This window comes from Paraburkholderia sp. CI2, assembly GCF_014201055.1.
Classification (GTDB): Bacteria; Pseudomonadota; Gammaproteobacteria; order Burkholderiales; family Burkholderiaceae; genus Paraburkholderia; species Paraburkholderia tuberum.
In genome coordinates, this window is sequence record NZ_JACHDL010000036.1 from 1 (window position 1) to 57,671 (window position 57,671).

The 57,671-nt window shown below is 62.8% G+C and carries 44 protein-coding genes, 1 tRNA gene and 7 pseudogenes (1 of these 52 running past the window's edge); 23 read left to right on the forward strand and 29 right to left on the reverse strand.

Translation table 11 applies throughout. The annotated features are described in order from the left end of the window. Positions 1–313: 313 nt before the first annotated feature. The 3 genes from HDG32_RS32745 to HDG32_RS32755 all read right to left on the reverse strand — a co-directional run bounded on the left by HDG32_RS32745 (position 314) and on the right by HDG32_RS32755 (position 2,991). Positions 314–688, reverse strand: a complete 375-nt coding sequence (locus tag HDG32_RS32745) for a response regulator transcription factor (protein WP_184073677.1) — start codon at positions 686–688, stop codon at positions 314–316. Between the two features lie 76 nt (positions 689–764). Beyond that, on the reverse strand, positions 765–1,430 hold the full coding sequence (locus HDG32_RS32750) for a response regulator transcription factor (RefSeq protein ID WP_260336678.1): 666 nt from the start codon (positions 1,428–1,430) through the stop codon (positions 765–767). 55 nt (positions 1,431–1,485) lie between these two features. Continuing rightward, on the reverse strand, positions 1,486–2,991 hold the full coding sequence (locus tag HDG32_RS32755; RefSeq protein WP_184073678.1) for a winged helix-turn-helix domain-containing protein: 1,506 nt from the start codon (positions 2,989–2,991) through the stop codon (positions 1,486–1,488). A gap of 473 nt (positions 2,992–3,464) precedes the next feature. On the opposite strand from HDG32_RS32755, the gene HDG32_RS32760 reads away from it, so the two are divergent. Further along, positions 3,465–3,842 carry a hypothetical protein gene (locus HDG32_RS32760; protein ID WP_184073680.1) on the forward strand — a complete coding sequence of 126 codons (378 nt, stop codon included), beginning with the start codon at positions 3,465–3,467 and terminating at the stop codon, positions 3,840–3,842. A 51-nt stretch (positions 3,843–3,893) separates the two neighbouring features. After that, positions 3,894–4,169, forward strand: coding sequence for a hypothetical protein (locus tag HDG32_RS32765; RefSeq protein ID WP_184073682.1), 276 nt, complete (start codon positions 3,894–3,896; stop codon positions 4,167–4,169). 83 nt (positions 4,170–4,252) lie between these two features. Here HDG32_RS32765 and HDG32_RS32770 read toward each other — a convergent pair whose 3' ends face one another. Further along, positions 4,253–4,750 carry a hypothetical protein gene (locus HDG32_RS32770; RefSeq protein WP_184073684.1) on the reverse strand — a complete coding sequence of 166 codons (498 nt, stop codon included), beginning with the start codon at positions 4,748–4,750 and terminating at the stop codon, positions 4,253–4,255. Positions 4,751–5,058: 308 nt separating this feature from the next. Between HDG32_RS32770 and HDG32_RS32775 the strand changes: the two are divergent. Next, positions 5,059–5,871 (forward strand): annotated as a pseudogene (locus HDG32_RS32775) (molybdopterin-dependent oxidoreductase); the annotation flags it as partial. Positions 5,872–6,062: 191 nt separating this feature from the next. Here HDG32_RS32775 and HDG32_RS32780 read toward each other — a convergent pair. The 11 genes and pseudogenes from HDG32_RS32780 to HDG32_RS32830 form a co-directional block, all read right to left on the reverse strand. Beyond that, the gene (locus tag HDG32_RS32780) at positions 6,063–6,476 is read right to left on the reverse strand and encodes a DUF3331 domain-containing protein (RefSeq protein WP_184073686.1); all 414 of its coding nucleotides are present in this window, start codon (positions 6,474–6,476) and stop codon (positions 6,063–6,065) included. A gap of 97 nt (positions 6,477–6,573) precedes the next feature. Beyond that, complete coding sequence (locus HDG32_RS32785) at positions 6,574–6,765, reverse strand: hypothetical protein (protein ID WP_184073688.1); 192 nt, start codon at positions 6,763–6,765, stop codon at positions 6,574–6,576. Next, a complete protein-coding gene (locus tag HDG32_RS32790; RefSeq protein ID WP_184073689.1) occupies positions 6,752–7,708 on the reverse strand; it encodes a helix-turn-helix domain-containing protein in 957 nt (318 codons plus the stop codon). The genes HDG32_RS32785 and HDG32_RS32790 overlap by 14 nt, the downstream gene beginning before the upstream one ends. A 337-nt stretch (positions 7,709–8,045) precedes the next feature. Further along, entirely contained in the window at positions 8,046–8,744 is a 699-nt protein-coding gene (locus HDG32_RS32795) for a response regulator transcription factor (RefSeq protein WP_184073691.1), read from the reverse strand. Continuing rightward, positions 8,734–10,557, reverse strand: a complete 1,824-nt coding sequence (locus HDG32_RS32800) for a PAS domain S-box protein (protein WP_184073692.1) — start codon at positions 10,555–10,557, stop codon at positions 8,734–8,736. Before HDG32_RS32800 ends, HDG32_RS32795 begins: the two co-directional genes overlap by 11 nt. Before the next feature lie 290 nt (positions 10,558–10,847). After that, a complete protein-coding gene (locus tag HDG32_RS32805; protein WP_184073693.1) occupies positions 10,848–11,285 on the reverse strand; it encodes a PRC-barrel domain-containing protein in 438 nt (145 codons plus the stop codon). 187 nt (positions 11,286–11,472) lie between these two features. Further along, the gene (locus tag HDG32_RS32810; protein WP_184073694.1) at positions 11,473–12,432 is read right to left on the reverse strand and encodes an HlyD family secretion protein; all 960 of its coding nucleotides are present in this window, start codon (positions 12,430–12,432) and stop codon (positions 11,473–11,475) included. A gap of 64 nt (positions 12,433–12,496) precedes the next feature. Next, the gene (locus HDG32_RS32815) at positions 12,497–12,697 is read right to left on the reverse strand and encodes a DUF1656 domain-containing protein (RefSeq protein WP_184073695.1); all 201 of its coding nucleotides are present in this window, start codon (positions 12,695–12,697) and stop codon (positions 12,497–12,499) included. Further along, positions 12,681–14,186 (reverse strand): efflux transporter outer membrane subunit, encoded by a 1,506-nt coding sequence (locus HDG32_RS32820; protein WP_184073696.1) that lies wholly within the window; start codon positions 14,184–14,186, stop codon positions 12,681–12,683. Before HDG32_RS32820 ends, HDG32_RS32815 begins: the two co-directional genes overlap by 17 nt. Then, the gene (locus tag HDG32_RS32825; protein ID WP_184073697.1) at positions 14,183–16,360 is read right to left on the reverse strand and encodes an FUSC family protein; all 2,178 of its coding nucleotides are present in this window, start codon (positions 16,358–16,360) and stop codon (positions 14,183–14,185) included. Before HDG32_RS32825 ends, HDG32_RS32820 begins: the two co-directional genes overlap by 4 nt. A gap of 243 nt (positions 16,361–16,603) precedes the next feature. Then, positions 16,604–16,948: pseudogene (locus HDG32_RS32830) on the reverse strand (thiamine pyrophosphate-dependent enzyme); the annotation flags it as partial. Between the two features lie 300 nt (positions 16,949–17,248). Between HDG32_RS32830 and HDG32_RS32835 the strand changes: the two are divergent. The 8 genes from HDG32_RS32835 to HDG32_RS37345 all read left to right on the forward strand — a co-directional run bounded on the left by HDG32_RS32835 (position 17,249) and on the right by HDG32_RS37345 (position 25,576). Then, positions 17,249–17,923: a TetR/AcrR family transcriptional regulator gene (locus HDG32_RS32835; protein ID WP_260336679.1), complete on the forward strand. Its 675-nt coding sequence runs from the start codon at positions 17,249–17,251 to the stop codon at positions 17,921–17,923. A 226-nt stretch (positions 17,924–18,149) separates the two neighbouring features. After that, the gene (locus tag HDG32_RS32840) at positions 18,150–18,635 is read left to right on the forward strand and encodes a VOC family protein (RefSeq protein ID WP_184073700.1); all 486 of its coding nucleotides are present in this window, start codon (positions 18,150–18,152) and stop codon (positions 18,633–18,635) included. Continuing rightward, complete coding sequence (locus HDG32_RS32845; RefSeq protein WP_409340071.1) at positions 18,632–19,861, forward strand: FAD binding domain-containing protein; 1,230 nt, start codon at positions 18,632–18,634, stop codon at positions 19,859–19,861. The genes HDG32_RS32840 and HDG32_RS32845 overlap by 4 nt, the downstream gene beginning before the upstream one ends. Positions 19,862–19,961: 100 nt before the next feature. Then, positions 19,962–20,300 carry a DUF485 domain-containing protein gene (locus HDG32_RS32850; RefSeq protein WP_184073748.1) on the forward strand — a complete coding sequence of 113 codons (339 nt, stop codon included), beginning with the start codon at positions 19,962–19,964 and terminating at the stop codon, positions 20,298–20,300. A gap of 38 nt (positions 20,301–20,338) precedes the next feature. Further along, positions 20,339–21,964: a cation/acetate symporter ActP gene (actP, locus tag HDG32_RS32855; RefSeq protein ID WP_221307943.1), complete on the forward strand. Its 1,626-nt coding sequence runs from the start codon at positions 20,339–20,341 to the stop codon at positions 21,962–21,964. An 87-nt stretch (positions 21,965–22,051) separates the two neighbouring features. Further along, the gene (locus tag HDG32_RS32860) at positions 22,052–23,134 is read left to right on the forward strand and encodes an amidohydrolase family protein (protein ID WP_260336680.1); all 1,083 of its coding nucleotides are present in this window, start codon (positions 22,052–22,054) and stop codon (positions 23,132–23,134) included. A gap of 444 nt (positions 23,135–23,578) precedes the next feature. Continuing rightward, positions 23,579–24,523, forward strand: a complete 945-nt coding sequence (locus HDG32_RS32865; RefSeq protein ID WP_311540533.1) for a LysR family transcriptional regulator — start codon at positions 23,579–23,581, stop codon at positions 24,521–24,523. 654 nt (positions 24,524–25,177) lie between these two features. Then, entirely contained in the window at positions 25,178–25,576 is a 399-nt protein-coding gene (locus HDG32_RS37345; protein WP_409340072.1) for a helix-turn-helix transcriptional regulator, read from the forward strand. A 153-nt stretch (positions 25,577–25,729) separates the two neighbouring features. Here HDG32_RS37345 and HDG32_RS32875 read toward each other — a convergent pair. Continuing rightward, positions 25,730–26,212: pseudogene (locus tag HDG32_RS32875) on the reverse strand (alpha/beta hydrolase); the annotation flags it as partial. Here HDG32_RS32875 and HDG32_RS32880 point away from each other — a divergent pair. Further along, positions 26,182–28,074, forward strand: a pseudogene (locus tag HDG32_RS32880) (efflux RND transporter permease subunit); the annotation flags it as partial. The pseudogenes HDG32_RS32875 and HDG32_RS32880 sit on opposite strands and share 31 nt — an antisense overlap. Here HDG32_RS32880 and HDG32_RS32885 read toward each other — a convergent pair. From HDG32_RS32885 to HDG32_RS32895, 3 genes and pseudogenes are all read right to left on the reverse strand, one after another. Next, a pseudogene (locus tag HDG32_RS32885) lies at positions 28,053–28,862 on the reverse strand (IS630 family transposase); the annotation flags it as partial. The pseudogenes HDG32_RS32880 and HDG32_RS32885 overlap by 22 nt on opposite strands. A gap of 71 nt (positions 28,863–28,933) precedes the next feature. Next, entirely contained in the window at positions 28,934–34,519 is a 5,586-nt protein-coding gene (locus HDG32_RS32890; protein WP_184073710.1) for an ATP-binding sensor histidine kinase, read from the reverse strand. Further along, a complete protein-coding gene (locus HDG32_RS32895; RefSeq protein ID WP_260336681.1) occupies positions 34,516–34,896 on the reverse strand; it encodes a response regulator transcription factor in 381 nt (126 codons plus the stop codon). The genes HDG32_RS32890 and HDG32_RS32895 overlap by 4 nt, the downstream gene beginning before the upstream one ends. Before the next feature lie 372 nt (positions 34,897–35,268). On the opposite strand from HDG32_RS32895, the pseudogene HDG32_RS36840 reads away from it, so the two are divergent. Further along, positions 35,269–35,394: pseudogene (locus tag HDG32_RS36840) on the forward strand (GTP 3',8-cyclase MoaA); the annotation flags it as partial. 45 nt (positions 35,395–35,439) lie between these two features. Here the strand turns inward: HDG32_RS36840 and HDG32_RS36845 are convergent. Together HDG32_RS36845 and HDG32_RS32905 are read right to left on the reverse strand one after the other, a co-directional pair. Then, a pseudogene (locus HDG32_RS36845) lies at positions 35,440–35,946 on the reverse strand (glyoxalase); the annotation flags it as partial. A gap of 54 nt (positions 35,947–36,000) precedes the next feature. Further along, the gene (locus HDG32_RS32905; protein ID WP_184073712.1) at positions 36,001–36,693 is read right to left on the reverse strand and encodes a hydrolase; all 693 of its coding nucleotides are present in this window, start codon (positions 36,691–36,693) and stop codon (positions 36,001–36,003) included. A gap of 293 nt (positions 36,694–36,986) precedes the next feature. Here HDG32_RS32905 and HDG32_RS32910 point away from each other — a divergent pair, with 293 nt between their 5' ends. Beyond that, on the forward strand, positions 36,987–37,505 hold the full coding sequence (locus tag HDG32_RS32910; protein WP_184073713.1) for a Dps family protein: 519 nt from the start codon (positions 36,987–36,989) through the stop codon (positions 37,503–37,505). A 73-nt stretch (positions 37,506–37,578) separates the two neighbouring features. On the opposite strand, the gene HDG32_RS32915 is transcribed toward HDG32_RS32910, so the two are convergent. Further along, a complete protein-coding gene (locus tag HDG32_RS32915; protein WP_184073715.1) occupies positions 37,579–38,499 on the reverse strand; it encodes a LysR family transcriptional regulator in 921 nt (306 codons plus the stop codon). Between the two features lie 130 nt (positions 38,500–38,629). On the opposite strand from HDG32_RS32915, the gene HDG32_RS32920 reads away from it, so the two are divergent. The 8 genes from HDG32_RS32920 (at position 38,630) to HDG32_RS32955 (ending at position 47,332) form a co-directional block, all read left to right on the forward strand. Next, positions 38,630–39,283, forward strand: coding sequence for a DsbA family oxidoreductase (locus tag HDG32_RS32920; RefSeq protein ID WP_184073752.1), 654 nt, complete (start codon positions 38,630–38,632; stop codon positions 39,281–39,283). Beyond that, the gene (locus HDG32_RS32925) at positions 39,280–40,428 is read left to right on the forward strand and encodes an FAD binding domain-containing protein (protein ID WP_184073717.1); all 1,149 of its coding nucleotides are present in this window, start codon (positions 39,280–39,282) and stop codon (positions 40,426–40,428) included. The genes HDG32_RS32920 and HDG32_RS32925 overlap by 4 nt, the downstream gene beginning before the upstream one ends. A 36-nt stretch (positions 40,429–40,464) precedes the next feature. Further along, a complete protein-coding gene (locus tag HDG32_RS32930; protein WP_184073719.1) occupies positions 40,465–41,679 on the forward strand; it encodes an MFS transporter in 1,215 nt (404 codons plus the stop codon). 144 nt (positions 41,680–41,823) lie between these two features. After that, the gene (locus HDG32_RS32935; protein WP_184073721.1) at positions 41,824–42,954 is read left to right on the forward strand and encodes an alkene reductase; all 1,131 of its coding nucleotides are present in this window, start codon (positions 41,824–41,826) and stop codon (positions 42,952–42,954) included. A 93-nt stretch (positions 42,955–43,047) separates the two neighbouring features. Next, positions 43,048–44,337, forward strand: a complete 1,290-nt coding sequence (locus HDG32_RS32940; protein WP_184073723.1) for a c-type cytochrome — start codon at positions 43,048–43,050, stop codon at positions 44,335–44,337. Continuing rightward, entirely contained in the window at positions 44,334–44,846 is a 513-nt protein-coding gene (locus HDG32_RS32945; protein WP_184073728.1) for a (2Fe-2S)-binding protein, read from the forward strand. Before HDG32_RS32940 ends, HDG32_RS32945 begins: the two co-directional genes overlap by 4 nt. Next, a complete protein-coding gene (locus HDG32_RS32950; RefSeq protein WP_184073733.1) occupies positions 44,843–47,107 on the forward strand; it encodes a molybdopterin cofactor-binding domain-containing protein in 2,265 nt (754 codons plus the stop codon). Before HDG32_RS32945 ends, HDG32_RS32950 begins: the two co-directional genes overlap by 4 nt. Before the next feature lie 84 nt (positions 47,108–47,191). Next, complete coding sequence (locus tag HDG32_RS32955; RefSeq protein WP_409340073.1) at positions 47,192–47,332, forward strand: hypothetical protein; 141 nt, start codon at positions 47,192–47,194, stop codon at positions 47,330–47,332. A gap of 253 nt (positions 47,333–47,585) precedes the next feature. Here HDG32_RS32955 and HDG32_RS32960 read toward each other — a convergent pair. From HDG32_RS32960 to fdnG, 7 genes are all read right to left on the reverse strand, one after another. After that, positions 47,586–47,678: transfer RNA gene (locus HDG32_RS32960), tRNA-Sec, on the reverse strand. A 49-nt stretch (positions 47,679–47,727) separates the two neighbouring features. Further along, positions 47,728–49,641, reverse strand: coding sequence for a selenocysteine-specific translation elongation factor (gene selB, locus HDG32_RS32965; protein ID WP_184073734.1), 1,914 nt, complete (start codon positions 49,639–49,641; stop codon positions 47,728–47,730). A gap of 13 nt (positions 49,642–49,654) precedes the next feature. Then, positions 49,655–51,103 (reverse strand): L-seryl-tRNA(Sec) selenium transferase, encoded by a 1,449-nt coding sequence (gene selA, locus HDG32_RS32970; RefSeq protein ID WP_184073735.1) that lies wholly within the window; start codon positions 51,101–51,103, stop codon positions 49,655–49,657. A gap of 46 nt (positions 51,104–51,149) precedes the next feature. Next, positions 51,150–52,151: a formate dehydrogenase accessory protein FdhE gene (gene fdhE, locus HDG32_RS32975; RefSeq protein ID WP_184073736.1), complete on the reverse strand. Its 1,002-nt coding sequence runs from the start codon at positions 52,149–52,151 to the stop codon at positions 51,150–51,152. Positions 52,152–52,275: 124 nt separating this feature from the next. Further along, positions 52,276–52,932: a formate dehydrogenase subunit gamma gene (locus tag HDG32_RS32980; RefSeq protein WP_184038987.1), complete on the reverse strand. Its 657-nt coding sequence runs from the start codon at positions 52,930–52,932 to the stop codon at positions 52,276–52,278. Further along, the gene (gene fdxH, locus HDG32_RS32985; RefSeq protein WP_184073737.1) at positions 52,929–53,852 is read right to left on the reverse strand and encodes a formate dehydrogenase subunit beta; all 924 of its coding nucleotides are present in this window, start codon (positions 53,850–53,852) and stop codon (positions 52,929–52,931) included. The genes HDG32_RS32980 and fdxH overlap by 4 nt, the downstream gene beginning before the upstream one ends. 9 nt (positions 53,853–53,861) lie before the next feature. After that, positions 53,862–56,930, reverse strand: a complete 3,069-nt coding sequence (gene fdnG, locus HDG32_RS32990; RefSeq protein ID WP_184073738.1) for a formate dehydrogenase-N subunit alpha — start codon at positions 56,928–56,930, stop codon at positions 53,862–53,864. Positions 56,931–57,384: 454 nt separating this feature from the next. Between fdnG and selD the strand changes: the two genes are divergently transcribed. Beyond that, a protein-coding gene (selD, locus tag HDG32_RS32995; protein WP_184073739.1) for a selenide, water dikinase SelD crosses the window boundary here: on the forward strand, positions 57,385–57,671 show its start. It continues 772 nt past the right edge of the window; the window shows 287 of its 1,059 coding nt (coding positions 1–287); the start codon lies at positions 57,385–57,387; its stop codon lies off the right edge, out of view.

Consider the following 57,671-nt stretch of genomic DNA (forward strand, 5'->3'; position numbering starts at 1 on the left):
AAGCTCAAGAGCGCTCAAAAGCGGCCTTCGATCATTGCCGCTTGCTGGATGCAGGCTACGCTGTGGTGATGTCATGAATTATGGAAGTCTCAATAGTAACCACAGTTACCGCGGCTAGTAGAGCGCTACCCAACGGCATGCCGTGCCGTAAGCTGGCGGACGGTACGGCCACGGTGGTGGGGTATGGGAGCAGCAGATCAGAAAACCCCTTTTAGCTTTGAAATTATATAAATCTGCGAAGGTGCCTTTGAGACGTATCTAATTTCAAGACTTACTACACAGGATGGTTAAATGAACTGTAGCGGCTTCGGGCTCAGTGCGCCCCGCTCTTGCGCCCAATAGCAAGCTCGATGGAATCGAGCAGAACTTCTTCCTCAAAAGGTTTGCGCAGGAAACTGACCGCGCCGTGCTCCATCGCCCGCCGCACCGTCTCGTCGTCGCCATGTGCGGACATGAACACGACAGGGATACGCCGGTGTTCCGCGTTCAGTTGCCGCTGCACTTCGAGACCCTGCATGCCTTGCATTCTAATGTCGAGCAAAACACACAAAGCATCGTCGACCATCGGGGAGGCGAGGAATTCCTCTCCCGATGAAAATGTCACAGTCGCGTAACCCACTGCTTTAAGAAGGTTTCCGACGCCACTTCGTACCGAGGCATCATCGTCGACGATGCAAACAAAGCTCATAGCTGCCAATACTCCAGTTGCGCCGACGTAGTAGCAGAGAAAAATATCCGGCGCGATATTTACTGCATCAGGATGCTCATCGCGTCCGGCGTATCACTTCCCACATCTGGGCGAGATCGATGAGCGTCTTCGCCTGCATCTTGCTCATCACCCGCCGCTTGTGAACCTTGACCGTGACCTCCTGCGTGCCGAGTTCATGCGCCATCTGCTTGATCATCATGCCTTTCACCGCCAGTTCGAACACGTCCATCTCGCGGGGCGTAAGCGAGGCGGCACGCTGTATGACGTCTGCGTTGAACGCACGCTCGGCGAGGTTGGTCTCGTCTTGGGCCAGCGCTCGCCGGACCGCCTCGATCAGTTCTTCATCGTCGATCGGTTTGGTCAGGAATTCATGCGCACCTGCCTTGATCGCACGCACCGACATCGGAATCGAGCCGTAGCCGGTCAGGAAAATAACGGGCACCTGGATGCCCTTTTGCGCGAGCTGGCTTTGCACATCGAAGCCACTCGTCGTTTTCAGGTTCATGTCGAGCAGGATGCACATCGGCACACTCGGCCATTCCTGCGACAACACCTCTGCGGGCGACGCAAAACTTCGGGCGCCGAAACCCGCTGATCGCAACAGCCGAATCAGCGCATTGCGCACCATTTCTTCGTCGTCAATCACATACACCAACGGTTCGAGTTCCGCAGAAACAGGCATTCCAGATTCCAGAATAAATTGGGTTTTGAGTGCCGTCATGGTACCTGAGACCCAACGCCGAACGCACCTGTCCAGTCCGCGGACAACACCATTTTCATCGCGATGCGACGGCTACCATCGCGAGCCTGCCGCTAGACGCCGGTGCGCCGAAAATGCGTCCATAAGGCTGCTCGTCAGCGGGCGCCAGACAGGTCGCTTTTCTCGTCAGCACTTCGTCTGCTTCATCCGATTCGTACAGCTTGAGCAATGCGTATTCCCGCGTCGTCTCCAGCAGGAAGTATTCCTTGGTCTTGCTATCGAAGGTCGTCATCAGAAAACACTTCGAAGCGAGGCCGACGATCGCCTCCGTCACGTCGTTGTGCGTCAGGCGTCCGCACGCGGCGACAGCACACGCGGCTTCGAGTGAAAACCGAGCCGGGAACACGCTGAGCCGGTGCAGCACCACGCGCTCCGTTGCGCTCAAAAGCTGGTAACTCCAGTCGAGCGCGGCCTCGAGAGTCTGCTGCCGCGGCGGCGCTGTCCGGCGGCCGCCGGTCAGGGACTGGAAGCGGTCGTCGAGTTCGGCGAGCAGCTTTCGAATGCCGAACACGGCCGCACGAGACGCCGCCAGTTCGAGCGCGAGCGGCACGCCGTCCAGCCGGCGGCAGATCGTCGCGACCATCTCGAGACTACTGCGGTCGTTCTCGACCGACGAGTTGAGCGCGTTCATCTGTGCAAGGAACATGCGCACCGAACTGCAGGCGAGTATCGCTTGCGGACTTGCGCCTTCGCCGGGCGTTTCGAGCGGTGCGACCCAGTAGAACTTCTCGTCGCGTGTACGCAGCGGCTCGCGGCTCGTCGCCAGAATCCTCAGATCCGCGCTGGCCTGCACGAGCAGTTCGCAAATGGTGGCCGCCGACTCGATCACATGCTCGCAGTTGTCCAGCAGCACCAGCAGCTTCCGCCCGCGGATCGCATCGACCAGCGCCTGCAGCGGCACGTCGCCGCCGGTATGCGGCACGCCCAGTGCTTCCGCAACCGTATTGACGACACTCTGCGCGCTGTTCACCGAGGCCAGCGTGATAAAGCACACTTCCCGCTCCGATGCAGCCGCAATCGACCTCGCCACTGCAATGCCGAGTTGCGTCTTGCCGATGCCACCCGATCCAAGCAAGGTGACGATCGGCGTTCGCTTTAGTGCGCGGGTGGCGTCGGCAACCGCCTCTCCACGGCCGATCAACGGCGTGTGGCAAACCGGCAAACCGCTTGGCCGCACAAGGCTTGCATGAGGCGCTGCTGCCGCGCCACAAGGATCAGCCGGCTCGGCCGCTTCGACCGGAATCGTCAGGCGGTAGCCGCGGCCGGAGAACGTGCGAATGACCTGCCTATCGGCGCCGAAGATCTTCCGCAGCGCCGATAGCTGCACGTGGATATTGTTTTCCTCCACCACCGAGTTCGGCCAGACGTGCTGAAGAATCTCGTCTTTCGTGACCGTCTTTCCCGCCGCGCGGATCAGCAGTTCGAGAATATCGAATGCGCGCGAGCCGACCTGAAGCAGCCGGTCCTCCTGGTACACTTCGCGCATTTCCAGCGACACTACGACTCGACCGATCTTGATCATGCTGCTCTCACGCGTGGTTGATTAGCGGGACGGGCACGTTCCGGCGATGGACCCATTGCAGCGACGAAGCCTATGCGTGGCTTGCGTCGTTAGAACCATACTAATTGGGAAAGTCATCCGAAACTATTATCCATAGGGATACGATGAGCGCCGCCGCCATCGCCCCCCAGCGCCGCCGACACCGGCCCCGGCCCTGCTGGTGGCGGCTTCCAGCGCGTTCGAAGCGGCTCGCCGCCGTCCTGGCATCAGACCAAGGTATGACCCCGTCATGCGTCCGGCTGAACGCAATCAGGGCGGCGGTCCGGGCCGTTCGCGCAGTCTCGTGCCGAACTCGCCTGCTGCGTGCGAATCGGCAAGCCATCGTGCAGCCGTGAAAGATCGGGACGGGCCGGACCACGATACTGGGTCCATCAACGCCTCGCCCATCGATTCAATTGCGCAGCCCGTCGCGGTCGGCGCCCGGAGAACACATCATGCTCGCCGTGAAAGCCACATGGTTTCGTCCCGCTTGCGGCTACGCGGCCGCTACCGTCTGTGTCGCGCTCGCAGCCTGGGGGGGCGCAAGCCCGCCGCCCACGCTCGGCATCATGCGCGCGCTCGACCAGACGGAGCGCGACACGCAGTTGCCGCTCGAACGGTTTGCGATCAAAGCAGGCAATGTGGCCGCCTCGTCCTCGCTGGCACCGCGGCCGCAGCGGCAACAGCCGCAGCAGACCGCGCAGCCGTCGCGGCCCAATCGACGCATCAGCGAGTATCTGCGCGGTCGGGCGATCAAGGCAGACACATCGCAACGGGAAAGCGGCGCGCACGGCTATTACCGGAAGATCGACAACTGGAAGAACTGGACGTAACGCGTCTTTTCATTGCTCAATCGATCTCACACGAATCGTCGGAGGTATCCCATGATCGCCCCATCGCAGCAACCAGCCATGCTCACGCGACTCAATACAGCAACGAGAGCCACGCCGACCGCCGCTATCGCGGACCCGAAAATCTGGCGCTGGTATGCGGATCTGATGGCCGACCGGCGGCTCGTCTGCGAACACGATGGCGCACGCTGGGTCGTCGCCGTCGACGGAAGGCGCCTTGCCGACGAGCGCGCGTTCGAGGCCGCGGTCCACAGCGCCTATGCGATGGCGCGCGCGCTGTTGGCGCTGGACAGAACAAGAGCGGCCTGAGCCGCTCGCAAAAAAACACGGGAAGGAAGACGCCCTCTCTCAGACAGGCAATGAACGGCGCCGCCGCAGCGGCGCCTTCCGGCTCATTCCTCGTCGGGATAGACACCTGCCGACACGAGGCAAACAAAGGCAGTCGCTTTCAATACGCATTCCACCGAAGACAGCACGAATCCCAGCGGGAACACCCGATACTCGGCCGGCAATCCAAAGGCCACCGCCATCAGACCGATCGTACAAAGAAATGCGTAGGCAATCCGCGCCACCCGGCTGCCGACGAGCACGAAGCCGACCAGCGCGACCCACAATACCTTGGCCGTGACGCAGGCCACCGCGTCACGCGTGGATATGCTGACCCACATTTCGAACGGCAACTCGAACACCGACCAGACCGCGGTCGCAACGACGATCCGGCGCGTCCAGCGTCCGAGCACGGCCGGCGCAGCCGGTTCAGTTGCCCTTTCTGACACATCCTGCAGCGCTGCATGCACGCGCCAGTCCGCTGCGTCGGCGCGCTCGGTGGCCGACATAAAGCCAGAATTGCTGCTGTTCATGTCGCGGTGTGACTCGTCCAGATATCGCATGGGGATGCTCCGGTGGTGCTCAGCGGTCTGCGCGCGGTGAGACGCGAGGAATGCGGCTTCGCTGCGTCGAGATCACGCGGCCTCGCCGGGTGGAAACCATTATTGGCCGACGTGGCGCGCCAATCTTTTCAGAACGCCTGTGACGTTTAGAAAATGCACTGCGCTGCCGGTACGCCGTGACCGTGTGCCTGACGCGCGCCGCATCGGGCGTGCGAATCTGAAACGGACGGGCATTTGAACAAGTGCCGTGCGCGACGCCAGCCCATCCTTCGACCGTATGTTCCTCAACGAAACACCAGGATACGGTCATGGCCAAAGGAAAAGCGATACGCATCTATAGCGAGCCTGCGGGCGGCTGGGGTGCGCTGAAGGCAACCGGCGAGGCGCTCGCGCTGCAAGGCGTGGCCGTGTCGGGCGCGAAGACGTTGCTGCGGATGAACCAGCCCGAAGGCTTCGACTGTCCCGGCTGCGCGTGGCCGGATGCGAAGCACACGTCCTCATTCGAGTTCTGCGAGAACGGCGCCAAAGCCGTGGCCTGGGAGGCAACCGCCTTTCGCTGCACGCCTGATTTCTTTGCCGCGCATAGTGTCTCGGAGCTGACTGCCTGGGACGACTACGACCTCGAAATGGCCGGCCGCCTGACTCACCCGATGGCTTACGACAAAGCCACCAACCGATATCTGCCGATCGAATGGGACGACGCCTTCGCACTCGTCGCGAAGCATTTGAAGGGTCTCGACAGCCCGAATCAGGCCGACTTCTATGCGTCGGGGCGCGCCTCCAACGAAGCCGCGTTTCTCTACCAGATCTTCGTGCGCGAGTTCGGCTCAAACAACTTTCCCGATTGCTCGAACATGTGCCATGAAGCGACCAGCGTTGGCCTGCCCGAATCGATCGGCGTGGGCAAAGGCACAGTGCTTCTCGATGATTTCGAGAAAGCCGACGCGATTTTCATCTTCGGCCAGAATCCTGGGACCAACAGCCCGCGCATGATGAGCGATCTGCATAGCGCTTCACGGCGCGGCGCGAAGATCGTGTCGTTCAACCCGTTTCGCGAACGCGCGCTGGAACGCTTTGCTTCGCCGCAGAATCCGGTGGAAATGGCGACGCTGGGCTTCACGCGGATGCCCCGGGGCCACTGCGGATAACGCGCCGCTGATCACTCATAGCACCGGCGGTTCAAGCGGCTTTCTTTGCCGCGGCAAAGAAAGTAAGTGCCCGCACAGGGGCAACGCTAATACAGCTAATAGACCACCAAGAATTCAAGAAAAGCCAACAACACCAAACCAACCCAAAGCCCACGGCAAAAACATCAAACCGAAACCGCCTCATTAACAACACACCGCAAAATCATAGCTCCAGCATTAAGCGGCGCCGGCCTGCAAGGCCTGGGCCTATAAATAGCATCACCAGCCCGAATGGCCCTCCCACTCATAGCACAAACCCCAGCCACACGCGCCCGGGTCGCGTGCCAAACCTGATCGCCATACGAGCACTGCGTCGGATCCCTCCACACTACAGTGGCAGTCGACTGCGTAGGCCGGTCGATAACATGCACCTGAACATCGAACCGTTCACCCATGACAGGCAAATGCGCGCCTTTGCACCCACCACGCGCCGCAACAGCGGCCACATCGACTGCACCCGCATCGACATCGCCGGACAAAATCGATAACAACCCAAGGGTCTGCAGCCACGGATCGGTAAAACTCGCCTTCGTCAGCATGATGGCACTCCTGTATTAGTAAAACCCGTTGATCATCGAGACGGTCCCGCCAGAAATGGTCAGCACCGTTTGCCTCTATCCGCGCATTCGATTGCGCTCATGCACCGTCCTGTCTGTACGCCGGCATGGCATTGCCGCTCTGATTGCCATTGCCGTTGTTTTCCGTATTGCCCACCACACCCAATCCATCGAGCGGCGACCATCCATCGCTCATCACCCCGGCTCCGGTCTGCCGGAGAAAGCTTTCGCTCACTTCGAGAAACGCGTGAATCTGTTTAACGATCGACATTCGTCTTCATCCTCCAGCAATGCGGCGTCTCGCCGACCAGGCGCTTGAACACCGTCGTAAAGTGAGCCTGTGAACGGAAGCCGCAGCTCAACGCAACGTCGAGCACGTTATGCTTCGACTCGCGCAAAAGGTGTTGCGCATGTTCGATCCGGCGACGCAGCAGATATTCATGCGGACGCATGCCAGTCGCACGACGGAACTGCGACGCGAAATGCATCCGCGTGAGCCCTGTGCTGTTGGCGATATCCGCGAGTCCGATCGATTCGGACAGGTGCGCGTCGACAAACTCAATCGCACGGCTGAGGCGCCATGACGGCAACGCGCTCGCCTCGCGGGTCTGCCGATCGACCACGGTGAAATGCCGTGCGATCACGCGCGACACGATCGCGAGACTCACGCTGTCGGTGAAAACCTTGCCGAGCGCGGCGTCGTCCGACTGCGTGACGGCAAGCGCCTGGCCAAGACGTTCGAGCGCGGGGTCACGCACGAGTTTGGGATTGTCGATCCGGATATCGCCCGCGTGCGGGCGGCCGAACATATCTTCGAAGCATTCGCCGAGCACCTGCTGCGAAACAAACAGGTGCAACACATCGCCCGCCGACTCGAACACGGCACTGCACGCCACGTTCGGCGCGGTGATCTGCACGGCACCCGCCGTCATCCTGCCGCGCACGAGCGTACGGCCAGCATGGGAGAACGTCAGGGACGTGCACTTGAGATTCATCGCGATGCAATGATGCGCAGTGCTGCCAGGATTGACGACCTCCAGCGGCTGCGTGTCGTTGCGAGTCCAGCGCGACACGAGGATATCGCCGCGTTCGCGCGTCTCGCCATCTTCGGCACAGGGAAAACGCCATTGATGCTCCGTGCCGATCCGGCTCACCCGACTCTTCTGGACAACACCCACTGCGGGTTCGGCATATAACGTCGACGGGCTGATCATGATCTGGTCATCCGGGTTAAGTGGTGAATCAGTGCGGGTTAAGAGCGGCGCTGCATTGACTCCAAGGTATCGCACGGCAATGCGTCCAACTAGCCCTACATACGGTTGCCTGAAATGACCAATGGTTGGGTCGTCTCATATCCAGGTTTAGTCGTATCCCGAAGCGTGCAGCCGACGCTGCGCCGCGCCGGGCGGGGGTATGCCCCGGCGCGTGTCGGAATGATTGGAGAGCTGCTGTGTTCCTTGAACAGAAACGGTGAATTACCGATACCTGCGTATGACGTCAGGGCTGAGGAGGCTGCGCTTATGCAGCGATTTCACACACGACCCAACGCGATCAGGCACGCGAACTGCGCGCCGGCGTCGTCGTGACTTGTGGCGCCTTGATGCCGAGCGCTTCCGCCTTCAGCACAAAATCGGCAAGCGAGCGCGCGCCCATTTTGCGCATCGCCTGGCCGCGATGAATCTTCACCGTGATTTCACTCAGGTTCATTTCGCCCGCGATCTGCTTGTTCATCAGACCGGTGGCGACAAAAGCCATGACCTCACGTTCACGCGTCGTCAACGAGTCATAGCAACGACGTAGATCCGCCACCGAACGGCTTGTCGCAAGTCGCTTCTCGTCGCTCGCCAATGCGTGCGCGACGGCGTCCAGCATGTCCTGATCGCGAAACGGCTTGGCGAGAAAGTCTTTCGCGCCGGCCTTCATCGCCTTGACCGTCATCGCAATATCGCCATGCGCGGTCATGAAAACGATTGGCATACCCAACTGACTCGCGGACATCTGCTCCTGCACGGCGAGCCCGCTTTGTCCTTTGAGGCGCACATCGAGGATCAGACAGCTCGGCACGTCTGGCACGTCGAACGCAAGAAATTCCTGCGCGGAACCGAAGGTTTCGACGCTCAGGCCCACCGAGCGTAACAGGTTGCTGACGGCGTCGCGCATCGACTCGTCGTCGTCCACGACATACACCATCGCGGCGCTCGCATTGCTGCCGGCGTCGGCGTTTGCCTCGCTGTGCGAATTACTGCTCATGACAACTCCCTCCATCAATGGGCAGAACGAACTGAAGCACCGCGCCACCCGTTGCCGGCGACTCCGCCCAGATGCGGCCGCCATGCGCTTCGACTATCGAGCGGCAGATCGACAAGCCCATGCCCATGCCGTCGGCCTTGGTCGTAAAGAACGTACTGAACAGACGTCCTGCGTCTTCTTCGCTGATGCCCGTGCCCGAGTCCTGCACGATCACCTGTGCCTGCCTTTCGTCGAAACTGCGCGTGGCGATCCGCAGCGTGCGTGGCCCGGCGACCTCCGCCATGGCCTGCACGCTATTCATGATCAGGTTGATCAGGACTTGCTGCAGTTGCACCCGATCGCACCATACCGTGAGCGACGGCAGCGCGAGGTCAGGCCGCAACTCGACGCGATGACGCTCGAGATCGCGGCGCACCAGTGCGATCGACTCGCCGACGATGCCGTTCAGGTCCACTGTCGCCGGCAGACGTTCGTGCTTTCTCGCCATCGAACGGATTCGCTGAATCACCTCGTCCCCGCGTTTGGCGTCGCGAATCATCTGTGCGACCGACTGTACCGCCTCATTGATTTCCGGCGCGGGGCGGTTCAGCCAACGCAACGCCGCGCCGCCGCACGTGACGATCGCCGCGATCGGCTGCGTCACCTCATGTGCGATCGAAGCAGCCAGTTCGCCGAGCATGGTGATCCGCGTGACGTGGGCGAGTTCGTCGTTGGAACGCGCCAGCGCTTCCTGGGCCCGCTTGGTCTTGGTGATGTCCATCAGCGCGCCGACGTACTCAGTGTGGCCGGACTCCGTCGTGGCGGGACGGGCGACGAAGTGCACGTACTTGGTCTTGCCGTCGGGCATGACGAGCCGATGCTCGATGTCGACTAGCGATTCGCCGGCAGCAGCCTGTTCGAATACGCCACGCACGAGCGCGAGATCGTCGGGATGTGTGCGCGCAAAAATCACCTCTGGCGACGGCACGGTGTCGCGTGCGTAGTCGAAAATGCGATAAGCCTCATCGGACCACCACATCTCGCCATCTGGAAAGCGCACCGCGATACTGCCGGTGGCGCTCAGCCGCTGCGCGTCGCGCAGGAAGGCTTCGCTGCGCTCGAGCGCCTGCTCCGCGTGCTTGCGGCCGGTGATGTCGTCGTTGGTCGCAAGTACGGCACGTGGATTGCCCTTTGAGTCGCGCCACAACGCGGCCCGGCTCGAAATCACGACAACGCTGCCGTCACGCCGTACGCGCCGCAGCTCGCCATGCCAACGGTCAGAGCGCAGCAGTTCGGCGCGGATCTGTTCGGACGGAACCGGAAAGGACGTCTGCGTCATTTCCTGCAGCGACTGCCCGAGCGCCTGTTGCGCGGTCCAGCCATAGAGCGCCTCGGCGCCACGGTTCCAGAAGGTGATGCGATCGTTCATGTCATGCACGACGATCGCGTCGTGGGCGAGATTGAGCAGTTCGACCTGCTCCTGCAAGGTCGTGGTCGCAGTCAGGTTTCGCAAGGCGAGCATCGAGGTGGCGGCGATTGCCAGCAGGCTCACCGCGCAGCGCGCGACCGCGCCGCTCGAATACGCATCGTCGTGCGACATCACGAAGCCAAGCAATGTCAGCACGACGCAGCCCCACGCGGCCGTGACCGTGGTCGAACGGTTGCCACTCGAGGCAACCATCAGCACGACCACGACGTAGAAGACGGCAACCGCGATATCGAGCGGCGTCAGCGCGTCGATCGCAAAGACGACGAGCGCGATGACGGCGGCCAGCATCGACACGACATTCGCCTCGCGTGGCAGCGTTGGGAAGGCTCGGCGATAGGCTTTCATGACGGCCCGGGTCAATGGGCCGCCAGACGGCAGCGGAGCGTAGCAAATAACGGGAGCGTGGACATGGCGTTCGAAGCGGGCATTCGTTGACGAATACCGGCGGCCGGTCCGTCACGATGACAGCCAAAGCGGCTGTCAAAGCAGATGACATTCAGCCCTACCGGCGAGCGATAGCTTGCTATCTGAATAGCATCATGCGCGAGCCCGCGTCAATGGCGGTACTTATTTTTCCTTAAACCTTCCAAAATCATATCGGCGGCGGCCCCGCGCCGCCGCGAAAAGCCCATCTATCAATGGTGGCCGAAATCCTTACGGGCGATCGGAACCGCGCGGACCTTTGCGTACTGGAATACGGGCAACGCCTTGACCACGTCGCGCGTCGCGCCGGCCCAGACGAGCTTGCCGTTCACATAGTCCAGTTGCGACATCGGAATCGCCACGTCGTGCTGCGACACGCCGAGGAACTGGTGAGCCGCCACGATCCCGAACGAAACAGCGTCATCCGGCGCAATGATGATGTCGTGCAGCACGCCGACCTTCTCGCCGCTGTCGTTATAGATGCTGTTGCCGAGCAGGCTCTTCTTGACGCTCCAGCCTTCGATCACGAGTTGCGCCTGCTCGACGCTGATGCCGATCGGCTGCGCGCCCGCGATCTGCGCGTTTGCCTGCTGGCACACCGTGCCGAACGCCGACGCCGCCAGGAATACCAGTGCCCACTTTGCTTTCATGATGTTTTTCCCCATGAGATGCGTTGATTGAAAACGGCTGATCGCAATGCGGTGACTGCTTCTAACGTGCTGCTTGCCGCGCTTGCTGACCGATATTCTCAACCCGTTTCGCTCGACATGTTTTCGAATTCGCACGATGGCGTGCATACCTTTTGCGTACGCACTGCGATCCGGCGCCGCGCCCGGCTCAGTGGGCACCCTGCGGCCGCAGCGTGACCGTGCAGGTCATGCCCATCGCGAGCTTGACGCCGGCGGGAATCTCGTCGAGGTGAATGCGCACCGGCACGCGCTGGGCGAGCCGCACCCACGTGAAGATCGGATTGACGTCCGCCAGCAGATCGCCGTTGCTGGTCGGGTTGTCGCGGTCGGCAATCCCGCTTGCCAGACTGTCGACGTGCCCCTGAATGTCCTTGCCGCCCGACATCAAGCGCACTACCGCGTGGTCGCCGACATGCACGTGCGGCAGCTTCGTCTCTTCAAAATAGCCGTAAACCCAGAACGAATGCGAGTCGATCAGCGCCATGCGTGCGGTGCCGGCCGTGGCGAAATCGCCGGGATACAGGTTCAGGTTGGTGATGAAACCGTCGGACGGTGCCCGCACTTCGCTGCGCGTGAGATTCAGCACGGCCGTCTGCTGCGCCACCACAGCCGCTTTGACGGCGGCTTCTGCGGCGCCGTAGGCCGCAACGTCGGCGGAGTAGTCGGATGCGGACTGTTTGGCGACCGAGGCCGAATCCAGCCGAGTTTCGTCCGAGATCACGTCGCCCGCGAGGTTGGCGCGACGCGCTGCCTCAGCGCGCTTCATGGCGAAGCTGGATTCGCTCGCCGCCATCCGCGCCCTGGCCTGAGCCATTTGCGCCTGAGCACGCAGCAGATCGGCGTCGGCCTGCGCGACCGCGTAGTGAAAGCGCGCCGGGTCGAGCAGGAACAGAATGTCGCCTTTACGCACCAGCTGGTTGTCCTTGACCCGCACTTCGCTCACCAGCCCCGACACGTCGGTGGCGACCTGCACGACCTGTGCGCGCACGCGCCCGTCGCGCGTCCACGGCGCAAACATATAGTCGAGCCACAGCATGCGAACCAGCACGATCGCCACCACGAGAAGCGTGAGCGTGAAACCTGCGCGCAGGATGGATTGCGTTTTCATCTTGGTGACCTTGGCGTGAGCGTGAGCAGTCAGTGGATTCATGGGAATGGATGTCCGTCGGGGTTCATCGCCACAACAGCAGCGACGCGCCGCTGAACAGCGCAGCGAACATCGCGGCCCGGAACAGGCTCGGGTGCCACGTCAAGCGATAGAAGCCGAGCCTCGCCAGCACGAGATCGAGGACGACAAAAAACAGCACGCAGCCCGCGAGAATCGGCAGCAGGCCGGGCACGAGCAATGAAAAGAGGTCAATTTCCCCCGGCATTGGCCACTCCCTGCGCTGCATGATCGGGCGGCGTCGACACGTAGCCGCCGCCCAGATCCTTCATCAGCAGCGCCCATGCATCGAGCCGTTTGGCCTGAATCGCCGCGAGGCTTTCTTCCTGTTGCAACTGTTCGTTCTGCGCCGCCAGCACGTTCAGGAATTCGGTGATGCCGCTGCGATAACCGGTGTCAGCAAGCTGGAAAGATTTGCGCGCCGAATCCAGCGTGTTCTCAACCGATGCCTGCTGCTGCTCGAGCGAGCGCAACGACACCACCTGCGCCGCGACGCCCTGCATCGCGTTCACGATGCTCTGGTTGTACGCGTCCACGGCGGCATCGCGGGAGGCCACCGCGACGCCGTAATTGCCGCGCCGCCGGCCGCCGTCGAAGATCGGCAGCGAGATCGCCGCGCCCACACCGTGGCCCATGCCGTCGCTATTGAGAAAGTTAAAGAAGCCGCCGAAGGTCGCCGCCGACCCCAGCGACGCAGTCGCCAGCAAGTTGATGTCGGGATAGAAATCCGCGTGCGCCGCGTCGATGCCCTTGTCCGCTTCGAGCACGCGCCAGCGCCGCGCCACCACGTCCGCGCGATGCCCGATCAGCTCGGCCGGCAACGATGCCGGCAAAGTCACCGGCACGCTCAGCGCGAGGCTGGGACGGCGCAGCGAATCGCCGTAACCCGGCCCCTTGCTGGCGAGCCCGGCAATGCTGATGCGCTCGAGCGCAAGTTGCTGTTGCGCCTGCTGCACCCGCGTCGTGCTCATCGCGAGTTGCGTCTGCGCCTGGCTGACCTCAAGTCCGCTGCCGACGCCCGCGTGCCAGCGGCGCATCGCGATGTCGAGGGTGCGCTGCTGTTCGGTTTGCACGGCACGGTAGACGTCGAGCAGTGAATACTGCAGCGACAACTGGACATAGCTGCGCACCACGGCTGTCTGCAATTCGACCTCCGCGAAACGCGCGTCCGCGGCCGTCGCGTGCACATTGTCCAGCGCGCCTTCGCGAATCGCGCGCGACTTGCCCCACAGATCGAGATCATAGGAAAGGTCCGCCTGGATGCTGTTGCTCCACACCGTCGCGCCGCCCGGCGGCGCCGGGGTCGTGTAGCGCGCATAGCGCCGGCGCTCGAAGCTGCCGCTTGCATCGAGTTGCGGCAACTCGGCGGCGCCGGCGATCTGCGCCTGGAAACGCGCCGCATCGATCCGCACTTCGACCGCGCGCAAGCCGGGATTGCCCTCAGTCGCGTCCTGCACCAGCGTGTCGAGTTGCGGGTCGTTCCATTGACGCCACCAGCCGCCCGCCGGCCATTTCGCGTCGGCTTGCGTGGCGCGCAGCGCGGCGCCTGGATCGAGCGTGGTCGGGTCGATCATCGATTCGTGCGTGTGAATCCCTCCGCTCGTGATGCAGGCCGAGAGCAACAGCGCAGAGGCGAGCGCGGCGGAAAGCGCCCGACAGGTTGCGCGCACAGGCAAGGCCAGACAAGGCGCTTTCATACCTGCACCTCCGGCTTTTGCCACAGCGTCAGGGTCTCGTCACGCAGCGTCAGTTCGGTGAAATGCAGCAGCGCCCGCATCCGGTAGCGCGTGAGCGTCATTGCGTCCACCGCGATGTTTTCGCCGAGCGGCAGCATGTCCAGCGCGCGCCGCGTCGCTGTCAGCGCGCCCTCGGCGGCCTGCGGCGTGGCCGCCGTGAACACCTCGGCGAGCGCCGCCAGCCAGGCGTCCTGCTCCGCGGGCCAGCCCGTCGGCAACGCCGCGCCGAGTTCGTGCGTATCGAGACGCATCTGGATCATCGAACGGCCGATCTCCAGCGCGGCGAACGCCCAGCCGATCAGATGATCGCGATTCACGCGCGCGTCGGCCGGTGCCGACGCGATCTGCAGGATGAAATCCCGCAGGCTCAGTTCGAATGCGTACAGCAGGTCGTCGAGGTCGGCCTCGCGCGCGTCGTGCGTAATCAGTCCACGAATCTGCTTCATGTACTGCGCCGAGATCCAGTCGCCCGCGCGCGGCACGAGAACCGAGAACGCGACGGCGGCCACCGCGATACCGCACAGCAGCGCAAAGCCGGTGTCGAGATACGCGCTCGGGTTGTAGACCGTCGGATTGGTGATGCCGACAGTGAAACAGAAATAGAGGCTGAAGCCGAGCCCCAGAATCGCCGTCTTCGCGAACGTGTTCATATAACTGCCGACCATCACGACGATCGCCATCGACGCAGCCAGCAATTCGAACGTATCGATACGCGGCAGAATGAAGAAATTTAGCGCGAAACCGGCGAGCCAGCCACCGAGGCAACCGCCGAAAATCTGCCAGCTCGCGACCGCGGGATTGGGCGCGAGCGCGAACAGCGCACTCGTAATCGCCACCGCGACGATCGCGGTCGCACCGCCCACCCAGCCTGACGCGATCCACGCCGCACCGACCACGAGCACGGCCACCGCCGCGCGCGCGCCAGCAATCGTCGCGGACGTGCGGTTGGCGCTCGCGCGCGTTCGGCCGATGCGGCTGATCGCCTGAAGCACCGATTGCGGCCACGGCAGACGGCCGACCGTGCGTGCGTCCACGTAGCTTCGGCACATCACCCGCAGATCGGCGATCGAAAAGAACAGCGCGGCACCTGTGGTCGCAACGAACTGACGCTGATGCGGCGAGAGATCCGCAAGGGATTGCAGCAGGCGGCCCAGGTGCGCGGGCAAATCCCGCTCGAAAGCGCCGAGTTGGCGCGACAAAGTCCCGACCTGTTCCGTCGTGATTAGCCCCGATTGCGCCTCGTTCGGCACAATGGCGAGCAAGCCGTCGATCATTTCATCGGCTGCGGCGAGCGCGCGCGGATCGGCTTCGGCGGCGACCCTTGCCTTCAATTGATGCAGCGCATGAATCCACGTGACGGTGTCGAGAAAGCTCCGGTCGAGGTCGAGATAGACATGGTTGTGCAAACGGATCGACGGGTCCTCGAACACCGCCCCGCTGCGCAGACTTTCGACGCCGACTCGCTCGCGAATCAGAACGAGAAACGTGTCGAAACCAGCGACGCTCGTCGCACGGTCGAGCATCGTGTGCATCGCATTCAACAGGTCCGTGAAATTCTTGCGACTCGACGCATAGAGCTCAGGCACGACCGAGCGTGGGAACACCACCGCACTGATCACGCATGCACATGCCACGCCGATCACGACCTCGCTGACGGTGAACACGACGTTGTCGTAGACGCCGTAGGGATTGGACCAGACCGGTATCGCCGTGATCGCCGTGCCGTACCCGGTCAGCACGAAACCGTACGACTGGAAACTGCGGTAGTACGAGGCGCCGAACACACACACGCCGATCCATACGGCCAGTACGCCGAGAAATAGCAGCGGCTGCTGAGGAAAAAACGTGATGAGCAATAGCCCTGCGAAGCTGCCGCACACCATGCCCAGCCCACGATAGAAACCACGCGCGATCACCATGCCGCTTTGCTGATGCATCATCACGATGACGCAGGAGACCATCGCCGTGGCCGGCGTGCGCAGTTCGAGGCGCATGCAGAGGCCCATCGCGAGCGTCATCGCGATCGCCACCTTCGCGATATGCCGGAAGCGTGGGCCATCGTCCATCCAGTAGGTCTTGAGCTCCTCCCGCCATCGAGGCAGGGCGGCGCTGCTGGCATCTGCTTGCGGGGTCATAGGGTTCTCGTCTGTCGCTCGTCATGCACTCGTGGGCAGACACGCAGGCACCCTGGCCTCGTGATTACCGCGCTATTTGCTAGGTATAGTCTGCGACAGGAGGAATGGCCGGCTTTGCGGATTCGCACGCTTTTTGCACATGCGCTGGGTGGTGAACGTAGTTGATGCGCCGCCTGCGAGCGCCGTTCGGGCGGGCGCCCGGGATTCCGGGCGCCCTGACATGCCGCAACCGTCCTCGCGCGGTTAGCGCAAGTTGGTGCGCGCCAGTTCGACGATCTCGTCGCCGCGTCCGTTGAGGATCGCGCGCAGCATATAGAGGCTGAAGCCCTTGGCCTGGGCGAGTTCGACGGAGGGCGGCATCGCGAGCTCGTGCTTGGACGTGACGACGTCCACGAGCGCCGGGCCAGGATGGTCGAACGCCTGCTTCAGCGCAGCCGCCACATCTTCCGATTCCTCGACGCGGATGCCGAAAATGCCCGCGCCCTTCGCGATTGCCGCGAAGTCGGTCTTGGCGAGATCGACGTTGCTGTCGAGGTAGCCACCCGCCTTTAACTCCATCGAGACGAAGCCGAGCAGGCTGTTGTTGAAGCAACTGCGCCCCTGCGCATGCCGGAGTGCGCCGAGGCTGGTCGCCGCGCGCAACTGAAACGAACGGCATCCTTGCACGAGCGCCCAGTCCAGCGCCGCGACAGACAGGCGTCTGCGTGCCGCACCACCATCCTGGACAACCCGTCGCGACGCGCGTTTCACACGCACTGCGCCAGCGAACGATACCGCCGCGTCGCCTAGCCAGACCAGGCTAATCTTTGTATGATGCGTCCCAATATACCGGGTACTCAACAAGCCATGCCGAGAAAAGTACGGACGGTCGAGACAGCGCAGAGCGAGATGCATGAGCACGAGAAGCCCGTCACGCGCCGGCTCGCGCCTGAAGTACGGGAACGCCAGATCGTGCTGAAGGCGGTCGACCATTTCGCCACGCATGGCTTTTCCGGCAGCACCCGCGAACTCGCGCGCCAGCTCGGCGTGACACAGCCGCTTCTGTACCGCTACTTTCCCAGCAAGGAAGCATTGATCGACCGTGTGTACGAAGAGGTCTATCAATGGGACTCGAGTTGGGAACGCCTGATCAGGGACCGCTCGGTTCCAATCCAGGAACGTATGGTCAGGTTCTACTCGTCGTATTCCGAGGTGATCTTGCGACGCGAGTGGATCCGGATCTTCATCTTCGCCGGCTTGACGCGTGAAGGCATCAACTCCAAATATCTGGCTCGGCTGCGTGAGCGCGTCTTTCTGCCGGTCATGGCGGAAATCCGCTCGGCCTACGAGCTGCCCGCGCCCACCGGCGCGAAACAACGCGAAATCGATCTGGAGCTGATCTGGAGTCTGCACGCGAGCATCTTCTATCTCGGCGTGCGAAAATGGATCTACGGCCTGCCGGTGACGGACGACATCGAAGACCACATCGCCCGTCAGGTCGACGCATTTCTCAACGGCGTGCCCGCCGCGCTCGGGCACGCTTCGAAAGAGTTCGCCCGCGCGAAAACCAGCTCCAGGGCCTGACTCCGGCCCACCGCGCGGTCCGCATGGCTGCCCGCGCCGGACTCCGCGCCACACCTCGTAGCAACGCCGGCCAGCGGGCCGGCCGTCCCTTTCCGCTCTCATTGCACTCGTGCCGCCCGCGTATTTCAGGGTAAACACCTGCGATACGCCGCTTTCTCCTGCTCGTGCATTCACCTACAATTTATCCATCGATCACTAATCGATCGATAAATAGCAGGAGTCGAAGATGCCCGTTACAAAACTTGCCCACTACTCGATTCGCACCACCGATCTCGAGCAATCCTGCCGCTTCTACGAGCGGATCCTCGGTTTCAGGCAGGGCTACCGTCCGCCCTTCGACTTTCCGGGCGCATGGCTCTACAAAGGCGGCGATGAAGCCGACTTCGGCACGGTCCATATCATCGGTACCGATCCGAACAATCCCGCCGGACTCACCGCATATCTGGGCGACAAGACGTTGCCCACGAGCGGAACCGGCACCGTCGACCACATCGCGTTTCTCGCCACCGGCGTCGAAGCAATGTGGGACACACTGAAGGCCGCAGGCATCGCCTGGCGCGATCGCACGGTGCCGAGCCTCGGCCTGCATCAGGTGTTTATCGAAGACCCGTCCGGCGTGACCGTCGAACTCAACTTCCCCGCCGAAGAAATCAGCCGCCACACCGAAGCACAAGCGGCCATCGCACAATCCGCCATCAACGCAGGAGAATGACCATGACCCAAAGTTCTGCGCGTAAAAGGGCGATCATCGTCGGCGGTTCGCTGGGCGGGCTGTTCGTGGCCAATCTGCTGGTGCGCAACGACTGGGACGTCGACGTGTTCGAACGCGTTCCGGATGAACTGGCCGGGCGCGGCGCCGGCATTGTCACGCACCCCGAACTATTCGAAGCACTCGCGGCAGCCGGTATCGAATGTGACGACTCGATCGGCGTCAAGGTGCAGTCGCGCGTGACCTTCGCCCAGAACGGCGACGTGCTGTCCGAGCGCGATCTGCCGCAAACGCTGACCGCGTGGGGCAAGATGTACCACGTCTTGCGCGCCGCGCTTCCGGATGTTCATTACCACGCTGGGGGCACGGTCGCCTCGGTGCAGGACGGTCCCGATCAGGCGGTCGTCACGCTCGGCGACGGTACGGTACTGCATGCCGACATCGTGATTGCGGCAGATGGTTTCAAGTCGTCGATTCGTGAGCGTTTTCTGCCTGACGTCAGGCTTCAATACGCCGGTTATATCGCATGGCGTGGCCTCGTCGACGAAGCCGCGCTGTCGCGCGAAACCCGCGAAGCGCTGTTCGAGAAGTTCGCGTTTTGCCTGCCGCCGCGCGAGCAGATTCTCGGCTATCCGGTTGCCGGCCAGGGCAACAGCACGACGCCGGGCGAGCGCCGCTACAACTTCGTCTGGTATCGCGCGACCAGCGAAGAAATTCAGTTGCCGAACCTGCTGACCGATGCAGCCGGCAAGCGCTGGGTAGGCGGCATTCCGCCCACACTGATTCGCCAGGACGTACTCGCCGACATGGAAGACGCGGCGCTCACGCTACTCGCGCCGCAATTCGGCGAAGTCGTGACCAAGGTCGCGCAACCGCTCTTCCAGCCCATCTTCGATCTCGAAGTACCGCAGATGGCGTTCGGCCGGATCGCCTTGCTTGGCGATGCCGCATTCGTCGCGCGGCCGCATTGCGGCATGGGCGTGACCAAGGCAGCCAGCGACGCCATGGCGCTCGTCAAGGCGCTCAATGCGCACAGCGGCGTGCAGGACGCGCTCTCGGACTACAGCAATGAACGCACCCAGGTGGGCGCAGCAATCGTGCAGCACGCACGCCATCTCGGCGCGTACATGCAGGCGCAATTGAAAAACGAAGTCGACCGTGAAATGGCCGAGCGCTATCGCACGCCGGACGCCGTGATGCGCGAAACCGCGGTACCTGCGCGCTTCTGATATTCATTGCAGTGACGGCAGCTCCGAGCGGCTGTTGCTGCACCAAAGAGAAGCCGTTTCGAAAGGAGACAAAGTGGAACATGGCGCCCCAACCTATTCGATGAGCGCGCAGTACGCCGCCACCGACCCGCCGCCGCCCGCGGCGAATCCACTGCTCGACGATCCGCGCTTTCGCACGCTCGTCCGCAAGCGCCGCACCTTCTCGTGGATCCTCACGGTCCTGATGCTGGCCGTGTACTTCGCCTTCATCCTCACGCTTGCGTTCGCGCCGGGGCTGCTCGGCCGGCCGATTGTCGAAGGTTATCCCGCGACATGGGGCATTCCAGTCGGCTTCGGCATGTTCGTCTTCACGTTCGTGCTGGTCGCGGTTTATGTAGCGCGCGCCAACACCTTGCATGACCACGCCGTGAATGAAATCCGGCAAGGAGTACAGCAATGAAACGACTTTCTCATTCGCGCAGTCCGCTCGTCAGCGCAATGTTGTCTGGCGCTTTCAGCGCGTTCATCGCATTGCCGGCCGCTGCCGCCGAAAGCGCGGTGCCGACGCGCTCGCACAATCCGATCGCAATCGGTATGTTCCTGCTGTTCGTCGCGTCGACGCTGTTCATCACGCGCTGGGCGGCGAAGAAGAACAACAGCGTATCCGACCACTACGCGGCAGGCGGCAAGATCACCGCGTTCCAGAACGGCTGGGCAATCGCGGGTGACTATATGTCCGCTGCGTCCCTGCTCGGCATTTCCGCGCTCGTCTTCACGAGCGGCTATGACGGCCTGATTTATTCGATCGGCTTTCTCGCCAGTTGGCCGATCATTCTGTTTCTGATCGCCGAGCCACTGCGCAATCTGGGCCGCTATACGCTCGCCGACGTGGTGTCGTACCGGTTGCAACAACGGCCGATTCGCGCCTTTGCCGCATCGAGTTCGATCGTGATCGTGCTGCTCTATCTGGTCTCGCAGATGGTCGGCGCCGGCAAGCTCGTCGAATTGCTGTTCGGCTTCAACTACACGGCTGCCGTGGTCATGGTCGGCGTGTTGATGGTGGTGTACGTGTTCTTCGGAGGCATGCTCGCCACCACGTGGATCCAGATCATCAAGGCAGCGCTTTTGCTGGCGGGCGCCGCGTTCATGGGATTCATGGTCATGAGCCGCTTCGGCTTCAGCATGAATGCGCTGTTCTCGCAGGCAATTCTCGCGCACCCGAAACATGCGGCGATCATGAGCCCGGGCGGTCTCGTGTCGGATCCGGTGTCCGCTGTCTCGCTCGGTCTCGCGTTGATCTTTGGCACGGCGGGCCTGCCGCACATCCTGATGCGCTTCTTCACGGTGGGCGACGCCAAAGCCGCTCGCAAGAGCATTCTGTACGCAACGGGGATTGTGGGCATCGGCTACGCGCTGATCATCATCATCGGCTTCGGCACGATCGCGCTGGTGGCTACCGATCCGCAATACCACATCGCCTCGGGCGCGGTGATCGGCGGCGTGAACATGGTGGCGATCCATCTGGCGCATGCAGTGGGCGGCAACGTGTTTCTCGGCTTCATCTGCGCAGTGGCGTTCTCGACGATTCTCGCGGTAGTTGCCGGATTGACGCTCGCCGGTTCCTCGGCGGTTTCGCACGATCTGTACGCCAACGTGATCCGGCGCGGCGCCGCCACGGACCGCGAAGAAATGCACGTATCGCGGATCACCACGCTCGTGCTCGGCGTGCTCGCGATTCTGCTGGGCATCGCATTCGAGAAGCAGAACATCGCGTTCATCGTAAGCCTGACTTTCTCGATCGCGGCCAGCTCGAATTTCCCGGTGCTGCTGCTCTCGATCTACTGGCGCGGACTGACCACGCGCGGCGCGGTGATCGGCGGCTCGCTCGGTCTGATCTCGGCGGTGACCTTGACTATCCTCAGCCCGACCGTCTGGGTCCAGGTGCTCGGTCACGCGCATGCGATCTATCCGTACGAATATCCCGCGCTGTTCTCGATGATCGTCGCCTTCGCCGGCGTGGTGTTTTTCTCGATCGCCGACACCTCGGCACGCGCAGCCCGCGAACGTGCGTTGTACGGCAACCAGCTCGTCGACTGCGAACTCGGCATGGTCAAGCACGGCTGACACCCGACATTCGAAACCTATAACGGAGACTGACGCATGGACTGCAGTTGCTGTATTTCACCGAAGCGCCGGCGCTTGCTCCGAACGATGGCCGCACTCGCCGGCGGCCTCGCCTCGGGCGTGCCGGCCACGGCCGCCACCACGAATCCCGCCGCAGGCGTTGCAGGCAAAGCCGGCGCCGCGGGCAAAGGCCGCTCGATCGATATTCACGCGCACTACTACCCCGACAGCTATTGCGAACTGGTGGGCAGCGAAGGCGCAAAGTTCGGCGGCAAATTCACGTGCGACGCAACCAGCTTCAGCTTCCAGACGCCCGCCGGCGGCCTCGGCCCCCTGCCGCTGAAGTTCATCAAGATCGACGAACGGCTCGCCGACATGGACGCCTCCGGTGTCGATATGCAAGCGCTGTCGTTGAGCGTGCCGATGGTGTACTGGGCCGACCGCGCCTTCAATGCAAAACTCGCGAGAACGTGGAACGCGTCGGCATCCGCGATACATGTGCAGTATCCGAACCGTTTCGTCGTGCTGGCCACGCTGCCGATGCTGAACGCGCACGACGCGATCGACGAACTCGAACGCGCATCCGGGTTGCCGGGCGTGCGCGGCGTCTACATGGGGACCAACATCAACAACCGGGATCTCGACGACCCGCTGTTCGAGCCGGTCTTCGCACGCATCGAACAACTGGACCTGCCGGTGTTTCTGCATCCGCAGCAGACGGTCGGCGGCGCGCGACTCGGCGACTACTACCTGAGCAACCTGCTGGGCAATCCGTTCGACACTGCGATTGCCGGCTCGCATCTGATCCTCGGCGGCGTGATGGACAGGCATCCGAAGCTGAACATCACGTTGCCGCACGCCGGCGGCGCATTACCGATCCTGATGGGCCGCATCGACGCAGGCTGGACGGTGCGCCCCGAAACGCGGCGGCTCGCACAGAAGCCGAGTAGTTACCTGCGCCGCTTCAATTACGACACGGTTTCCCATTCCGGTCCCGTGCTCGACTTTCTGATCCAGAACATCGGCATCGACCGGCTGGTGCTCGGCAGCGACTACTGCTTCGACATGGGCTACGAGCAGCCGGTCACTTTCCTCGATCGCCTCGACCTTCCGTCCGAGCAAAAGAATCTGATTCTCGGCGGCAATGCGGCACACCTGCTGAAGATTTAACGCAGATCGCCCGCCCCTGCGACGGCGGGCATCTGTTCGATTACCGAGGCGGGAAACATGGCGGCGGCATTCGCCGGCGTGCTGATTTTATTAATTGTCCTGAGGCGGGATGCACCCGCCAGTTCGCACAGGCATCATTCAGCGGTGACACGCCAAGGTTCGACCCAACGGAAAGCCACCTTCAAAGGCCCACGGCTCGCGCAATCGTTCGGACCGGGTTCGCCATGACGCGTCAACGGCCGGCGTTTTCCTCCTGCCTCCTGCCAACCGTCGCGAACCCCTATACGTGCGGATGAGAAGCGTGAATGCATGAGTGACAGCGCTAGCCCAATGTAGGGCTAGCGCAAGGCCGCCGCGGATCGTATTGTTTCCACATCAGGCAAGACGTGTTGTCGGAATCAACCCGATCAAGAGGTAACAGCGGCTATGGACAGAATCTTCAGCATGCGCGTGTTTTCGCGAGTCGCGGAAACCGGTAATTTCAGCGCAGTTGCCAAACATATGGACTGCAGCGCCGGTAATATTTCACGCGCCGTGGTATCGCTCGAAGAGCATCTCCACACGCGACTCCTGCAGCGCACCACGCGCAGCGTCTCACTCACCGAGTGTGGCGAGCGCTATTACCAGCGCTGCAAGAAAATCCTCGCCGATATCGACGACGCCGATGCGGAAGCGAGCGACGCGCACACGCTGCCGCGCGGCAAATTGCGGGTGCATGCCGTGCCCGACATCGGCCTGAAACAGTTGACGTCCACTATTGTCGAATACCGGCACGCCTTTCCCGCGGTGTCGGTTGATCTGAAACTGCTGCCGCATATGGCGAATCTGATCGAAGACGAGTTCGACGTCTCGATCGTGTCCGCTTCGTCGTTACCGGATTCGCGCAATGTGAGCCGGCTGATCGGCCGGTGCGAGCGTATTCTGGTCGCCGCGCCGGACTACCTCACGCGGCATCCGATCCGCACCATCGCCGATCTGCCGAACCACGCGCTCATGCAAACCAGTTCGTCCTTCGATCCGCCCGCCGAGTGGCCGTCCGAGCTTGCCGGCGATGCCGTGGGTGAAACGGAGCCGGCCGGGCATTTCGTCGTCAACAATATGCAGGCATTGCGGGTTGCCCTGCTGGCGGGCGCCGGCGTGGGCGCCGTGCCGACCTATTCGGTTGTGGACGAACTCAGGGAAGGCAAACTGGTTCAACTGTTTCCAGAGTATCCGCTTCAGACCACCAATGTGTTTGTGGTTTATTCGTCCCGTCAATTCGTCGATGCGAAGATAAAGACCTTCGTTGAATTTCTGGTCGTGGCTCTCAAACAGAAAATCGATTTGCGAATTACGAATCTGGCGCCGGCGGCCGTGCACACACCCGCTCAACTGGCGCTTCAGCCTTGAAGGACAAGGCTCTGCGAAAACCGCCGAGTTAAATTATCGCTTGCAACGTCCAAACCTGAACGAAAATTAATAACCCTCGTAAATAATTTCCGAGATAATCGCGGTACTCCGCTGGTTATTACCATCTCTTGATTTTGGCAACGCGAACGGGCTTGTGAATTTAGCGCGACGACAGAGGTGACGGATCATGTTGAACCTTACAGAAACTTCAAACGGCACGGCCGCCCGAAAGAAAGACTCGCTTGGATGTCTTTCTAATCAGTTGCATAAAGACATTGAACTCGAGGCAGGCGACTTCACGTTTTATCGCAAGTGCCGCCGCGAAGAGAAAACCAGCGAAGTAGCCACGCCCGCCTCCGATCGAGGCTTCCTGATCGGCGTGTCGCTCACTGCCGGCCACCGCCGGCGCATCACGTCAGGCGCACGCTCGGCATTGCACGACTTCGAGAAAGACTCGGTCTACATCCGCAAATTCGAAGAGGACTACCGTGCCGATCTGCACGGCTCATTCGATTTCGTGCTGGTGGAGTTTTCACGCGTCTTTATCGCGAACACCGGCTACGAGCGAAACGGTTCGACCATCAGAGGCTTTTCCACGCGGCCGGGTCACAAGGACGCCATATTCGGCCATCTTGCGCAGGTGCTCGCACTCAAGTGGCCAGACCGGGCCGGCGGCTTTCGAGTCTGCACGAAGCGCGCGGCAAAGACATACTGCTCGCGAAGACCCACGGCAATGTATCACTCGAAGAGATCGCGAGCGCCTGCAATCTGTCGCGCAGCTACTTCAATCGCGCGCTTCGCGAGACCACCCATTGCACGCCGCATCAGTGCTTGCTGGAGCAGCGCATCGAACGCGCACGCCGTCTGCTGCGCAGATCCGATTCGTCGTTGTCCGAAATCGCGATCGCATGCGGCTTCACCGATCAAAGCCATTTCACGCGAACCTTCTCGCAACTGGTCGGCACGCCGCCGGGCAACTGGCGCCGGCACGGCGGCAACTGGGTCTCGCACCAGACACGGCTTGAACACGGCGGACTCCAACCACGCCGATAGACTTTCCTGCAAAGCATCGCACTCGACTGCGCGTTTCCGCCGATGGCGACCCGCTTGCAGAGCAGCCTGCAAAGCCCACACGCAAGCGGGCCACGAAACAACGCGAATCACACACGCCGACGACTACCGCAACGGCGCCGCCGGCCTGCTTGGTTACGACTTGATGAACTCCAGCAGGTCCGCGTTCACGCGGTCCGCGTGCGTCGTGCACATACCATGCGGCGCACCTTCGTAAATTTTCAGCTTCGCATTCGGCATGATTTTCGACGACAGTTTGCCGGAGTCGTCGAGCGGCACGATCTGATCGGCGTCGCCTTGCAGCACTAGTGCCGGCACCGTCACCTTCTTCAGATCTTCGTTGAAATCGGTTTCCGAAAACGCCTTGACGTAGTCGTAGAGACCCTTGATCGAACCGAGCATACCGATCTGCCAGAACGAATCGATCGTGCCTTGCGACACCTTTGCATCCGGACGATTGAAACCGTAGAACGGCACGGCCAGATCCTTGAAGAATTGCGAGCGGTTATTCTGCACGCTCTCGCGAATACCGTCGAACACCGAAATCGGCAGACCACCCGGATTCGCTTCCGTCTTCAGCATGATCGGCGGCACTGCCGAGACCAGCACGGCCTGGGCTGCCGAACGCGCTGGTCATCACTCCGCTGTCGGATCAGTCGGTGTTCGTGAAGTCGGCGATCACCGGTGTGGTGCGCGAGGCAATGATCGCGGCGTGCCTCACAGCCGTGATGATCCTGCTGTTTCTGGGCAGCTGGCGCGCCACGCTCATCATCGCCGTGTCGATTCCGCTTGCCGTGCTGACCTCACTGATCGCACTGTCCGCGCTGGGCGAGACCATCAACATCATGACGCTAGGCGGCCTCGCGCTGGCGGTCGGCATTCTCGTCGACGACGCCACCGTGGCGATCGAGAACATTACCCATCACATCGAGAACGGCGAGCCCTTGCACGATGCAATCCTGAATGGATCGGGCGAAATCGCCGTGCCGACCTTCGTGTCGACCTTGTCGATCTGCACCGTGTTCGTGCCGATGTTTCTGCTCTCCGGCGTGGCGCACTATCTGTTCGTGCCGCTCGCCGAGGCGGTGGTGTTCGCGATGTGCGCGTCGTACTTCTTCTCGCGCACACTGATCCCGACCCTCGCGATGTATCTGATGCGCGCGCCATCGAAAGACGTAAAAGCCGCGCAGGGACGCTTCGGCGCGCTCGTCCGGTTTCAGGCGGCCTTCGAACATCGCTTCGAAAAGCCGCGCGGACGGTATCGCAATGTGCTGCAAGGAGCGATTGCTCATCGCGGCCGCTTCATTTGCATTTTCCTCGTGCTGTGTTTCAGCTCGCTCGCGCTGATCCCGTTCGCGGGCCGCGACTTCTTTCCCGCAGTCGACACCGGCGAAATCCGTCTGCATCTGCGCGCGCCCACTGGCACCCGCATCGAACAGACCGTCCGCATTACCGACGAAGTCGAAGCGACGATCGCCAGCGTGATTCCCAAGCAGGATCAGGCGGCAGTGCTCGACAACATCGGCGTGCCGGTGAGCGGCATCAATCTGACCTACGACTCGTCCGACCCGATCGGCCCCGAGGACGCCGACATCATGCTGACGCTGAAACACGGCATCGGCCCGACTTCTGGTTATGTCGCAAAGCTGCGCAACGTGCTGAACGCGTCGTTTCCCGGTGTGACCTTCTCGTTCCTGCCGGCCGATATCGTCAGCCAGATTTTCAACTTCGGCCTGCCCGCGCCAATCGATATCCAGATTGTCGGCAACAAGCTCGACGACAATCGCGTCGTGACGGATCGCCTGCTGGCGAAACCGCGCAGCGTGCGGGGTCTTGTCGATGCACGCATCCAGCAGCCGGGCGACGAACCCGCGATCGACGTCGACGTCGATCGGACGAAGGCCATTCAGGCCGGCCTCACTCAGCGCGACGTCGCGCAGAATCTGCTGATCGCGCTATCTGGCAGCTCGCAAACCACGCCGAACTTCTGGCTCGATCCGAAGAATGGCGTGAGCTATCCGCTGATGGCCGAAGTGCCGCAGTACGACATTCACTCGCTGCAAACCCTCGCGAACATTCCGGTTACGACATTCGGCCTCACTACAGGCGCGCAGAATCTGCTCGGCACGCTCGGCATGATGTCTCGCAGCACGCAGCAGGCCGTCGTCTCGCACTACAACGTGCAACCGGTGCTCGACATCTTCGCTTCGACACAAGGGCGCGATCTGGGCGGCGTCGCAACAGACGTGTCGAAGCTCGTCGACGAAGCGCGTGCGCAATTGCCGCCCGGTTCGTCGATCGTGATTCGCGGCCAGGTGCAGTCAATGAACGAATCATTCGGCGGCCTCGAGGCCGGCCTTGTGTTCGCTATCGCGCTCGTCTATCTGCTGATGGTGGTGAACTTCCAGTCGTGGCTTGACCCGCTGATCATCGTGAGCGGCCTGCCCGGCTCGCTCGCCGGCATCTCGTGGATGCTGTAGTTGTTTACGATGCAGTGCACGTCGAGTTCAGCCGGTACGGCCTTGTCGATTTCGCGCAGAAACGACAGGAACTCCTGATGCCGATGACGCGGCTTGCAGGTGGCGAGCACTGCGCCGTTGAGTACGTTCAGGGCGGCGAACAGCGTGGTGGTGCCGTGACGAACGTAGTCATGGGTAACGCCTTCGACGTAACCGAAACCCATCGGCAGCATGGGTTGCGTACGTTCGAGGGCCTGACACTGGCTCTTCTCGTCCACGCACAGTACCAGCGCGTTCTCCGGTGGGCTCAGGTACAGGCCGACCACGTCGCGCACTTTCTCGATGAAGAATTGATCGGTCGAGAGCTTGAAGCTTTCGCTGCGATGCGGTTGCAGGCCCAGCAGCTTGAAGTAGCGGTGCACACTCGTCGGCGAGATAGCCGTTTCGGCGGCGATCGTGCGCACGCTCCAGTGCGTGGAGCCATCCGCTGGCTTGGTGTGCAGGGTCTTGTGAATCAGTTGAGCCAGGCGCTCATCGTCAATCGTGCGCGGCTTGCCGGGACGCACTTCGTCATACAGCCCGTTGATGCGATGCTCCAGGAACCGGATACGCCACTTGCCCACCGTAGCACGCGTGATCTGAAGACGCTGGGCAATTGCGCTGTTGGGTTCCCCGGCAGCAGCAGCCAGCACGATGCGCGCACGCGTCACCAGCGCCGCCGAAATCGAGCGCGAACGCGCTATCGAAGTCAGTTGCGAGCGCTCATCTTCACTCAATACCAGGTCGGCCTTCGGTCGTCCCATGGGCATGCTGGTATCTCCCGTTCCGTTGATACCAGCATGCTACGTGAACATAGATTAGTTAACAACAGAACGGGACACTAGGCCGCTGCCGGCAAAGTGAAAACGAACACCGTTCCGCGTGGCTCGCCCGGGCCGGCCGTCAGTGTGCCGCCGTGCGCTTCGATGATGGATCGGCAGATGGCAAGCCCCATTCCCATGCCGGTTTTCTTCGTCGTGAAGAAGGCGTCAAAAATGCGCGATGCGATGTCCGCATTTATCCCGCTGCCGTTGTCTCTCACGGACACGACCACCGAGCCCTGATCGCCGACGTTCGACGTCACGCTGAGCAGCCGCTGCCGCGCATCGAGATGGCCCATCGCATCCGCGGCATTCATGACCAGGTTGAACAACACCTGCTGCAATTGCACCCGGTCGGCCATCACCGAACGGTTGGCGCCCAGATCGATTCGCACCACCAGGCCGCGTTGCTCGATTTCCGCCGCGGCCAGTTCGAAGACCTCGCGCACCACATTGTCGACATAAGTTGGCACGAAGCTCGGCTTGGCTTCCTTCGCGAGAGACTGCAACGCGCGGATGATGTCGCCCGCCCGCTTGCCGTCCTTCACGATATCGCGCAAGCCGTTCAACGCTTCAGGAATGTCCGGCACCGGCCGGTTGAGCCAGCGCACGCCCGCGCTCGCATTCGACACGATCGACGCCAGCGGCTGATTGATTTCGTGCGCGATCGATGCAGCGAGTTCGCCCATCGTCGTCGCACGCGACGCCTTCGCCAGTTCGAGCTTGGCGTTCTGCAACGCCAGTTCGGTAGTATGCCGGTCGGTCACATCCGTTACCACGCCGACAAAGCTGCTCACGCCCGAGGGCTCGCCGAGCACTTCGAGGTGCTTGAGCGTGCCGTCCGGTGAAACGATCCGGAACTTCTGCCTGAATGACGTGCGATTGCGCGCGGCCGGCTCGACGACTTCCTGATAGAGCGCGACGTCTTCGGGATGAATCCGGTCGAGAATCGTCTGGGTGCCGGGGCTGCCGGCGTCCATCGGCAGGTCGAATACGCTGTAAAGCTCCTTCGACCAATAGCGTTCGGCTGTCAATGTGTTCCAGATGTAGCTGCCCGAGCGGCCGATTCTTTGTCCGAGCGCGAGGGCCTCCTCACTCATGCGCAAGGCCATTTCCGTTTCCTGGCGCCGCTTGTTTTCTTCGAGCAGTTCCGCGTAAAGGCGCGCCGTTTCGAGCGAAATGGCCGCTTGCGAGGCCAGCAATTCGAGCACAGACGTACGGCTTTCCGTGAACACGCCCGCGGTCAGATTGTTCTCCAGATACAACGCGCCGACGGCATTGCCCTGTTTGACGAGCGGCAAGCAGCACACGGAGCGAACCAGGCGTTTCGCAAAGGCTACGTCGAATGAAAAGCGCGGATCGTGTTGCGCATCTTCCACCACGACCGGCTTGCGCGTGCGCAGCGCCGTATAGAACACCGAAGCCGGCAGATCTTCACGCGTGAGCTGGTCGCCGCCCAGCGCCACCTGAACGCCGTGCGGTGCATCCTGCCCGCTCGCTTCGATAACCGGCACATTGCCCTTCAACAGGATCAGCATCCCGCTCTGCGCGCCAGCGTGCACGATGGCCAACGTCACGAGCGTGCGGATGAGTTTGTCGAGCACGATCTCCTCGGAGAGTGCCTGCGACGACTTTAAAGCGGCGACGAGATCGAACCGCTGTTGCGCATCGGCGATCTCGATCGAGGGACGCGACGCGACCGGCTGCTCGAACGACAATTGCGCTGGACGCCCGCTGCGCTCGAGTAGCTCGACTTTGGCCAGCGCGCCCCAACGCATGTAGCTGTCGATCGCGCGACGGCGATGGTGGCGCGCTGCGCTGAAAAGACCATTCGCCTCGCAGCACAGCGACGCCATCTCGTGAGCCAGCGCATTGCTGTGATTGAAGCCGCTTTCGGATGCCACTGCGGCGGCCTGCTCGTACAGCGCCATGGCCGCAAGCGGCGTGCCGTTCAGGCGCGCCACCTCGGCTTCGACCAGCAGCAGTTTGTCGCGGAAGGTCGCCGGGTTGAGTTGCGCCCAGGTCCTCACTCTCGCGAGATGTGGTTCGATCCGCGCGACGGCGTGAGCCGCCTCGCCTTCGGCGGAATAGACCTTCGCGATAGCGAGCGCGGCGTAGAGGTGATAGTCGAGCAGGTGAATGTGCGCGGGCGTCGCCCACTTGAGTTCGCCCGCTTCGGCAAGGCAATACAACGCGTTCTGATAGTCACCGTGAAAGTAGCAGGAAACCCCTTTCAGCAGCCAGATCCAGAAGCGCAGCGTGGTCATCTGCGTGTCGAGCAGGTCGGAGTCGAACGTCATGCGTCCGTCGACCACGACGCCGAAATTGCCAGGCAGCCCGGGGCCGCCCGTCAAACTGTGCACGTAGCGTTTCTGCAGTTCGAGGATGTCTTCCACGTCCTTGAAGCGCACGCGTCTTGCGAACGAGAGGCCGAGATCGATTTCCCTGTCGACCTGCTCCAGTGGCGCACCGATCGTCAGCAGATCGGAGACGATGTGATTGCACGAGTAGCAGCTCATGGTCAGATCGCCGCTGGGGCGCGCCGACTCGAAAGCGTTGCGCGCGCATTCCAGCACGTAGGGCAGCGGCTGGGTCCAGACGGCGATCGTATCGAGCGCAACCAGCGTGCTCGTGACTACCGCGTTGAAACCTCGCGTTTCGACCAGCGTGCGCGCCAGCCGCGAGAATTCGAAGCCTTCCTCATAGCGGCCGAAAAACTCCCCCACGTAGACGCCGAACCACGAAAGACAATGTGCGGAAGCCGCCGTGATGCCGTGATCGATCGTGAGCTGCACCATATGGCACAGATGCAGGAAGCCGAGCCGTTCGTTCACGAACGACGCCGGCGCATAGACGCTTGCCAGCAGGTTCATCTCCGATTCGATCTTCTCGTCACGCAAGATCGGCAGATCCGCGAGCGAGGCGATCGTGCGCGACGCGAGCGAATCATTGAGCCGGCTATACGCGGCCTCGACATCGGCGGCCTCCGGATAGCGCGGCAGGTAGGTGCCGAACAGCTTGACGCCCTCGAGCGCGGTTTCAACCGCGGCTTCGTAGTCCGACAGATGCTGCTGCATGTCGACTTTCAGCTTGTAGACCGATGCGCGCGCAACGATCGAGAGATCCTGGCGCAGCAGCTTCGCGATCTCCGTGGCGGCTGCATCGAAATTCGCGTTCAGGATGTAGCACTGCACCCGCAGCACGCCAATCTCATAGCCGAGCGATTGCGCGTAGTCTTCGCCGCTCGCGTCGAGCAGCTTTTGCGCGACGTCGAGATAGCTCAGCGCGGACTGCATGGCGATCGCTTCTTTCGCGTGACGCGCCGCCTGCAGACAGATTCTCCCGAATGCCTTCGTCTCGCCCGAATCCAGATCGCGCAACGCGCCGGCTGCCTGAGCCCGTTCGATGTGGTGCGCGATGTCGAACGCCGAATTCTGCACGGCCCGCACGCCGAAATCTTCCATCAGAATGCGGGCGATGCGCGCATGCTCGACACCGCGCTCGTCTGCCGGAGTCAACGCGTACGCCGCCTCCTGAATCCGGTCGTGCGCGAAAGCAAAACCCATCCGGTCGGACACGACGAGACCTGCCTTGATCGCCGGATGCAGACGCCGCTCCAATTCCACGCCGCCGGCACGGTCGATCCGTACCAGCGTCGATCTGTCGAGCCGGCGCCCCATGAACGCAAGCAGCTTGAGCATGGCCTGGGCATCCCGAGGCAGGCGCGACAGGCGCGCTACCATCAGGTCGACTACGTTATCGGACGATTCATATTCGCCGATACGATCGATATCCCACGTCCATCTACCGGCCATGCCATCGTAGGCGATCAACTGCTGGTCGGCCAGCGCAAGCAGCAGTTGCTTGACGAAAAACGGATTGCCACCGGTCTTTTCGTGGACGACCGCCGCCAACGGATAGACGTGCGCGGCGTCGCAATGCAGCGCGTCGGCGAGCAAGGACATCACGTTCGCGGTATCGAGTGGCCCCACGGCGAGCGTGGTGACGCGCGCGCCGGTGCTTGGCGGCGACTTGAGAAAGGCCTTGAACTTGGGCGAGCGGTCAACCTCGTTGTCGCGGTAAGCGCAGATCAGCAGCACGTGCCGGATCTCGACGGTCGCCACGAAGTTCGCAATGAAATTCAGCGTGGCGTCGTCGAACCAGTGCACGTCGTCGAAGAACAGGATCAGCGGGTGCGCTTGAGTCGCGAAGACGGACAGCAGACGCGTGATCAGCGCCTGAAAGCGCAGTTGCGCTTCCACCGGCGGCAGATCCGCCACATCGGGCTGCGCGCCGAGCACCAGCTCCAGTTCGGGAATGAAACCCACGATGAGTTTGCCTTGCAGCCCGATCGCTTCGCGCAGTACCTCGCGCCAGCGGTCCAGATCGCTATCGGTCTCGCCGAGAATGCGCTGGAACAGCGAGCGTATCGCCTGCATCAGCGGTGCGTAGGGCGCATTCTGCCCGTACTGTTCGAGCTTGCCCGAAGCGAAGAGCGTGGAGGTCTGCGCGGTAGCGCGGTGCACGCTGCGTACGAGTTCGGATTTTCCCGCGCCCGAATAGCCGGACACGAAGATGAGTTCGGCCGCGCCCTGCATCGCGTTGCGCTCGAAAGCGCCGAGCAGCGCCTTATATTCGACCGCGCGACCGAACAACCGATGCGTGACGGCGAGATTCCTGACGTTGTCTTCCGCGGCGGGTTCAAACGGAACGATGTGCTGCATCTCGTTCCAGTCGGCGAGACAGCGGCGCAGATCGGCCTCGAGGCTCGACGCGCTTTGATAGCGCTCGCCAGGGCTCTTGGCCAGCAGCCGGAGCACGATCGAACCGAGCACCGTGGGCAAGGACGCGCGATATTGCCGTGGATTGGCGGGCTGACGGGCGACATGGTTATAAACCCATTCGACGGCGTCGGCCGCCTCGAAAGGCAACTGGCCGGTCAGCAGTTCGTAGAGAGTGACGCCGAGCGAATAGAGATCGCTGCGCTCGTCGGCTTGACCTTCCGCACGTCGGGCCTGCTCCGGCGACATATAGGCGAGCGTGCCGTACAGCGTGTCCGACGATTCTGTCGAGGGATCGCCGGCCAGGTTGAATGTGTCGCGAAAGCCCAGCAGGCGCACCGTGCCGTCCGTGCCTTCCAGCAGGTTGGACGGCTTGATGTCGCGATGCAGGACGCCACGCGTATGCGCGAGCCGCAAAGCGTGCGCGGCGCCGACCGCGATCCGCAAAAACCGGCTGAGTGAGATCGTGCCGTCAGCCGGCGGCAGAACCAGCGCACCGCCGTTGTCTTCGTACACGAGTATCGGGCCGCGCGCGAGACGCACGAGCGCGAGCGGCCGCACAGCCCACGCCGAATCGAGTTTGTCGGCCGGGGCGAACTCCTGCTGCAAACGCCGGAATACGGCTTCGGAGGGCAGATCGGTGGGCACGGCAACCACCCACGACTGCGCGCCGTCCGGTGTTCTCGCCCGATAGCGCACGATGTTGCCGTCGACCAGCAGCGCTTCGAGCACGAGCTGATCGAACCAGACCTGATCGAAATGCACAGTGGCGCCGGCCTCAGGGGACGCCCCGCGAAATCCCTCGATAAATGCCTCTGTGCTCACTTCGCTTCTCCATGTCGTTCGATGGCAATCGAAATGGAATCGAGTAACACGTCTTCTGCAAAGGGCTTGCGCAGAAAAGCCACGGCGCCGTGCTGCATCGCGCGGCGAACCGTTTCGTCGTCGCCTTGCGCGGACATGAACACGACAGGAATGTGCCGCTGCTTCTCGATCAGTTGACGGTGCACGTCGACTCCTTGCATGCCTCGCATTCTAAAGTCGAGCAATACGCACAGGGCGTCGTCGTCCACGATACGAACAAAGCTCATTGCTACGGTTTTCCCCTTGCGCCAACGTGACGGTTCGGCTCGGTTTCGGACGCGCTTTCTCCACGGCGTCCGGCGCGTCCGGATCCGGCTCATGCCCGGTTTTCTTTGCATGTTAGGTGCCGCTCCCAGCCTGACACTATCACACTTGGGTATAACGCCGTCATGCGGCGCGGCAGACCTGCCGAGCCCTATGTAGGATGGTCCGCTTGCGCCATATCTCTTACTGTGAGGCCGTGACGCGACGGCCCGACACCGGCCCGCACCGCCTTTGGAATCCGCCATGCCGGCCAGCCGGCAGGCGTTTTCGCCACAGCAGCGAAGGGAGTCACAGTGGGCAAGATCGAGCGGAAGAAGACAGGGCACGGCAATTTATCCTGGACGGACGTCCGCCTGACCGAGCTGCTCGTGGACGCCCTGGCGCGGCCGCTCGAGGTTCTGCGCCTTTCGGTGATCGACCAGTGCAACTTCCGTTGCACCTACTGCATGCCGAAAGAGGTCTTCAGGCCGGGCTACCCGTTTCTGTCGGCTTCCGAATGGCTGTCGTTCGATCAGATGCATGCGCTGTGCAAGGCCTTTACGCAACTGGGCATCGAGAAGATCCGCCTGACCGGTGGCGAACCGCTGCTACGCAAAGGCATCGAACACCTGATCGAGCAGCGGCGCGTAGTTGGGCGCCTTGGTGTGCCAGTAGAGCTGCATCGTCAGACCGCCCGGCCATTGGATCACCGCGTCCTTGCCGATCGGGTCGTCAAACGAATCGACGAGGACATCGGCGCCGGCCGCACGCGCCGCCTTGACCGCCTGATCGATATCGGTGACCAGATAGCCGGTTCGCTCATTGCCGAACGGATATGGAATCGGCGCTTCGAAGCCGAACACCGACAGCATGCCGACCGGCGTTTGCACGTACTGCGAGGCGGTCTTGCTCGGCGTGGGCGTCACCGTAAACACGGCGCGCGGGGACGCCTTGCCGCCGAACGTCGCAAGGAAGCTGTTGACGAACGCGTCGAGGTCCGCCGAGGCGACATACACGTGAGTCGTGTCGTACTGCGGGCCCACGGACACGTCGGGGTGTTTCACCAGCGCGGCCTTGCCGGCCGGCACTTCCGGCGGCCCCGCATCGGCGAATGCGGATGAAACGGGCGCCAACCCGTGCGGAATTCGGGACCCACATGTTCCGCTCCCGAATTCCGCGCGATGTGTTTAATGCGCTGGTTACTTCACCTTAGCCGGCACCGGCGCCAGGATTTCGTGCTGCTGAGCCGTACGCTGAGCCGCCTTGTGCACCATCGTGTACGTGTAGTCCACGCCCATTCCGTACGCGCCGGAGTGTTCCTTGGCGATTTTCATGACCGCGTCGTAGGTCTCTTTGTGCCGCCAGTCGCGTTGCCATTCGAGCAGCACCTGTTGCCACGTGACCGGCACCACGCCGGCCTGAATCATCCGTTGCATCGCGAAGTCGTGAGCTTCCTTCGAGGTGCCGCCCGACGCGTCGGCGACCATGTAGATTTCGTAGTCGCCTTCGTCCATCGCGCACAGCGCGAACGTGTTGTTGCAGACTTCGGTCCAGAGACCCGCCACGACGACCTTCTTGCGGCCGGCGGCAGCCAGCGAGTCACGGACCTTCTGGTCGTCCCACGAATTCATCGACGTGCGGTCGAGCACCTTGTGATCCGGGAACACGTCCAGCAGTTCGGGGTACGTATAGCCCGAGAAGCTTTCCGTTTCCACCGACGTGATCGTGGTCGGAATGTTGAACACCTTCGCAGCCTTCGCGAGACCGACCACGTTGTTTTTCAGCGCCTGGCGGTCCATCGACTGGACACCGAAAGCCATTTGCGGCTGCTGGTCGATAAAAATGATCTGCGAGTTTGCAGGCGTCAGAACTTCGAGTTTCGGATTTGCCATGGCTTTGTGCATCCTAAAGGGCTGGTTAACATGGGAGGACATGTCGCACTCGCTTGAAGTGCGAGAAAAACTGAGACTCAGTCTATCGACGGTTTTTCCCAGAGTCCTAGTTGAACTCCTTAATCGTTCTTAAAAAAATAACAACCAGGAAATCGGCGGCATGGCGCGTGGCGAACGGCCGCTCAGAACATTTCATATTTTCTGCAGGACTTTATGTGCGCGGCGTTCCTACACTTCAGGTGCCGGATTCGGAAACACCCGTTTCACCGGCTGACACCTCAAAAGGAAAAGCCATGAAAGACGAACTGAACGCAGCAGCACGTCGCGCGGCGCCGCTAAAAACACCGAGTCGCCTGACCGAAGACGCGACACGTGACATCGCCGCCGCGTTGACCACACTGCTAGCCGACGTGTTCGCGATCTATCTGAAGACGAAAAACTTCCATTGGCACATGTCGGGCCCGTACTTCCGCGACTATCACCTGTTGCTCGACGACCAGTCCGAGCAGATCTTCGCGACCACCGATCCGATCGCGGAACGCGCGCGCAAGCTCGGCGGCCGGACGCTGCACTCGACCGGCCAGATCACGAAGCTGCAGCGCATTCTCGACAACAATGCGGAGTTCGTGACGCCAGCTGACATGCTCGCCGAATTGCGTGAGGACAATCTGGCGCTATCCGGCTACATGCGCGAGACGCATTCGCTATGCGACGAATATGGCGATGTCGCCACGGCGAGTCTGCTCGAAAACTGGATCGACGAAGCGGAGAAACGCGTGTGGTTCCTGTTCGAATCCGGGCGGAATGCGTAAAGCTGTATGACCCGGCATCGCGCACGTGGATAGGCGAACGGTAGTGAGACGTGGCACGTGGGCGCGTCGCCGATCACCCTTCGAGCGTGGCGTGAAGCCGCGCTTCGAGAAACTGAATGAGCGCGTGCACTTTTCTGGAGTGACGGCGATTGGGCAGATACGCTGCATAGACGACTGCATCGCCTTGATGAGGACTCGCTTCGAAGTTCTCGAACAGGCGCAACAGGCGGCCCGCACGAATCTCGGCGTCGACGTGCCATTCGGGCAGCAACGCAATGCCGCGTCCCGCCATCACGGCCTCGAGCAGGACGTCGAGACTGTTCGACAACAGATGACCGCGCACCTCGACGCGCTGCGCCACACCTTCGCGCCGGAAGGCCCAGACCTGGCGAGTGCGATAGCCGCCACCGTAAGCGAAGCGAAGACACTCGTGCGCGTCGAGTGCCTGCGGTGTCCGAGGCATGCCGCATCGTTCGAGGTAGTCGTGGCTGGCGACGACGTAGCGCGGATTGTCGGCGAGCTTTCTGACGATCAGATTGGCGTCGCGATCTTGCAGGCCGATCCGGATCGCGACGTCGATCCGCTCGAGCGCGAGATCGACGAAGTGATCCGCGACGACAACGTCGAGGAATACACGCGGATTGTCGGAGAGGAAAGCCGCGAGGTGCGGCGCGAGCCGCAAGCGGCTGTAGGTTGACGGCACCGAGATTCTGAGCGAGCCGACCGGCGACGCGCCGCTGTCGAAGACGCTCTCGTCAGCTTCGGCCAGATCGTCGAGCACCTTGCCGATCTGTTCGACGTACGCAATGCCGGCGTCCGTGAGACTGACCTTTCTGGGCGTACGGGTTAGCAGCGCGGTCCCCAGAGAGGCCTCCAGCGCGTCCATCAGTCGTGTGACCGAGGAGGTGGCCACGCCGAGGCGTTGTGCGGCCTTTGAAAAGCCGCCGGCGTCAGCTACTTCCAGCAACGTTTTCACGGCAAGGAACTTGTCCATGTTCGGTCTCAGCGATGTTGCAGTTGCAAAGATGGTTGCGATAAACGCAACACGGGGTTGCATTTTATCCCCATTCACCGAGCCTCACGCAACATATAAGCTGCATCCATTAACTAGCGAGGGGTGCAACATGCAAGCCATTCAAGTCGACGTCTATTACGACTTCATTTGTCCGTGGTGCTGGATCGGCCAACGGAATCTCTCCGCGGCGCTCGCGGAATCCGGCGTCGGCGCGGCTGTTTCGATTCGCTATGTGCCGTTCGAATTGAATCCTTCCATGCCCGTCGAAGGCACGGACCGGCGCGCCTATCGAACCCATAAATTCGGCACCTGGGCGCGCTCGCAAGTCATGGATGCGCAGGTGACGGCCGCCGGTCTGACAGCAGGCGCGCCGTTCGACTATGGCAAGGTGCTGCGCACGCCGAATACACGTCTCGCGCACCGTCTGATGCGGTTTGCTCAGAACCGCAATGAACCGCTTACGACTGCCGCGCTTTATCAAGCCATCTACGCCGCCTATTTTTCCGAAGGCCGCGACATCGGCTCGCTCGACACGCTCGTCGAGATCGCAACCGAACACACGCTCGATGCGGGCGAGGTTCGCGCGTATCTGCTCTCCGCTGCCGGCAATCCGGAGATCGACGCGGCGCGCGAGCAGGCGGACAAGCTCGGAATTCAGGCCGTGCCGACCATGGTGATCGACGGCAAGGCAATCAGCGGCGCGCAGCCGCCCGTCGTGTTTGCCAATGGGCTGCGCGCGGCGGAACAAAGGAATGCAGCATGAGATCGTTCGAAAAACCACGTGCCGTCGTAATCGGCGGCTCGCTCGGCGGACTGTTCTCGGCCACCGCCTTACGCGCAGCCGGCTGGCAGGTCGACGTGTTCGAGAGCTCGTCGAATCAGCTCGAAAGCCGCGGCGGCGGCATCGTACTTCAGCCTGACGTGCTGGACGCACTCCGGTTCGCAGGCGTTGTGTTGCCCGATCCGCCCGGCGTGATGTCAGGCGAGCGCATCTATCTGGACCGCGACGACAATCGCGTCGAACAACTGTATATGCCGCAGATGCAGACGTCGTGGAGCCTGCTGTACCGCGCCATGAAAAATGCGCTGCCCGCGGATTGCCTGCACACGGGCGAGACCTTTGTTGATTTCCGCATGGAAGGCGAGCAGATCGTCGCGCTGTTCGAGAGCGGCCGCAGCGAGCAGGCAGATTTGCTGGTCGGCGCCGACGGCATACGTTCGACGCTCAGACGGCGCCTGCTGCCCGAGGTCGTGCCTGCCTACGCGGGCTATGTCGCGTGGCGCGGACTCGTCGAGGAACCGGACTTGCCGTTGCGTGCAGCGAACATACTGCGTGACCGGTTTACTTTTCAGCAAGGCGACGGGCACTCGGCGCTCGCCTATCTGATTCCGGGCGAACACGATTCGAGCGTGCCTGGCGAACGCCGGTGGAACTGGGTGTGGTATCGCAAATACAGCCGCGAACAGCTCGACGAGTTGCTGGTGGACCGCCACGGCGTGGCGCGCGCGTTTTCGTTGCCGCCAGGCGCGACCAAGCGCGCCGACATCGACCAGTTGCGGGATGACGCGCAGGCGCTGCTCGCGCCGACGTTTCGCGCGCTCGTCGATAGCACCGACGATCCGTTCATGCAGCCGATCGTCGACCTGCGCGCGCCGAAGATGGTGTTCGGCCGCGCGGTGCTGCTCGGCGACGCCGCATCGGTTCCGCGTCCGCATACGGCGGGCAGCACGGCGAAGGCCGCGGCCAATGCCCATGCTTTGGCGCTGGCGTTGTCATCGACATGGCAGAACGGCGCAACGATCGATTCAACCCTCAAGCGCTGGGAGAACCAGCAATTGCAACGCGGCCGGCTCATGACCGATCTGGGCATTTCGCTCGGCGGCCAGCTGATGAACATCGCCCGCTGAGCACACATTTTCCGTTTTTTCTTTTAGGGAGTTGCAATGTCAACCCAACCATCCATCACGGCGGGCGGCGCCGGCCATGTCAAGCTGACACGCGGGCTGATCGCTCTGTTCGCATTCTGCTGCGGCGCGATCGTCGCAAACCTGTACTACGCGCAGCCGATCACCGAATTGATCGCGCCGGACATTCACATGTCCGGCGGCACAGCCAGCCTGATCGTTTCGCTGACGCAAATCGGCTATGCGTTCGGCCTGTTCTTCCTCGTGCCGTTGGGCGACCTGCTGGAAAACCGCAAGCTGATGATCATCACCGCGCTGGTCTCGATTGCAAGTCTCGGCGCGGCGACGGTAGTGCATCAGCCGGGCTGGTTCCTCGTGATTTCCTTGCTGATCGGCTTCAGTTCGGTCGCCGTGCAGATTCTGATCCCGCTCGCCGCGCATCTCGCACCCGACGAGTCGCGCGGCAAGGTGGTCGGCACCATCATGAGCGGCCTGCTGCTCGGCATTCTGCTGTCGCGCCCGATCTCCAGCGTGGTGGCCGGCCACTTCGGCTGGCGCGTGGTGTTCGGTGCCGCGGCTGTGCTGATGGCCATCGTCACCAGCGTGCTCACGCTGACCATTCCGCGCCGCCAGCCTGATCACCAGGCCACTTACTTCGAATTGATCGGCTCGCTCGGCCATCTGGTCCGCACGATGCCGGTGCTGCGCCACCGCTCGCTGTATCAAGCGCTGATGTTCGCTTCGTTCAGCCTGTTCTGGACCGCGATCCCCATCGAGTTGACCCGGCAGTTCGGGCTCTCGCAAACCGCCATCGGCATCTTCGCGCTGGTCGGGGCGATCGGCGCAACCTCCGCGCCGGTGGCGGGACGTCTGGCCGACGCGGGGCATACGGTGCGCGCGACGCTGATTGCGCTGGTGGTGGGCGCACTCGCTTACACGCCGGCGTTGATCCATCCGGCCTGGGGCGTGATCGGGCTCGTCGCAACCGGCATCGTTCTCGATTTCGCCGTGCAGATGAATATGGTGCTGGGTCAGCGTGAAATCTACGCGCTGCATGCGGCAAGCAGAAACCGCCTGAACGCGTTGTATATGACCAGCATCTTCGTCGGCGGTGCGTTCGGCTCGGCGCTCGCCAGCCCGCTCTACGAACACGGTGGCTGGACGTTGGTCGCGAGCGTCGCGACGGCCTTTCCGATCATTGCACTGATCCACTATCTCGCGATCGGCCGTCCGCACGCCGCACGCATTGCATGACGGCATTTGGGGCAAACCGGGCGGTATGCCCTCCGGATTAACAAGATTTCAGCCTGGTTTCAGGAATTCCCGTGACGGTCACGATACGCTAGCCAGCATCGTCACGCACCTGAACGACGTTCAATCGTTTAAAAAGGAATCACCATGTCGTCTCTTTCCCCTTTGCTCAACGGCTACGATCTGCCTGGACTGCACTTGCCGAACCGCGTCGTGATGGCGCCCATGACCCGCTCGCGCGCACCGTTGCGCGGCCGTCCGACGGAAATGATGGCGCAATACTATGCGCAGCGCGCGTCGGCGGGGCTGATCATTACCGAGGCGACCAATGTGAGTCCTGCCTCGGCGTCCTTCGAGCTCACGCCGGGCATCATCACGGCCGAGCAGATCGAGGGCTGGCGTCACATCACGAGCCAGGTGCATGCAGCCGGCGGCCGCATCTTCATGCAGTTGTGGCATGGCGGGCGCGTCGGTTCGTTCGCACTGCTTGGCGGCGAGGCACCGCTCTCGCCCTCCGGCGTGAATGACGATCTCGACCAGTTGCAGGTGTGGGCGCAATTGCAGAACGGCCAGTACACCAGAATCCACGCCACGCCGTCGCGCGCCATGTCGCTCGGCGAGGTGAAGCTTGCTATCGGCGCGTTCAGACAAGGCGCGGCCAATGCGATTGCCGCCGGCTTCGACGGCGTCGAAGTCCACGCGGCGAACGGCTACTTGCCGCATCAATTCCTGTCACCGACCACCAATACGCGCGACGACCGGTACGGCGGCTCGCTAGCGAACCGCGCCAACTTCCTGCGCGACATACTCACGGAGATCGGCTCGGTGGTTTCGCTCGACCGGGTCGGCGTACGCGTTTCGCCGTATGCGCAGTACAACAATGTGCGCGATGCGGATCCGGACGGCACCTACGACTACGTCGGCAAGATGCTCGACGAGTTCGGCGTCGCCTACGTTCACGCGGCGGACACGAACGCCTGGAGCGGCGCACCGGACCTGCCGCGCATCATCGAGCGTATACGCAAGGCGTTCTCCGGCACGCTGATGGTCAACGGCGGCATTGCCATCGACCAGGCCGACCAACTGATCCGCGACGGCCAGGCGGACCTGGTCGCGTTCGCGCGCGCCTATATCGCCAATCCCGACCTCGTCGAGCGCATTGCGACTCACGCGGCGCTCGCGACGCCCAAGGCGGCCGGCTGGTACGGCGGCGACGACGCCGGCTATATCGACTACCCGTTCGACGGCAGCGCCGGCCAGAACGCACAAGCCGTATAAGCACGCGCCGTGCAGGCATGACGCATCTCCCGGCCGCGCGCACAGCCTGTGCGTGCGGATTCTTCGATTCATGACTTCAGTGACAGGTACGTGATGACGCACAAGTCTAGACTGTTGGCGATGGGCGGCGTGATCGTCGTGGCCGCGCTAACCGGCGCGCTGCTGTTGATGTGGAAGCCCGCCATTGCCCCGGTCAATCCTCCGGCGCCTGCGTCGTTCGACACGCGGACGAAGCTCGCGGGCGCGCGCGTGGTGGCGCTCGGCGACTGCATTGTCTGTCACACCGCGAAGGGCGGCAAACCGTTCGCCGGCGGCCTGCCGCTTGCCACGCCGTTCGGCACCATTTACGCGACCAACATCACGCCCGATGTCGAAACGGGCATCGGCAGCTGGTCGCTCGAAGCATTCACGCGAGCTGTGCGTTACGGCGTGGCCCGCGACGGGCACTTGTTGTACCCCGCGTTTCCGTACATTCACTTTACGCGTATGTCCGATCGTGACATTGCCGCGGCCTACGCATACCTGATGACGCGCGAGCCGGTCAACGCGACCACGCCCGCGAACGAGCTAATCTTTCCGCTGAACTTCCGGCCTCTACTGGCCTTCTGGAACGTGTTGTTCCTGCATCCCGGCGAGCAGGTGGCAGGCGCGTCGAAAGACGCCGAGTGGAACCGCGGCAAGCTGCTGGTGGATGGCCTCGGGCACTGCGCGTCGTGTCATTCGCCGCTCAATATGATCGGCGGCGAAAAGTCGGCACACGCATTCGACGGCGGTATCGTCGACGGCTGGGAAGCGCCCGCGCTCAATGCGCTCGGCGCGGCGCCGAAGCCGTGGACCCAGGAACAGCTCGTCACCTATCTGCGCAGCGGCCGCGCCAGCGAACACGGCGCGGCGGCCGGCCCGATGCTGCCCGTCACGCGCGACCTCGCTACCGTGCCTGAAGAGGACGTGCAGGCCATCGCCACCTACATCCTGTCGATTCAGAAGCCGCAGCCGGCCGTCGCCGGTGTGTCGTCCAATGCAGCAGCGCAAGGCGAGAAGTCACCGGAGGCCCAGCGCGGCGCACTGCTGTTCGCGGCATCGTGCGCCCAGTGCCACGGTCCCGCTGCACCGATGCAATCGATTGGCGAGCGCCCCACGCTCGCGTTCAGCACCGCCATCAATGCAGAGACGCCGCGCAACGCGGCTCAGATGATTCTCAGCGGCAACGGCTGGCACGGCGAGGACAGCATGAACTACATGCCGTCCTTCAGCGAAATCTACAGTGACCAGCAGATCGCCGACCTGGTGTCCTATATCCGCGCGACCTATTCGCAGCGCGGCGAGTGGAAGGACGTCGAGGAAACGGTGGTCAAAGTCAGAAAGGAGAATAACGCGCGATGATCAACCTTACCGTCAATGGCGTGCAGCACGTGCTGGATATCGATCCGTCGACGCCACTGCTCTACGCACTGCGCAATGACCTGCACCTGCACGGCGCGAAGTTCGGCTGCGGTCTTGGACAATGCGGCGCGTGCACGGTGATCGTGGGCGACAAGGCTGCATTTTCCTGCCTCATTCCCGTGTCGTCGATCGGCAGCCGCCCCGTGCGCACGATCGAAAGTCTCGGCACGGTCGAACATCCCGGCCCGCTGCAGAAGTCCTTCATCGAACATCAGGCCGTGCAGTGCGGCTATTGCATCGCCGGCATGATCATGCGCGCCCAGGCCCTGCTCGAGCGCAACCCGCGGCCGACCGAGAATGAACTGCGCGAACACATGGAGCCGAATCTTTGCCGTTGCGGCACCCACATGCGCATCCTCGCTGCGATCCGCGAAGTCGCGCACCTGCCCGCACCCGACGCTACGCCCACCCCGCCTCAAGGCGCAGTGACCCACGGAGGCACGCAATGAGCGTCAACGAAGACGATATTAACGAGGGACGCCGCCGCTTCATGATGTCCGGCGCGCTCGTGGTGAGCTTCAGTCTGTTCCCCGGTATCAAGGCCATGGCGCAGGAGGTGATCGCGGACGAAGGCGCTGCGGTACACGTGGCGAAAGCGACCGAAACGCTCGCGGGCAGTCTGAAGACCAATCCGTTCCTCGATGCATGGATCAAGATCGATCCCGCGGGCAAGGTGACTGTCTACACCGGCAAGGTGGAATTAGGCACCGGGGTACGCACCGCGCTGCTGCAGATCGCAGCCGAGGAGCTGGACATGGCGCCCTCGCTGATCACGTTTTTGACCGCCGATACGGGCGCCTCGCCGGACGAGGGACTCACGGCAGGCAGCCACACCATCGTCGACAGCGGCAGCGCCTTGCTGAACGCGTCTGCCCAGGTCCGCGGCCTGCTCGTCGATGCGGCGGCCAAACACTTCGGTGTCGAGAGCAGCGTGCTGACCGTTCAGGACGCCATCATCAAGGCACCCGACGGCCGCACGATGACTTACGGTCAGGCGGTCGGCGCGGTGGATCTCCATCGCATGGCGACGCCGGTGTCGCCGTTGAAAGACCCAGCCAGATTCGTGACGATCGGAACGTCATTGCCGCGCCTGGACATCCCGGGCAAGGTGACGGGCGGCCCGAGCTATGTGCAGGACATGTCGATGCCGGGCATGCTGCATGCGCGAGTGGTGCTCCCGCCGGTCTATGCTGCGAAGTTGCTGAAGACCAATACGCCCGACATTCTGAAGATGCCGGGCGTCGTCAAGGTGATCAGGGACGGCAGCATGCTGGCGGTGGTCGCCAAAGGCGAATGGCAAGCGGTGCAGGCGCAGCGCGCGCTGGCCGCGGGAAGTCAGTGGAGCGCCGGACGCACATTGCCCGACCCGGCTGCAGTACACCGCGATCTGAAGACGATTTCCACGCAACACATCGAGATCGCGAATACGCACAATGCGGCCGGCACACCCGCCAAAACGCTGAGCGCGAAGTACACCAAGCGCTACATGATGCACGGTTCGATCGGCCCGTCCTGCTCAGTCGCGCAGTTCAAGGACGGCACCATGACGGTCTGGACGCACTCGCAAGGCGTCTATCCGCTGCGCGATGCGCTCGCCGAAATGCTGTCGCTGCCGAAAGAGAATGTGCGCTGCGTTCATGTCGAAGGATCGGGCTGCTATGGGCACAACGGCGCGGACGACGTAGCATCGCACGCCGCCTTGATCGCCCGCGAGATGGCGGGCCAACCGGTTCGTGTGCAATGGATGCGCGAACAGGAACATACCTGGGATCACTTCACACCCGCGATGGTCACCGAAGTGAGCGCGTCGCTCGACGCGAGCGGCAGCATCGTCAACTGGGACTACGCGCTGTGGAGCAGCTCGCACAACGAGCGGATCGTCAACGCGGGCCGGCTCCTTCCCGCGCGAATGCTGGAGAAACCGTTCGTGCCGGCGCCGTCGGTGCCGATGATGCAGCCCGAAGGCGGCGGCGACCGCAACGCGATTCCGCTGTACGCGTTCCCCAACATGCATGTGATGAACAACTTCTCGCCGACCATGCCGTTGCAAACGTCGGCGATGCGCTCGCTCGGCGCGCACATGAACGTCTTCACGATCGAGACGTTCATGGACGAGTTGGCCGCCGCAGCCGGCGCCGACCCCGTCGCGTTCCGGCTCAAGCATATGCAGGATCCGCGCGCCCGAGACGTGATCCGGCTCGCGGCCGAGAAATTCGGCTGGCCGCGCGCGCCGCGCAAGGCCAATCACGGCGTCGGCTTTGCGTTCGGCAAGTACAAGAACCTGATGTCGTATGTGGCGATGGCCGTGGAGATATCCGTGGTGCCCGAGACGGGCCAGGTGATTCTCGAACACGCCGAAGTCGCGGTTGACGCGGGGCAGATCGTCACCCCCGACGGCATCCGCAACCAGATCGAAGGCGGCGTGATTCAATCCGCAAGTTGGACACTCTATGAAGAATTGCGGTTCGACACATCTCGAATCCGCAGCTTCGACTGGAGCAGCTACCCGATCCTGCGGTATTCCGCCGTGCCGCGCAGTTTGAACGTGCATCTGATCAATCGGCCGGGTGCGCCCTTTCTCGGCGCCGCAGAAGCGTCGATGGGGCCGACCGCCGGCGCGCTCGGCAACGCGCTGTTCGACGCGACCGGAAAGCGCTTTCGCGACATGCCGCTGGGTGGCGATAGCCTGCGCCGGCTGACCGACGTTTAGAGAGCCCGCACGGCGCCGCCTGCAGCAACGGATGAATCTGCCTCGCGGACATAAGCACATGAAGTTTCTACAAGGAGCAAGGAAGTGATCATCGATCTATCGGGCAAGATCGCCATTGTGAGCGCGTCCACCGGGGGTATCGGCATCGCGATCGCTACTGGGATCGCAACGGCCGGCGCGGACACCATTGTCAATGGACGCAAACAGGAAGCGATCTGCATGTAGAGACCACCGCCGTCGGCGTAATGGCCCGGGGCCACCTCCTTCGCGATCCGCAGTGCGCTGAGCCGGTGCAACTGTCGTCCTGACATGATTCCCTCCTACCCACTTACCCATCTTCCTACCCATACTTCGTGTGTAAATTGTGTGGGACCTTACCGGAATCAGCAAGCACGCCGTTACCCATAAACCGCTTTAAAATCAGCGGCCTAGAGGACGTTTTCGGAAGATATCGGAATGCCCGGGAAGGCCTATGGGGCGGAAGGCAGCCGGAGTCGAACCGACCCGAGAGCGTCTGACGCCCTCAACTGGGTTTGAAGCCCAGCCGCACCACCGGATACGAATGCCTTCCTACGGTGATTGAATGACGCGTGCCCGATAGAAACAGACCGCCAGCCAGATCAAGGCAGATCGAGCCAGCGGCAATCCGTGCGCAGGAGGTGCAGGCCACGGTGGAAGCGAGTATACCCAACCCGGTCGAAGAACTCCAAAAGCTGGATCGCGCGTTTTCGGCCAAGCCCGGTCGCGTCGCGAAACGGCGCGGCCGCCACGGTGCCGCCGTTCTTGTGCGCCTCCGCCGCCGCGATCGACGCAAGTTCGCGAATCACCTGCTGGTGATAGAACAGGTCATGCACGACCTGGAACAGCTCGCCCTGACGCGCGAGCTTGCGCAGCAACTGACGCACGCGCTCCTCCGGCACACCGTGCGCGTTCGCGAGCTCGCGCACCCACGGCGGATCGAAACGCCCCGCCTCGATCTCGGGCAGTAGCGTCGCGGCAAGCGCCTGATCGGCAGCGTGGAGCGTCACGGCGTGGCCGGGCAAATGCAGCCACGGTCCGAGTCTGACGAGCTCGCCACGCGCCGCCGCATCGTCGACCAGCGCGCGCCACAGGGCGTCGTCGACCAGTGGCGCCGCGATGCGCCGCAAGCGCGACACGTCCGGGCCGAGTTCGTCGGGCGAGTGCTCGTGATATTGCGCGAGCGCACTCGTCAGGCGCCCCTCGAGCGCGTGCCATGTCGCGTCCGCGACCAGCAGCGCGTCATGGCCCGGCAGTTCGATCGTGCGTGTCGCGGCGGGCAACGCGAGCGCCGCCGCCGGCATCCCCGTGAGGCGCTCCAGCAACGCCCGCGACAAACCGTGCGGCGCGCGCGCGAACAGCGCGTCGAGTGAGCCGGTGTCGAGCAGCGTCTGCATCGCGTCGAGCCAGCCGAAGCGCTCCGGCGAGCGCCGCTTGCGCGCCGGAGCGAACGCATCGAGCACGTGCCCGCCGCCCACCGTGCGATTGGCCTGAGCGTTACGCACGACGAAGCGATCGCCCGGCACCGTGCACAGCGGCAGCTCGAACACGAGTTGCACGCGCGCGCGCTGACCGGGCTCGAGCGTGTCGCCTTCGAGCAGCGCGACATGCGCAACCTGATGCTGCGTGCCGAGATGCACGTGCAGCGGCTCCCAATGTTCGAGCGCGTGCGGCGCGTCGGCGAGCAGCGTCAACGCGACGTCGATGCGCTCGCTCGCTTGCGACAGTCGCGGATCGACGATCCAGTCGCCGCGCTCGATCGCACTTTTCTCGATGCCCGCCAGATTCAGCGCGCAACGCTGGCCGGCGCGACCGGTTTCGGCGGGGCGATTCTGCGCGTGGATGCTGCGCACGCGCACCGATTCGTTTTTCGGCGCGAGCAGCATCGTGTCGCCGACGCTCACGCTGCCCGCCACCACGGTCCCGGTGACGATCGTGCCCTGCCCCGCGAGCGTGAACACGCGATCGACGGCGAGGCGGAACAGGCCGTCGTCGCGCTTCATGCGCCATGCGGCGGCCTGCTCGCGCAGATGCGCGTTCAGCGCGGCGACGCCCGCATCGCCCGCGCGCGTCGCGCAGGTATCGAATACCGGCGCGTCGCGCAGCACGCTGCCAGCGACGAACACACTCACTTCATCGCGCACTTCGCGCAGGCGCTCGTCGTCGACGCGATCCACTTTCGTCAACGCGATTGCGCCGCGCCGGATGCCGAGCAGTTCGACGATCGCCAGATGTTCGCGCGTTTGCGGCATCACGCCGTCATCGGCGGCGATTACGAGCAGCGCGAAGTCGATGCCGCTCGCGCCCGCGGTCATCGTATGCACGAGCTTTTCGTGGCCCGGCACGTCGATCAGACCGAGCACGTCGCCGTTGTCGAGCGGTACGTACGCGTAGCCGAGCTCGATCGAAATGCCGCGCGCTTTTTCTTCCTTGAGCCGGTCCGTGTCGACGCCGGTGAGTGCCTTCACGAGGCTCGTTTTGCCGTGGTCGATATGCCCAGCAGTACCGACGATCATGCGTGCCCGTCCTTCAGCTGCTTTTCGGTTGCGCGATCAGCTGTGCGATCAATTGCGCTTCGTCGGCGGCTTCGAGGCAGCGCAGATCGAGCCGCAACGCGTCGTCCGCGATCCGGCCGAGCACCGGCCGCGCCATCTCGCGCAACTGCTTTTCGAGCGCGAGCAGATGACGGCCGCCGCGCTTGCCGTCGCTCATCCTGATGACGAGGCCATAGCTCGGCAGCACGTCGACGGGCAAGGCGCCGCTGCCGATCTGGCTGAACATCGGCTCCGCGGCCACGCTGTAGCGCGCGTCGATCGCCTGCTGTAACGCCGGTAACACGCGCTGCGCGGCGCCGTGAATATCTTCGGCGGGCCGCGTGAGGAGCCGTAGCGTGGTCAGCCGCTCCGTCAACTTCTCCGGCGCGCGATACAGCTGGAGCACAGGCTCCAACGCCGCGAGTGTCAGCTTGCCGACCCGCAGTGCGCGCTTCAGCGGATGCTTCTTGATCTTCGCGATCAGATCGCGCCGCCCGACGATCAACCCGGCCTGCGGGCCGCCGAGCAGCTTGTCGCCGCTGAACGTGACCAGATCGGCGCCGGCCGCGACGGTCTCGCGCACCGTCGGCTCGCGCGGCAAGCCCCATTCGGCGAGATCGACGAGCGTGCCGCTGCCGAGATCGACGGCGACCGCAAGCCCGCGCGCGTGCGCGAGCGGCGCGATCTCTTCGATCCCGACTTCCTTCGTGAAGCCACTGATCGCATAGTTGCTCGCGTGGACTTTCATCAGCAGCGCGGTACGCGCGTTGATCGCCTGTTCATAGTCCTTCAGATGGGTGCGGTTCGTCGTGCCGACTTCGCGCAGCTTCGCGCCCGCGCGGCTCATGATGTCGGGAATGCGAAACGCGCCGCCGATTTCGACGAGTTCGCCGCGCGACACCACCACTTCCTTCTTCGCCGCGAGCGCGGACAGCGTGAGCAGCACCGCGGCGGCGTTGTTGTTGACGATGGTCGCCGCTTCGGCGCCGGTCAGCTCGCAGATCAGATCGTCGATCAGATCGTCGCGGTCGCCGCGCGTGCCGGTGGCGAGATCGAACTCGAGGTTGGCCGGTTGCGTGAGCGCGCTCATCACGGCGCGCACCGACTCATCGGGCAGCAGCGCGCGGCCGAGGTTCGTGTGCAACACGGTGCCGGTCAGATTGAACACGCTGCGCAGCCGCGACGCGTTACGCGCGAGCAGCGCCGCGGCGACCGTCGCATGCAGCTGCGCGGTATCGAGCGCGCTCACCGCCGGGTTGGCCGCCGCATCGCCCGATTGCGCGCTGATGCGCCACGCATCGAGCGCGTCGCGCAGCGCGTTGAGTACCTGGGTGCGGCCGTATGCGCCGATGAGCGGCACGAACTCTTCCGACGCCAACACCTTGTCCACCGACGGCACGCGCGCCATCAGCGCGCGCAATGCCGAGCTGCTCACATCGCTCACGAGCAATCCTTATGTCGTTTTGAACTTGGCTCCGGTCAGGTCGCCGTCAGGCCGACTCGTCGCCCTCCGTTTCGGCCGCGCCGGCCGTCTGCTCCGGCCACAGCCATGGATGCGGCGACGCGCGCCGGTAACCTTCCGCGCCCATCAGCAGATCGAGCGTGAGGCTCGCGAGGTCGTCCGCGAATGGATCGAACTCGTAGTCCTTCGCCTGAATGCCGATCTTGCGGTAAGTATGGCATTCGTCGCACGACTCCGCCTTCAGCGCGGCGTTTTTCGATTCGGCCTCACGCGCGGCTGCGTCGGCGTCGGGCGAGCCGGCTACCTGGTACGCGATGCCCTTCGTCGAATCGCAGTTCGAGCATTTGCTACGGACCATATGCCATTCGGTCGCGCACAATCCGCATTGCAGATAGCGATAGTTGTCGTACGCGCCGCCGATGCGCAGCGTGCTCGCCACTGGATACGAGCCGCACACCGGGCACAGGCCCGGTGTGTCGAGGTACGGTACGGCGCGCTTGTCGATGTCGGCGGCGAGGTCGGTCCATACGACCTGCAGCGCGGCCATGATGAACGGCGCGCTCGCCGGATCGACGTCGGCGAAGCGCTGAGCGAAGATCGCGTCGGCCTGCGCTTCGAGCGCGGCGACGTCGAGCGAGCGCAGGCGCGCGAACAACGCCACGAGCGGCGGCGTCAACGGGGGACCCGCCGCTTCGATCCTGTCGAGCAGTTGTAGCAGCACGTCGCGCCACGCCGGATCGCGCGCGGCGGACAGCGCCGGAATCAGCGGCATCGAATACTGCTGCGCGCTCGCGATCAGCTCGGGGCTCGGTGGCTGGGCCTTGAAGTGCGCGAGCACCGCCTGCTGCGCATCGGCGAGCACCGCCATCAGCCGCAGGTAGCCAGCGATCGGATTGCCGCGCGAGGCGAGCTGACGCAGGCGCGCGGCGCGCGGCGCGAACACCGCGAGCCGCTCGGGCATGCGGATGCGGGGTATTGCCGAGGGATCGAGCGACTCGATGTCGGCGGCTTCGAGAATGCGTTGAGTCAAGATATCGACCTCTGAAAACTGAAGGGCCGCCGCCCGTCATCGACGAGGCGCGGCGGCCCGGTGCGAGGGGCGCTGCGTGCGGCGCATTGAAACATGCGCTGGGGCAGCGCCGATTGAGCATACTTTACTTGCCGATGATTTCCCTGAACCAGTTTGGATGATGCTTGCGCGCCCAGCCATAGGTAACGGTGCCGCGCGTCATCGCACCTATGGAGCCCTTGACCCACAGCGCCGCATAGATATGCACGATGATGCCGACGATCAGCAGGAATGCCGTCACGGCATGCACGAGCGCCGAGAGCCGGATCACACCAATCGGGAAATAGAACGAAAAGTAGCGCCGCCAGATCACGATGCCGCTCAGCAACAGCAGCAGCATACAGATCACCATCACGAAGAACAGCAGCTTCTGCCCGGCGTTGTACCTGCCGATTGCGGGCAGGCGTTCCTCGCGATTGTTCAGCACGTCGCCGATCTGCTTCATCCACTGGATATCCGCCTGGTCCAGATAGTTGTGATGCCAGAAGCGCAACGCAAGAATCAGGAACGAGATGAACATCACGCAGCCAATGAACGGGTGCAGAATCCGCGTCCACTGCCCGCCGCCGAGTACCACGTACAGAAACGCCATCGACGGATGGAACAACGCGAGACCGGACAGCGCAAGCAGGATGAAACAGATCGCGGTGATCCAATGATTCGTGCGCTCGTTCGGCGTATAGCGCACGATCAGTCGGTTGCCCTTCAGGTCCGTGAAATCGGTGTGCTCAGAGTGGTTCATTGCGTACCCTCCCGCGAACGGCGTGCTTCTTCGGCTTCCTTGACGGCTGCGGCTTCGTCGGCCTCGGACACCTCGTTCGGGCCGACGCGCGTGTAGTGGAAGAAGCCCGCGAGCGCGGCGATCCCCATAATGGCGAGCCCGATCGGCTTGGCGATGCCCTTCCACAAGGAGACCAGCGGACTGATGCGCGGATCGTCCGGCAGGCCGTGATACAGCGACGGCCGGTCGGCGTGGTGCAACACGTACATCACATGCGTGCCGCCGACCTTGGCCGGGTTATACAGGCCAGCGTTCTGAAAACCGCGCTCCTTCAGATCGACGATGCGGTCCTCGGCCTGCTGCTTCATGTCCTCCTTGGTGCCGAACATGATCGCGCCGGTCGGGCAGGTCTTCACGCAGGCCGGCTCCTGGCCGACCGCCACACGATCCGAACACAGCGTGCACTTGTATACGCGGCGATCCTGCTTCGACATACGCGGTATGTCGAACGGGCAGCCGGCGATGCAGAAGCCGCAGCCGATGCAGTTCTCCTGGTGGAAATCCACGATGCCGTTCGTGTACTGCACGATCGCGCCCGGCGCCGGACAGGCCTTCAGACAGCCCGGGTCCTCGCAGTGCATGCAGCCGTCCTTGCGGATCAGCCATTCGATATCGCCGGCGGAATTCTCGTACTCGGCAAACCGCATGACGGTCCATGAATGCTCGGTGAGATCGGGCGGGTTGTCGTAGACGCCCACGTTCACGCCGATCTCGTCGCGCAGATCGTTCCACTCCATGCAGGCCGTCTGACACGCCTTGCAGCCGATGCACTTCGACACGTCGATGAGCTTCGCGACCGTGCCCGTGGCCGGCTCGCGAATCACCGGTGGCTGCGTGGTGGTGGCCGAAACGCGTCTGATGTCCAGTGATTGCAGTGCCATCTCTTTTCCTTATGCCTTTTCGACCTTGACGAGGAACGACTTGAATTCCGGTGTCTGCGAATTCCCGTCGCCCACCGGGGGCGTCAGCGTATTGATGAGATAGCCCGGCCTCGCGACCCCTTTGAAGCCCCAATGGAGCGGCAGCCCGACGGTCTGCACCTTCTTGCCTTCGATCATCAGCGGTTTGATCCGCTTCGTCACGACCGCGACGGCAACCAGGTGCCCGCGGTTCGAGCTCACCTTGACCCGGTCGCCGGCTACCACGCCGATCTCCTTCGCGAGGTCTTCGCCAATCTCGACGAACTGCTCGGGCTGGATGATCGCGTTCAGACGCGCGTGTTTGGTCCAGTAGTGGAAATGCTCGGTCAGACGATAGGTGGTCGCCGTATGCGGGAAGTTCTCGTGCGTGCCGAACGTGGCCTTGTCGTCCGGGAACACGCGCGCCGCAGGATTGCTGACGACCAACTTGTTGTCCGGATGCAGCGGGTTGTAGCCGAGCGGCGTTTCGAACGGCTCGTAGTGCTCGGGGAATGGCCCTTCCACCATAGCTTCGCGCGCGAAGAAGCAAGCCACGCCTTCCGGATTCATGATGAACGGATTCATGCCGTCTTCGGGCGGCTCGTCGACCTTGAAGTCCGGAATGTCGGCACCCGACCACCTGCTGCCGTTCCACGCGATCAGCTTGCGCGTCGGATCGAACGGCTTGCCGCTGAGATCGCACGACGCGCGGTTGTACAGAACCCGCCGGTTCACCGGCCATGCCCAGGCCCAGTTCAGCGTGTTGCCGATGCCGGTCGGGTCCGAGTTGTCGCGGCGGCCCATCTGGTTGCCCGCCTGGGTCCACGCGCCGCAGAAGATCCAGCAGCCGCTCGAGGTCGAGCCGTCGTCGCGCAGCAGCGCGAAACTCGCGAGCTGCTCGCCCTTCTTCGCGAGCACCTTGGTCGTGTCCTTCGGATCGGTAACGTCCGCGAGCGCCTTGCCGTTGAACTCCATCGCGAGTTCTTCGGGCGTCGGGCTTTCCGGGTTCGCATACGGCCAGCTCATGTTCAGGATCGGATCGGGATACTTGCCGCCGTCCTTGCGATAAGCGTCGCGAATACGCAGCCACAGCCCCGCCATGATATCGAGGTCGCTCTTCGCTTCGCCGGGACCGTCCGCGCCCTGCCAATGCCACTGCAGCACCCGGCTCGAACTAACGAGCGAGCCGCGTTCCTCGGCGAAGCAGGTGGTCGGCAGACGAAACACCTCTGTCTGGATCGAGCCGCTGTCGACATCGTTGAACGGGCCGTGGTTCTTCCAGAACTCCGACGTTTCGGTCGCGAGCGGATCCATGATCACGAGCCACTTCAGCTTGGCCAGCGCCGCGCCGTTCTTCGCCTTGAACGGCGCGGCGGCAAGCGGATTGAAGCCCTGCGCGATGTAGCCGGTCATTTTGCCCTGATTCATCAGCTCGAAGACCTGCAGCAGGTCGTAGGACTTGTCGAGCTTCGGCAGATAGTCGAAAGCGAAGTTGTCGTCGGCGGTCGCCTTGTCGCCCCACCACGATTTCATGAGGCTCACGTGGAACGCGCGATAGTTGCGCCAGTAGCTCAGCTGGTTCGGCCGCAGCGGCTGTTTGGCGCGCGTCGCGATGTAGGCGTCGAAGTCCTGCTCCGCTTCCATGGGCAGCGTCATGTAGCCCGGCAGCAGGTTCGACATCAGGCCGAGATCCGTCAGGCCCTGGATGTTCGAATGGCCGCGCAGCGCGTTCATGCCGCCGCCCGCGATGCCGATGTTGCCAAGCAGCAGCTGCACCATCGCGCCGGTGCGGATGATCTGCGAGCCGACCGAGTGATGCGTCCAGCCGAGCGCGTACATGATCGTGGCCGCGCGGTTCGGCACCGACGTCGACGCGAGCATCTCACACACGTGCTGGAACTTCTCCTTCGGCACGCCGCAGATTCTCTCGACCTGCTCGGGCGTGTAGCGCGAGTAGTGCTGCTTCATCAGCTGATAGACGCAGCGCGGGTCCTGCAGCGTCGGGTCGACCTTGGCGAAGCCGTCATCGCCGCGCTCGTAGTCCCACGAGGCCTTGTCATAGCTGCGCGTGTCGGCGTGGTAGCCGGAAAACAGGCCGTCCTTGAACGCGAAATCCTCGCGCACGATGAACGGCACGTCCGTGTAGTTCTTCACGTACTCGTGCTGGATCTTGTCGTTCGTCAGCAGGTAGTTGATCACCCCGCCGAGAAACGCAATGTCCGTACCGGTGCGGATCTGCACGAAGTAGTCCGCGACCGACGCCGTGCGCGTAAAGCGCGGGTCGACCACGATCAGGCGCGCCTTGCGGTGCGCCTTGGCTTCGGTGACCCATTTGAAACCGCATGGGTGGGCCTCGGCCGCATTGCCGCCCATCACGAGAATCACGTCCGCGTTTCTGATGTCGACCCAATGGTTCGTCATCGCTCCACGGCCAAACGTCGGGGCAAGACCTGCCACCGTCGGGCCATGTCAGACACGCGCCTGATTGTCGAATCCGAGCATGCCAAGACTGCGAACAGTCTTGTGCGTCAGATAACCCACCTCGTTGCTGCCGGCCGATGCCGCGAGCATGCCGGTAGTCAGCCAGCGGTTGACCTTCTTGCCGTCCGCGTTCGTCTCGACGAAGTTCGCGTCGCGGTCTTCCTTCATCAGCTTCGCGATGCGGTCTAGCGCGTCTTCCCACGAGATGCGCTTCCACTCGCTCGCCCCGGCCGCGCGGTACTCGGGATAGCGCAGACGGCTCGCGCTATGGATGAAGTCGATCAGGCTCGCGCCCTTCGGGCACAACGTGCCGCGATTGACCGGATGGTCGGGGTCGCCCTCGATGTGGAAGATGCTCGTCTTCACATTCTTGGCCTCGTCGCCAAGACCGTACATCAGGATGCCGCAGCCCACCGAACAGTACGGGCAGGTGTTGCGGGTTTCAGTCGCACGCGACAATTTGTACTGACGGACTTCGGCCAGCGCGGGTGTCGGCGAGAAGCCCATCAGGGCCAGGCTCGATCCGGCAAGTGTCGTGGCAGAGACCTTCAGGAATTGTCGCCGAGTCATTTGCGTCATTGCATGGCCTCGGCTCTTTGGGGACAAAATTGATTATAGGTGCCGTTTCGCGACCTGCATCGTAGTGCATTCGCCACCCCGGTAGATGGGACATGCGAAAGTCACTTGAAAGGGCGGCACCCTGCTGGCACGATTTATTCCCGCTGCTGGGCACCGTTTATGCTGCATCCGCGAATAGTGACTCCCACTGACCTCATCGGCGGACTATTGCGCTCCTATTAACTACCCAGGCGCCGCGGAATTGCGTTGTAGCGTAAAGAATTCGTTTCATCGCGCGTACATGCCGCTTGCATTTCCTTCGGCATTAGTATTTTTTACGCAGCCGTTTATCGCTCGGCAAAACGGAGTTCGAAACGGGTTCGGCATAGAGCCGGTTTGCGCCCGTGCCGACGCTGCACAGTGCGAAAACAACCCTCATAATGCGGTCATTCGACGAACCCCAACTCTCGCCCCCATGACCCAAGTCCAAGCAAGCCAGTCGCCCCGCCTGACGAGCCTGTCGCACGGCGGCGGCTGCGGCTGCAAGATCGCGCCCGGCTTGCTCGCCGATCTGCTCAAGCGCAGCGCGCCGCTGCCATTCTTCCCCGACCTGCTGGTCGGCAACGACACCGCCGACGACGCCGCCGTCTACAAGCTCAACGAAGACCAGGCGATCGTCGCGACCACCGATTTCTTCATGCCGATCGTCGACGATCCCTTCGACTTCGGCCGCATCGCCGCGACCAACGCGATCTCCGACGT

Coding starts and splice junctions, on each gene's coding strand:
- actP (WP_221307943.1), top strand. CDS start 20,339: ATGTTGTCTGGCGCTTTCAGCGCGTTCATCGCATTGCCGGCCGCTGCC.
- HDG32_RS32910 (WP_184073713.1), top strand. CDS start 36,987: ATGAAAGACGAACTGAACGCAGCAGCACGTCGCGCGGCGCCGCTAAAA.
- HDG32_RS32750 (WP_260336678.1), bottom strand. CDS start 1,430: ATGACGGCACTCAAAACCCAATTTATTCTGGAATCTGGAATGCCTGTT.
- HDG32_RS32945 (WP_184073728.1), top strand. CDS start 44,334: ATGATCAACCTTACCGTCAATGGCGTGCAGCACGTGCTGGATATCGAT.
- HDG32_RS32805 (WP_184073693.1), bottom strand. CDS start 11,285: ATGAAAGCAAAGTGGGCACTGGTATTCCTGGCGGCGTCGGCGTTCGGC.
- HDG32_RS32820 (WP_184073696.1), bottom strand. CDS start 14,186: ATGAAAGCGCCTTGTCTGGCCTTGCCTGTGCGCGCAACCTGTCGGGCG.
- HDG32_RS32915 (WP_184073715.1), bottom strand. CDS start 38,499: ATGGACAAGTTCCTTGCCGTGAAAACGTTGCTGGAAGTAGCTGACGCC.
- HDG32_RS32825 (WP_184073697.1), bottom strand. CDS start 16,360: ATGACCCCGCAAGCAGATGCCAGCAGCGCCGCCCTGCCTCGATGGCGG.
- selB (WP_184073734.1), bottom strand. CDS start 49,641: ATGATCGTCGGTACTGCTGGGCATATCGACCACGGCAAAACGAGCCTC.
- HDG32_RS32785 (WP_184073688.1), bottom strand. CDS start 6,765: ATGTCGATCGTTAAACAGATTCACGCGTTTCTCGAAGTGAGCGAAAGC.
- HDG32_RS32950 (WP_184073733.1), top strand. CDS start 44,843: ATGAGCGTCAACGAAGACGATATTAACGAGGGACGCCGCCGCTTCATG.
- HDG32_RS32815 (WP_184073695.1), bottom strand. CDS start 12,697: ATGCCGGGGGAAATTGACCTCTTTTCATTGCTCGTGCCCGGCCTGCTG.
- HDG32_RS32835 (WP_260336679.1), top strand. CDS start 17,249: ATGCATGAGCACGAGAAGCCCGTCACGCGCCGGCTCGCGCCTGAAGTA.
- HDG32_RS32790 (WP_184073689.1), bottom strand. CDS start 7,708: ATGATCAGCCCGTCGACGTTATATGCCGAACCCGCAGTGGGTGTTGTC.
- HDG32_RS32930 (WP_184073719.1), top strand. CDS start 40,465: ATGTCAACCCAACCATCCATCACGGCGGGCGGCGCCGGCCATGTCAAG.
- HDG32_RS32940 (WP_184073723.1), top strand. CDS start 43,048: ATGACGCACAAGTCTAGACTGTTGGCGATGGGCGGCGTGATCGTCGTG.
- HDG32_RS32760 (WP_184073680.1), top strand. CDS start 3,465: ATGCTCGCCGTGAAAGCCACATGGTTTCGTCCCGCTTGCGGCTACGCG.
- HDG32_RS32860 (WP_260336680.1), top strand. CDS start 22,052: ATGGCCGCACTCGCCGGCGGCCTCGCCTCGGGCGTGCCGGCCACGGCC.
- HDG32_RS32810 (WP_184073694.1), bottom strand. CDS start 12,432: ATGAAAACGCAATCCATCCTGCGCGCAGGTTTCACGCTCACGCTTCTC.
- HDG32_RS32865 (WP_311540533.1), top strand. CDS start 23,579: ATGCGCGTGTTTTCGCGAGTCGCGGAAACCGGTAATTTCAGCGCAGTT.
- HDG32_RS32765 (WP_184073682.1), top strand. CDS start 3,894: ATGATCGCCCCATCGCAGCAACCAGCCATGCTCACGCGACTCAATACA.
- HDG32_RS32905 (WP_184073712.1), bottom strand. CDS start 36,693: ATGGCAAATCCGAAACTCGAAGTTCTGACGCCTGCAAACTCGCAGATC.
- HDG32_RS32935 (WP_184073721.1), top strand. CDS start 41,824: ATGTCGTCTCTTTCCCCTTTGCTCAACGGCTACGATCTGCCTGGACTG.
- HDG32_RS32745 (WP_184073677.1), bottom strand. CDS start 688: ATGAGCTTTGTTTGCATCGTCGACGATGATGCCTCGGTACGAAGTGGC.
- HDG32_RS32920 (WP_184073752.1), top strand. CDS start 38,630: ATGCAAGCCATTCAAGTCGACGTCTATTACGACTTCATTTGTCCGTGG.
- HDG32_RS32845 (WP_409340071.1), top strand. CDS start 18,632: ATGACCATGACCCAAAGTTCTGCGCGTAAAAGGGCGATCATCGTCGGC.
- HDG32_RS32850 (WP_184073748.1), top strand. CDS start 19,962: ATGAGCGCGCAGTACGCCGCCACCGACCCGCCGCCGCCCGCGGCGAAT.
- fdxH (WP_184073737.1), bottom strand. CDS start 53,852: ATGGCACTGCAATCACTGGACATCAGACGCGTTTCGGCCACCACCACG.
- HDG32_RS32795 (WP_184073691.1), bottom strand. CDS start 8,744: ATGAGCAGTAATTCGCACAGCGAGGCAAACGCCGACGCCGGCAGCAAT.
- HDG32_RS32780 (WP_184073686.1), bottom strand. CDS start 6,476: ATGCTGACGAAGGCGAGTTTTACCGATCCGTGGCTGCAGACCCTTGGG.
- HDG32_RS32925 (WP_184073717.1), top strand. CDS start 39,280: ATGAGATCGTTCGAAAAACCACGTGCCGTCGTAATCGGCGGCTCGCTC.
- HDG32_RS32980 (WP_184038987.1), bottom strand. CDS start 52,932: ATGAACCACTCTGAGCACACCGATTTCACGGACCTGAAGGGCAACCGA.
- HDG32_RS32755 (WP_184073678.1), bottom strand. CDS start 2,991: ATGATCAAGATCGGTCGAGTCGTAGTGTCGCTGGAAATGCGCGAAGTG.
- HDG32_RS32895 (WP_260336681.1), bottom strand. CDS start 34,896: ATGCAAAGAAAACCGGGCATGAGCCGGATCCGGACGCGCCGGACGCCG.
- HDG32_RS32770 (WP_184073684.1), bottom strand. CDS start 4,750: ATGCGATATCTGGACGAGTCACACCGCGACATGAACAGCAGCAATTCT.
- HDG32_RS32800 (WP_184073692.1), bottom strand. CDS start 10,557: ATGAAAGCCTATCGCCGAGCCTTCCCAACGCTGCCACGCGAGGCGAAT.
- HDG32_RS32840 (WP_184073700.1), top strand. CDS start 18,150: ATGCCCGTTACAAAACTTGCCCACTACTCGATTCGCACCACCGATCTC.